57 protein-coding genes and 4 tRNA genes (2 of these 61 running past the window's edge) are annotated in these 56,423 nt (G+C 55.8%); 40 read left to right on the forward strand and 21 right to left on the reverse strand.

What is annotated here, in order from left to right; all coding sequences use genetic code 11:
- Positions 1–707, reverse strand: the 5' portion of a protein-coding gene (locus tag KO498_RS09895; protein ID WP_215959743.1) for a substrate-binding protein. Its footprint begins 637 nt before the window's first position; 707 of the gene's 1,344 nt are visible here — the first part of the coding sequence; its start codon is at positions 705–707; its stop codon lies off the left edge, out of view.
- Positions 708–927: 220 nt separating this feature from the next.
- On the opposite strand from KO498_RS09895, the gene KO498_RS09900 reads away from it, so the two are divergent.
- The 5 genes from KO498_RS09900 to KO498_RS18405 all read left to right on the forward strand — a co-directional run bounded on the left by KO498_RS09900 (position 928) and on the right by KO498_RS18405 (position 6,920).
- Positions 928–2,229 carry a helix-turn-helix transcriptional regulator gene (locus KO498_RS09900; RefSeq protein ID WP_215959744.1) on the forward strand — a complete coding sequence of 434 codons (1,302 nt, stop codon included), beginning with the start codon at positions 928–930 and terminating at the stop codon, positions 2,227–2,229.
- A 100-nt stretch (positions 2,230–2,329) separates the two neighbouring features.
- The gene (locus tag KO498_RS09905) at positions 2,330–2,698 is read left to right on the forward strand and encodes a response regulator transcription factor (protein WP_215959745.1); all 369 of its coding nucleotides are present in this window, start codon (positions 2,330–2,332) and stop codon (positions 2,696–2,698) included.
- Positions 2,695–2,988, forward strand: coding sequence for a hypothetical protein (locus tag KO498_RS09910; RefSeq protein ID WP_215959746.1), 294 nt, complete (start codon positions 2,695–2,697; stop codon positions 2,986–2,988). Before KO498_RS09905 ends, KO498_RS09910 begins: the two co-directional genes overlap by 4 nt.
- Positions 2,939–5,680 carry an ATP-binding protein gene (locus tag KO498_RS09915; RefSeq protein ID WP_215959747.1) on the forward strand — a complete coding sequence of 914 codons (2,742 nt, stop codon included), beginning with the start codon at positions 2,939–2,941 and terminating at the stop codon, positions 5,678–5,680. The genes KO498_RS09910 and KO498_RS09915 overlap by 50 nt, the downstream gene beginning before the upstream one ends.
- 94 nt (positions 5,681–5,774) lie before the next feature.
- Positions 5,775–6,920, forward strand: a complete 1,146-nt coding sequence (locus KO498_RS18405) for a FliM/FliN family flagellar motor switch protein (RefSeq protein ID WP_215959748.1) — start codon at positions 5,775–5,777, stop codon at positions 6,918–6,920.
- Positions 6,921–6,951: 31 nt separating this feature from the next.
- On the opposite strand, the gene KO498_RS09925 is transcribed toward KO498_RS18405, so the two are convergent.
- A complete protein-coding gene (locus KO498_RS09925; RefSeq protein ID WP_215959749.1) occupies positions 6,952–8,997 on the reverse strand; it encodes an enoyl-CoA hydratase/isomerase family protein in 2,046 nt (681 codons plus the stop codon).
- A 224-nt stretch (positions 8,998–9,221) separates the two neighbouring features.
- Between KO498_RS09925 and KO498_RS09930 the strand changes: the two genes are divergently transcribed.
- The 4 genes from KO498_RS09930 to KO498_RS09945 are packed head-to-tail and all read left to right on the forward strand — an operon-like array spanning position 9,222 to position 11,354.
- Positions 9,222–10,085 carry an MBL fold metallo-hydrolase gene (locus KO498_RS09930; RefSeq protein ID WP_215959750.1) on the forward strand — a complete coding sequence of 288 codons (864 nt, stop codon included), beginning with the start codon at positions 9,222–9,224 and terminating at the stop codon, positions 10,083–10,085.
- An 11-nt stretch (positions 10,086–10,096) separates the two neighbouring features.
- Positions 10,097–10,522: a YeeE/YedE family protein gene (locus KO498_RS09935; RefSeq protein WP_215960475.1), complete on the forward strand. Its 426-nt coding sequence runs from the start codon at positions 10,097–10,099 to the stop codon at positions 10,520–10,522.
- On the forward strand, positions 10,522–10,950 hold the full coding sequence (locus KO498_RS09940) for a DUF6691 family protein (RefSeq protein ID WP_215959751.1): 429 nt from the start codon (positions 10,522–10,524) through the stop codon (positions 10,948–10,950). Before KO498_RS09935 ends, KO498_RS09940 begins: the two co-directional genes overlap by 1 nt.
- Positions 10,950–11,354, forward strand: coding sequence for a TIGR01244 family sulfur transferase (locus KO498_RS09945; RefSeq protein ID WP_215959752.1), 405 nt, complete (start codon positions 10,950–10,952; stop codon positions 11,352–11,354). Before KO498_RS09940 ends, KO498_RS09945 begins: the two co-directional genes overlap by 1 nt.
- 12 nt (positions 11,355–11,366) lie before the next feature.
- Here KO498_RS09945 and KO498_RS09950 read toward each other — a convergent pair whose 3' ends face one another.
- Complete coding sequence (locus tag KO498_RS09950; RefSeq protein ID WP_215959753.1) at positions 11,367–11,582, reverse strand: hypothetical protein; 216 nt, start codon at positions 11,580–11,582, stop codon at positions 11,367–11,369.
- Between the two features lie 132 nt (positions 11,583–11,714).
- Here KO498_RS09950 and KO498_RS09955 point away from each other — a divergent pair, with 132 nt between their 5' ends.
- Positions 11,715–11,972: a DUF2312 domain-containing protein gene (locus KO498_RS09955; RefSeq protein WP_215959754.1), complete on the forward strand. Its 258-nt coding sequence runs from the start codon at positions 11,715–11,717 to the stop codon at positions 11,970–11,972.
- 13 nt (positions 11,973–11,985) lie between these two features.
- Here KO498_RS09955 and KO498_RS09960 read toward each other — a convergent pair whose 3' ends face one another.
- Positions 11,986–12,861: a hypothetical protein gene (locus KO498_RS09960; RefSeq protein WP_215959755.1), complete on the reverse strand. Its 876-nt coding sequence runs from the start codon at positions 12,859–12,861 to the stop codon at positions 11,986–11,988.
- Positions 12,862–12,960: 99 nt separating this feature from the next.
- Here KO498_RS09960 and KO498_RS09965 point away from each other — a divergent pair, with 99 nt between their 5' ends.
- The 3 genes from KO498_RS09965 to KO498_RS09975 all read left to right on the forward strand — a co-directional run bounded on the left by KO498_RS09965 (position 12,961) and on the right by KO498_RS09975 (position 17,523).
- Entirely contained in the window at positions 12,961–14,622 is a 1,662-nt protein-coding gene (locus KO498_RS09965; RefSeq protein ID WP_215959756.1) for an ABC transporter permease, read from the forward strand.
- A 40-nt stretch (positions 14,623–14,662) separates the two neighbouring features.
- Positions 14,663–14,738 (forward strand) — tRNA-Thr (locus KO498_RS09970).
- Positions 14,739–15,120: 382 nt separating this feature from the next.
- Complete coding sequence (locus KO498_RS09975; protein WP_215959757.1) at positions 15,121–17,523, forward strand: hypothetical protein; 2,403 nt, start codon at positions 15,121–15,123, stop codon at positions 17,521–17,523.
- A 365-nt stretch (positions 17,524–17,888) separates the two neighbouring features.
- Here the strand turns inward: KO498_RS09975 and KO498_RS09980 are convergent, their stop codons facing one another.
- From KO498_RS09980 to KO498_RS10000, 5 genes are all read right to left on the reverse strand, one after another.
- The gene (locus KO498_RS09980) at positions 17,889–19,145 is read right to left on the reverse strand and encodes a hypothetical protein (RefSeq protein WP_215959758.1); all 1,257 of its coding nucleotides are present in this window, start codon (positions 19,143–19,145) and stop codon (positions 17,889–17,891) included.
- A 109-nt stretch (positions 19,146–19,254) separates the two neighbouring features.
- Positions 19,255–19,476 (reverse strand): hypothetical protein, encoded by a 222-nt coding sequence (locus tag KO498_RS09985; RefSeq protein ID WP_215959759.1) that lies wholly within the window; start codon positions 19,474–19,476, stop codon positions 19,255–19,257.
- A 136-nt stretch (positions 19,477–19,612) separates the two neighbouring features.
- Positions 19,613–19,837: a helix-turn-helix transcriptional regulator gene (locus tag KO498_RS09990; protein ID WP_215959760.1), complete on the reverse strand. Its 225-nt coding sequence runs from the start codon at positions 19,835–19,837 to the stop codon at positions 19,613–19,615.
- A gap of 63 nt (positions 19,838–19,900) precedes the next feature.
- Entirely contained in the window at positions 19,901–20,626 is a 726-nt protein-coding gene (locus KO498_RS09995) for a hypothetical protein (protein WP_215959761.1), read from the reverse strand.
- 69 nt (positions 20,627–20,695) lie between these two features.
- Positions 20,696–21,853: a site-specific integrase gene (locus KO498_RS10000; RefSeq protein ID WP_215959762.1), complete on the reverse strand. Its 1,158-nt coding sequence runs from the start codon at positions 21,851–21,853 to the stop codon at positions 20,696–20,698.
- A 144-nt stretch (positions 21,854–21,997) separates the two neighbouring features.
- Between KO498_RS10000 and KO498_RS10005 the strand changes: the two genes are divergently transcribed.
- The 4 genes from KO498_RS10005 to KO498_RS10020 all read left to right on the forward strand — a co-directional run bounded on the left by KO498_RS10005 (position 21,998) and on the right by KO498_RS10020 (position 26,215).
- Positions 21,998–22,075: transfer RNA gene (locus KO498_RS10005), tRNA-OTHER, on the forward strand.
- 595 nt (positions 22,076–22,670) lie between these two features.
- Entirely contained in the window at positions 22,671–23,999 is a 1,329-nt protein-coding gene (locus tag KO498_RS10010) for an NAD(P)-dependent oxidoreductase (RefSeq protein ID WP_215959763.1), read from the forward strand.
- Between the two features lie 26 nt (positions 24,000–24,025).
- On the forward strand, positions 24,026–25,330 hold the full coding sequence (gene preA / locus KO498_RS10015; protein WP_215959764.1) for an NAD-dependent dihydropyrimidine dehydrogenase subunit PreA: 1,305 nt from the start codon (positions 24,026–24,028) through the stop codon (positions 25,328–25,330).
- A gap of 3 nt (positions 25,331–25,333) precedes the next feature.
- Positions 25,334–26,215 (forward strand): DMT family transporter, encoded by an 882-nt coding sequence (locus KO498_RS10020; protein WP_215959765.1) that lies wholly within the window; start codon positions 25,334–25,336, stop codon positions 26,213–26,215.
- Here KO498_RS10020 and KO498_RS10025 read toward each other — a convergent pair.
- Entirely contained in the window at positions 26,199–26,825 is a 627-nt protein-coding gene (locus KO498_RS10025) for a TetR family transcriptional regulator C-terminal domain-containing protein (RefSeq protein WP_215959766.1), read from the reverse strand. The two genes, KO498_RS10020 and KO498_RS10025, sit on opposite strands and share 17 nt — an antisense overlap.
- 17 nt (positions 26,826–26,842) lie before the next feature.
- Complete coding sequence (locus KO498_RS10030) at positions 26,843–27,481, reverse strand: TetR/AcrR family transcriptional regulator (protein WP_215959767.1); 639 nt, start codon at positions 27,479–27,481, stop codon at positions 26,843–26,845.
- A gap of 104 nt (positions 27,482–27,585) precedes the next feature.
- On the opposite strand from KO498_RS10030, the gene KO498_RS10035 reads away from it, so the two are divergent.
- From KO498_RS10035 to KO498_RS10080, 10 genes are all read left to right on the forward strand, one after another.
- A complete protein-coding gene (locus KO498_RS10035) occupies positions 27,586–28,839 on the forward strand; it encodes a Zn-dependent hydrolase (RefSeq protein ID WP_215959768.1) in 1,254 nt (417 codons plus the stop codon).
- 5 nt (positions 28,840–28,844) lie between these two features.
- On the forward strand, positions 28,845–29,324 hold the full coding sequence (locus KO498_RS10040) for a PH domain-containing protein (protein WP_215959769.1): 480 nt from the start codon (positions 28,845–28,847) through the stop codon (positions 29,322–29,324).
- A 23-nt stretch (positions 29,325–29,347) separates the two neighbouring features.
- Positions 29,348–30,811 carry a dihydropyrimidinase gene (hydA, locus tag KO498_RS10045; protein WP_215959770.1) on the forward strand — a complete coding sequence of 488 codons (1,464 nt, stop codon included), beginning with the start codon at positions 29,348–29,350 and terminating at the stop codon, positions 30,809–30,811.
- Positions 30,811–31,590, forward strand: coding sequence for an ABC transporter ATP-binding protein (locus KO498_RS10050; protein ID WP_215959771.1), 780 nt, complete (start codon positions 30,811–30,813; stop codon positions 31,588–31,590). Before hydA ends, KO498_RS10050 begins: the two co-directional genes overlap by 1 nt.
- Positions 31,583–32,467 (forward strand): ABC transporter permease, encoded by an 885-nt coding sequence (locus tag KO498_RS10055; RefSeq protein WP_215959772.1) that lies wholly within the window; start codon positions 31,583–31,585, stop codon positions 32,465–32,467. The genes KO498_RS10050 and KO498_RS10055 overlap by 8 nt, the downstream gene beginning before the upstream one ends.
- Complete coding sequence (locus KO498_RS10060) at positions 32,464–33,303, forward strand: ABC transporter permease (protein WP_215959773.1); 840 nt, start codon at positions 32,464–32,466, stop codon at positions 33,301–33,303. The genes KO498_RS10055 and KO498_RS10060 overlap by 4 nt, the downstream gene beginning before the upstream one ends.
- Before the next feature lie 24 nt (positions 33,304–33,327).
- Positions 33,328–34,317 carry an ABC transporter substrate-binding protein gene (locus tag KO498_RS10065; RefSeq protein ID WP_215959774.1) on the forward strand — a complete coding sequence of 330 codons (990 nt, stop codon included), beginning with the start codon at positions 33,328–33,330 and terminating at the stop codon, positions 34,315–34,317.
- Between the two features lie 275 nt (positions 34,318–34,592).
- Positions 34,593–35,741, forward strand: a complete 1,149-nt coding sequence (locus KO498_RS10070; RefSeq protein ID WP_215959775.1) for a tyrosine-type recombinase/integrase — start codon at positions 34,593–34,595, stop codon at positions 35,739–35,741.
- A 192-nt stretch (positions 35,742–35,933) separates the two neighbouring features.
- Positions 35,934–36,185: a helix-turn-helix transcriptional regulator gene (locus KO498_RS10075; RefSeq protein ID WP_215959776.1), complete on the forward strand. Its 252-nt coding sequence runs from the start codon at positions 35,934–35,936 to the stop codon at positions 36,183–36,185.
- Between the two features lie 115 nt (positions 36,186–36,300).
- Positions 36,301–38,664, forward strand: coding sequence for a DUF5906 domain-containing protein (locus KO498_RS10080; protein ID WP_215959777.1), 2,364 nt, complete (start codon positions 36,301–36,303; stop codon positions 38,662–38,664).
- A 522-nt stretch (positions 38,665–39,186) separates the two neighbouring features.
- Here the strand turns inward: KO498_RS10080 and KO498_RS10085 are convergent.
- Complete coding sequence (locus KO498_RS10085; RefSeq protein ID WP_252731380.1) at positions 39,187–39,897, reverse strand: hypothetical protein; 711 nt, start codon at positions 39,895–39,897, stop codon at positions 39,187–39,189.
- Positions 39,898–40,072: 175 nt separating this feature from the next.
- On the opposite strand from KO498_RS10085, the gene KO498_RS10090 reads away from it, so the two are divergent.
- The 8 genes from KO498_RS10090 (at position 40,073) to KO498_RS10125 (ending at position 44,339) form a co-directional block, all read left to right on the forward strand.
- On the forward strand, positions 40,073–40,339 hold the full coding sequence (locus KO498_RS10090) for a hypothetical protein (RefSeq protein WP_215959778.1): 267 nt from the start codon (positions 40,073–40,075) through the stop codon (positions 40,337–40,339).
- Positions 40,332–40,577, forward strand: a complete 246-nt coding sequence (locus tag KO498_RS10095; RefSeq protein ID WP_215959779.1) for a hypothetical protein — start codon at positions 40,332–40,334, stop codon at positions 40,575–40,577. Before KO498_RS10090 ends, KO498_RS10095 begins: the two co-directional genes overlap by 8 nt.
- Positions 40,565–40,909, forward strand: a complete 345-nt coding sequence (locus tag KO498_RS10100; protein ID WP_215959780.1) for a hypothetical protein — start codon at positions 40,565–40,567, stop codon at positions 40,907–40,909. Before KO498_RS10095 ends, KO498_RS10100 begins: the two co-directional genes overlap by 13 nt.
- Positions 40,910–41,026: 117 nt before the next feature.
- Positions 41,027–41,650: a hypothetical protein gene (locus KO498_RS10105; RefSeq protein ID WP_215959781.1), complete on the forward strand. Its 624-nt coding sequence runs from the start codon at positions 41,027–41,029 to the stop codon at positions 41,648–41,650.
- Entirely contained in the window at positions 41,637–42,017 is a 381-nt protein-coding gene (locus KO498_RS10110) for a hypothetical protein (protein WP_215959782.1), read from the forward strand. Before KO498_RS10105 ends, KO498_RS10110 begins: the two co-directional genes overlap by 14 nt.
- 3 nt (positions 42,018–42,020) lie before the next feature.
- On the forward strand, positions 42,021–42,608 hold the full coding sequence (locus tag KO498_RS10115) for a hypothetical protein (protein ID WP_215959783.1): 588 nt from the start codon (positions 42,021–42,023) through the stop codon (positions 42,606–42,608).
- 229 nt (positions 42,609–42,837) lie between these two features.
- Positions 42,838–43,617 (forward strand): terminase large subunit domain-containing protein, encoded by a 780-nt coding sequence (locus tag KO498_RS10120; protein ID WP_215959784.1) that lies wholly within the window; start codon positions 42,838–42,840, stop codon positions 43,615–43,617.
- A complete protein-coding gene (locus tag KO498_RS10125; RefSeq protein WP_215959785.1) occupies positions 43,602–44,339 on the forward strand; it encodes a hypothetical protein in 738 nt (245 codons plus the stop codon). Before KO498_RS10120 ends, KO498_RS10125 begins: the two co-directional genes overlap by 16 nt.
- 183 nt (positions 44,340–44,522) lie before the next feature.
- Here KO498_RS10125 and KO498_RS18335 read toward each other — a convergent pair whose 3' ends face one another.
- Together KO498_RS18335 and KO498_RS10130 are read right to left on the reverse strand one after the other, a co-directional pair.
- Positions 44,523–44,657 carry a hypothetical protein gene (locus KO498_RS18335; RefSeq protein WP_289847832.1) on the reverse strand — a complete coding sequence of 45 codons (135 nt, stop codon included), beginning with the start codon at positions 44,655–44,657 and terminating at the stop codon, positions 44,523–44,525.
- Between the two features lie 11 nt (positions 44,658–44,668).
- Positions 44,669–45,892, reverse strand: coding sequence for an AIPR family protein (locus tag KO498_RS10130; protein WP_215959786.1), 1,224 nt, complete (start codon positions 45,890–45,892; stop codon positions 44,669–44,671).
- Between the two features lie 231 nt (positions 45,893–46,123).
- Here KO498_RS10130 and KO498_RS10135 point away from each other — a divergent pair, with 231 nt between their 5' ends.
- Positions 46,124–47,269: a DNA cytosine methyltransferase gene (locus tag KO498_RS10135; protein WP_215959787.1), complete on the forward strand. Its 1,146-nt coding sequence runs from the start codon at positions 46,124–46,126 to the stop codon at positions 47,267–47,269.
- A 19-nt stretch (positions 47,270–47,288) separates the two neighbouring features.
- A complete protein-coding gene (locus KO498_RS10140; RefSeq protein ID WP_215959788.1) occupies positions 47,289–47,999 on the forward strand; it encodes a GIY-YIG nuclease family protein in 711 nt (236 codons plus the stop codon).
- Positions 48,000–48,031: 32 nt separating this feature from the next.
- On the opposite strand, the gene KO498_RS10145 is transcribed toward KO498_RS10140, so the two are convergent.
- The 3 genes from KO498_RS10145 to KO498_RS10155 form a co-directional block, all read right to left on the reverse strand.
- A complete protein-coding gene (locus tag KO498_RS10145; RefSeq protein WP_215959789.1) occupies positions 48,032–48,541 on the reverse strand; it encodes a hypothetical protein in 510 nt (169 codons plus the stop codon).
- Between the two features lie 161 nt (positions 48,542–48,702).
- Positions 48,703–48,777 (reverse strand) — tRNA-Asn (locus KO498_RS10150).
- Between the two features lie 79 nt (positions 48,778–48,856).
- Positions 48,857–49,780, reverse strand: coding sequence for an MBL fold metallo-hydrolase (locus KO498_RS10155; RefSeq protein WP_215959790.1), 924 nt, complete (start codon positions 49,778–49,780; stop codon positions 48,857–48,859).
- A 39-nt stretch (positions 49,781–49,819) separates the two neighbouring features.
- Between KO498_RS10155 and KO498_RS10160 the strand changes: the two genes are divergently transcribed.
- Positions 49,820–51,109 carry an ATP-binding protein gene (locus KO498_RS10160; RefSeq protein ID WP_215959791.1) on the forward strand — a complete coding sequence of 430 codons (1,290 nt, stop codon included), beginning with the start codon at positions 49,820–49,822 and terminating at the stop codon, positions 51,107–51,109.
- Between the two features lie 31 nt (positions 51,110–51,140).
- Here the strand turns inward: KO498_RS10160 and KO498_RS10165 are convergent.
- From KO498_RS10165 to KO498_RS10175, 3 genes are all read right to left on the reverse strand, one after another.
- Positions 51,141–51,214 (reverse strand) — tRNA-Gly (locus tag KO498_RS10165).
- Positions 51,215–51,254: 40 nt separating this feature from the next.
- Complete coding sequence (locus tag KO498_RS10170) at positions 51,255–52,379, reverse strand: glycosyltransferase family 87 protein (RefSeq protein WP_215959792.1); 1,125 nt, start codon at positions 52,377–52,379, stop codon at positions 51,255–51,257.
- Between the two features lie 38 nt (positions 52,380–52,417).
- Positions 52,418–54,463, reverse strand: coding sequence for an ASKHA domain-containing protein (locus KO498_RS10175; RefSeq protein ID WP_215959793.1), 2,046 nt, complete (start codon positions 54,461–54,463; stop codon positions 52,418–52,420).
- A gap of 198 nt (positions 54,464–54,661) precedes the next feature.
- On the opposite strand from KO498_RS10175, the gene KO498_RS10180 reads away from it, so the two are divergent.
- A complete protein-coding gene (locus tag KO498_RS10180) occupies positions 54,662–54,982 on the forward strand; it encodes a hypothetical protein (protein ID WP_215959794.1) in 321 nt (106 codons plus the stop codon).
- A 139-nt stretch (positions 54,983–55,121) separates the two neighbouring features.
- Here the strand turns inward: KO498_RS10180 and speB are convergent, their stop codons facing one another.
- Positions 55,122–56,081 (reverse strand): agmatinase, encoded by a 960-nt coding sequence (gene speB / locus KO498_RS10185; protein ID WP_215959795.1) that lies wholly within the window; start codon positions 56,079–56,081, stop codon positions 55,122–55,124.
- A gap of 126 nt (positions 56,082–56,207) precedes the next feature.
- Here speB and KO498_RS10190 point away from each other — a divergent pair, with 126 nt between their 5' ends.
- Positions 56,208–56,423 carry the 5' portion of a tellurium resistance protein gene (locus tag KO498_RS10190; RefSeq protein ID WP_215959796.1) on the forward strand. It continues 765 nt past the right edge of the window, so 216 of the gene's 981 nt are visible here — the first part of the coding sequence; it begins with the start codon at positions 56,208–56,210; its stop codon lies beyond the right edge, outside the window.

The following is a 56,423-nucleotide window of genomic DNA, read 5'->3' on the forward strand; positions in this document are numbered from 1 at the left end:
GTGCGCACTTTGTTAACTGTGTTCCAGCCCATTGCTTCTGTCGCTGCGGCGATGCTTTCTTCCTGTGTCCAGCCCCATGTGTAGTCGGCTGTCAGGTGGTAAGCGTTGCGGTCTGTGCCGTAGAGGTTCTTGAGAACCGGTGCCAGAGCAGCCGCTGACATGTAACCGTTAAAGAAGTGACGGAAGCCGTTGGCTTTCTTGTCTTTTCCGGTTGTGTCGTTCGAGTGCGTGAGACCGGCCATGAAGATAACGCCGGCTTCCTGGCAGAGGCCTTGAACGGCAACCGCAACACCCGAAGAAGAGCCGCCGGTGATCATGATGGCGCCGTCTTTTTCGATCATTGACTTGGCAGAAGCGCGGGCGGCGTCTGACTTTGTCTGCGTGTCGCCCGTGACATACTCGACTTTCTTGCCAAGGATGCCGTTGCCCTTGAGGGCTTTTGACGAGAACGTGTTCATCATGCCGCCATCGCCGCCACCGTTGAGGTGCTCGACTGCCAGTTCGTAGGCGCGCAACTCGTCAGCGCCTTCGTCAGCGTAGGGGCCGGTTTGCGGAACGTTAAAGCCAAGCGTAACTGACGCGCCTGTCGGCTCGTTCATATATGCTGCGGCTGAAGACGCGGTGAAGATCGTTGGTAGTGCTACACCAGCGCCAACCATAGCGCTTGATTTGAGCATACCACGACGTGTGAAGTTCGATGTGGACATAGAAATCCTCCCTTTTTTTGAAAGTGGGGAAGAGCCTCCTCCTGCGCCGCCCCACGAGCACAATTGTGCAAACCCAGTATCGCGTCGAAGTAGAAAACCGATCAACAAGTAACTTTACACAAAGGAAAATTTTGTAAATAAATGAACTTGATCGTCGGTAAATCTGTAAACTTTCTTACGCGGCGGCGCAGAAAGTGTTTGAAAACAGGGGAGTTTCTTGATGAGAGGGCATGCATCAGCGGGCACCCGTATCAGAGAGCGACGGATCGCGAAGGGGTTGCGGCAGGCAACTTTGGCGGCGGAGATCGGAATCTCGGCGTCCTATCTGAATTTGATCGAGCACAACCGCCGCAGAATCGGCGGGAAGTTGTTACAAGCGCTTGCGCAGCGCCTTGAGGTTGAGTCCTCACTTCTGTCCGAAGGTGCCGAGCAAGCGGTTGTCGCGCGTCTGTCTTCTGTCGCAGAGCGTTTTGGCGAGGAAGGGGGCGCTGCCGATGCGACCGAGTTTGCAACGCGTTTTCCCGCATGGGCCAACCTTGTTATTCGCGCGGCGCGCCGTGTCGATGATCTTGAACGCAGTGTCGAGACACTCACAGACAGGCTCACCCATGACCCTCATTTGGCAGCAACACTGCATGAGGTGTTGTCAACGGTCACATCCATTCGCGCCACGGCGTCAATTTTGCAGGACACAAAAGAGATCGAGCCGGAGTGGCGTGACCGATTTCACCGCAACATCAACGAAGACGCCGCGCGGCTCACCGATGGCGCCGAGGCGCTCGTCGGGTTTCTTGACGGGGTTGATGACGCGCAAAGTGAAGTAAGTTCGCCGCAAGAAGAGTTCACGAATTTTCTCAGTGCTTACGGCTGGCACTTTCCGGCGATCGAGGCGCAGCGCAGCGGCGCAGCGGACAGCTACCTCAAAGGAGCCCCGCAACTGTCTTCGAGCAGCGCGCAGGCGATCGCGGAGCGCTATCTGGCTTGCTATGAGGACGATGCCCGCAAAATGCCGCTTGTGCAGTTCCAGCAAGCCATGCAAGTGCAAGGCGGCGATCCATTGAAGCTTGCGCAAGAGTTCAGCGTAGATACCGCAGGCGTGCTGCGACGCATAGCAACGTTGCCGGACAGCACCGCAGGGCTGATTGTTTGTGATGCCTCCGGAACCTTGGTTTTGCGAAAGCCGGTTGAGGGCTTTCCTGTGCCGCGGTTTGGAGCATCTTGCCCCTTGTGGCCATTGTTTCAAGCGCTCAGCCGCCCGATGACCACTCTGTCTGCGCAGCTCAACCTGCCTACGCGCAGCGGTGTCGGGGATTCCCATTTTCACACCTATGCCACGGCGCAACCGGTATTGAGCCTCGGCTACGGCCGCGAGCCACTGCTGGAAGCGACCATGCTTATCTTGCCGCAAGACGGGCCTGATACCTCCGAGCCAGCATTTCCCGTTGGGCCAAGTTGTCGTGTTTGCCCGCGAGATGCCTGCGCCGCGCGGCGTGAGCCTTCGATCATGACATCGGGCTTTTGAAAGCGGCTTTTGACAGAGGCGCCTTTCTGCGCTCATATAGTGTCAGGCAAGCCTGACAAGCCTGCCGCCTTGGGGGAGGAGACAGCATGAGCACGATGACATGAGCAAAACCGTTCTTTTGATCGAAGACGAGCCGAACATCATTGAAGCGATCAGCTTTTTGTTGTCGCGTGACGGGTGGTCGGTTCATACGCATTCCAACGGATTGACGGCACTGGACGCGGTGGCCGAGCGCCAGCCCGACCTGATCGTGCTGGATGTGATGCTGCCCGGGCGCTCGGGCTATGAGATCCTGAAAGATATACGCCGTGCGCGCGACACCGAGCAGACTCCGGTGTTGATGCTAACTGCACGCGGGCAGATGAAAGACCGCGAGCTTGCTCTTGAGGCGGGGGCCAACACATTTATGACAAAACCGTTCGCCAACGCCGAGATGCTGGACGCCGTGCGCGCATTGGCCGGCGCGTGAGTGCACCACCGGAGAATGGCAATGTGCTGCCAAAGGCGAACCAGTTCTTGCCCAAGGAGCTCTACCGTCAGCGCCGCTTGACGGATGCGCTCAAACTTTGGCCATTGCTCGGTTCGGTGCTGTTCTTTCTGCCGATCATGTGGAGCGATACCGGCGAAAGCAATGTGTTCGCGATGAAGTATCTGTTTGCCGTTTGGGGCGTCTTGATCGTCGGAGCTGTCTTGCTCAACCGCTGGGTTGATGACCCGCCTCCAACTGAAGCCCAACAACTGGAGCGGGACGCACCGTGATTTTATTGTGAACACCTCGGCCAATTTTCTGGCGGCGGTGAGTGTCGGCTATGTGGCGCTGTTGTTTCTGGTCGCCTTCGTCGCTGAACAAGCGGCCCGCAGCGGCCATGCGCGGTGGTTGCGCTCGCCTCTCGTCTACACGCTATCGCTGTCGGTGTATTGCACCGCTTGGACATTCTACGGCGCGGTCGGCTTTGCTGTGCGCTCGGGGCTTGAGTATCTGACGATCTACATCGGCCCGACACTGGTGGTGATCGGCTATTGGTGGATTTTGCGCCGCATGGTGCGGGTCGCGCGCGCCCAGAAGATCACCTCGATTGCAGACCTGATCTCAAGCCGCTTTGGCAAGTCAAACACCTTGGCGGTGATGATAACGCTCATGGCCGTTGCGGGCACGACGCCGTATATTGCCTTGCAATTGCAGTCGGTGACGCTGTCTTTTGAAGCATTTTCCAGCGCCGGGGTTGTCGATGGGCCCAATGATCCGGGCCATAGCAACGCAACGGCGTTCTGGGTTGCGATGGCTTTGGCGCTGTTTACGGTGCTGTTTGGCACCCGCAACCTTGATGTCAACGAGCGCCACCACGGCGTGGTGATGGCGATCGCGTTTGAGGCGGTGGTCAAGCTGCTTGCGCTGTTGGCGATCGGCATATTTGTGGTCTGGGGGCTGGCTGGAGGCGTGCCCGAAGTGCTGGCACGGATCGAGACCAGCGAGATCAACTCATGGGAAGTGATACCCTCGCGGTGGGCGGGGCTGATCTTCCTTTCCGCTGCGGCTTTCCTGACATTGCCGCGGATGTTTCAGGTGTTGATTGTCGAGATCGACGACGAGCGCCACCTGCGCTTTGCCTCATGGGCCTTTCCGCTTTATGTGATGCTGATCAGCCTTTTTGTCGTGCCGATTGCCGTTGTCGGCCTGGAAAGCCTGCCAGCGGGCACCAACCCTGACTTGTATGTCTTGTCCTTGCCTTTGGCGCACGGCCAAACCAGCCTTGCGACACTCTCGTTTCTGGGCGGGTTCTCTTCGGCAACCTCGATGGTGATTGTCGCGTCAATCGCATTGTCGACGATGGTGTCAAACCACATCGTCATGCCGATCTGGCTGCGCTTTACGGGTGGGGGTGCAACGGTGTCGGGCGATGTGCGCCATGTTGTGCTCCTGTCGCGGCGGCTGTCGATTCTCGGGGTGGTGCTGCTCGGCTATGCTTACTACCGCATCTCGGGAGGCGGGGCAGCGCTGGCCGCAATCGGGCTGGTGTCTTTCGCCGGTGTCTCGCAGTTTTTGCCGCCGCTACTCGGGGGGCTGTTCTGGCGTGGAGCGACGCGCAGCGGGGCGATCAGCGGGCTGACTGTCGGCTTTGCAATCTGGCTTTGGTGCATGTTCCTGCCAAGCTTTGGCCCTGACGCGGTGATCCCCGCAGAGGTTTTTGTACATGGGCCTTGGGGCATAGGATTTCTGCGGCCACAGGCGATGTTCGGGTTCACGGGGCTAGACCCGTTGGTGCATGCGGTGTTCTGGTCGGTCGGGCTGAACACGCTGGTGTTTACACTGGTGTCGCTGCTCAGCTTTCCGTCACCGCTCGAACGGCTACAAGGCGCGCAGTTTGTGAATGTGTTCGAACATTCCAGCCGCGGCCAACGCTGGCAAGGGTCAGCAGCCCAGAGTGAAGATCTGATGGTGATGGCCCAACGCATACTGGGCCCAAGCGAGGCGCAGGCGTTGTTTTTGCGCGCGGCACAGGGGCAGGGCATTGAAGGGTATTTGCCCGAGCCGACACCTGATTTTCTCAATCATCTGGAACGCGAGCTGTCAGGCTCTGTCGGGGCGGCAACGGCGCATGCGATGGTGGGGCAGATCGTTGGTGGTGCGGCGGTGTCCGTTGATGATTTGATCGCCGTGGCAGACGAGGCCGCACAGATCATGGAGTATTCAAACCAGCTTGAAGCCAAGTCCGAGGAGCTTGCCCGCACGGCGCGGGCTTTGGGCGAAGCCAACGAAAAGCTCACCCAGCTTTCGGTGCAAAAAGACACGTTCCTGAGCCAGATTAGCCACGAGCTGCGCACCCCGATGACGTCAATTCGGGCTTTCGCCGAGATACTGCGCGACGAGACCGATGTTTCGGGAGAAGAGCAAAGCAAGATGAGCGCGATCATCCATTCCGAGAGCCTGCGGTTGACTCGGTTGCTTGATGATTTGCTTGATCTGAGTGTGTTCGAAAACGGGCAGGTGAACCTGAATGTGCAGCGTGGTTTGCTTGCGGATGTTCTTGATCAAGCGGTGACGGCTTCTGGCAGTGGCGGTAAGCTGGCGATCTTGCGCAAACCCGAGCGCGAGCAGGTGATGTTGACGACCGACCTTGACCGGCTTGCGCAGGTGTTCATCAACCTGATCAGCAATGCGCAAAAATACTGTGATGCCGCCCGGCCTGTGCTGCGTATCGAGGTGCGTCATGTTGCGGGCAAGGTGCAAATTGATTTTGTCGATAATGGCAGCGGTATTGCCCTGGCATCGCAAGGGCTGGTGTTTGAAAAGTTTGTCCGTCTTGACGGGCAAAGCGAGAGCGGCGCGGGCCTGGGGTTGGCGATTTGTCGGGAAGTTGTCACGCGGCTTGGCGGGGCCATAAGCTATTTGCCCGGGCAGGGCGGTGCAGCGTTTAGGGTGTCGCTTCCGGAGGCGGACAAGAGCATTTAGGCGCTTTTTTCAGTGCCGCTAACAAGATGCTAAGACTTTTGCGGCTAGATTATCGGTAACCGCGTCAATCTGCGGCGGAGGATATGGGCAAGCTGTGTCAAACGAAACTGTGTCAAACGAAACTGTGTTAAATGAAACTGTGTTAAATGATGTCTTGCGCCGTAAGGCGAAGGCTGGACGCGAAGAGCAGCAATCGCGGGTGATGTCACCGGCGCGGGCGATGCGTATAGCGTTGTCACGGGCGGCTGATGACCTCTTTGAGCTCGCGGTAACCGTGAGCGGCGTGCAATGCGAGCAACTTGGGCAAGACGGCATGCTGCGCACCGTCGATGACGAGATGCTGCTGGTCGTGCTTGACGGCCCAAATGGGGCTGTTGGCGCTGTGGCAGTTGATCTGTCGGTGCTGGCTGGAATTATCGAGCAGCAAACCATGGGGCAGGTTCTGAGGGGCGCCCCCGAGGCCCGCGCACCGACTTCGACAGATGCGGCGCTGATCTCGTCGCTGGTTGATGCTGTGCTGGCCAGTGTCGCCGACAACCTCGGGCCTGTTGAAGGGCGGATAACAGCGGGCTTTCACTTTGGCGCACGGCTCGAAAGCAAGCGCCACCTCGGCTTGCTTGTTGAGGCAGCAGATTTTCATGTTCTTCGGGCCCAGCTTGACCTGAACGGTGGTGCAAAGCGCGGTGAGTTTGTGCTGATTTGCCCTGTGCAAGCCGCACATATCGAGCCGTTTCATGGGGTAAACGATGATCCTTCCGAGGCCGAGGCTGACGACACCAAGCCTGAAACCACGTTCTTTCAGAGCGCTTTGATGCAGGCTGAAGCATGCTTGCCCGTCATCATACACCGGCAAAAAATGTCGCTGGCGCAATTGGCCAAATTGCAAGTGGGTGATGTTCTGGCCCTGCCGGAAGGAGCTTTGGAGAGGCTTGAAATCGGCAGCGGCGTGCCACAGAAGATCGGCCCTTGCCAGCTTGGGCAACACGAGGGGCAGCGCGCGGTGCAACTGCGGTTTGCTGTGCGGCCTTCGAGCGATGAGTTCGGCGAGAGCATAGAGCAAGATCGGGATTATGATACTTCTGCGGACTCGCTAACCGACTTACAAACAGGTGCTGCTCATACGTCCGCGGCTGCACCGGCTTTGATAGAGCCAAACGTGACTGAAGCGCCAACCACTGAGTTGCCCGATCTTTCGGATTTGCCTGGATTCGAGAGCAATCTGCTGCCAGAAGTCGGTTGAGTTTTGGCCCGAAGTGCCTGATCAAACGCTGCTATGGCAGGCTTGGCGGTGCATAGTGACCGCCAGTTTTGATCATATCGTCGAGCCTGTCTGGCATCACGAAAAACTCCGCACGCAAAGGCTTGAAGCTGCGCAGGAAGGTGCGCATCGCCAATAGCCCGCCAGCTTGGGCCCAGAAAAACGGCCCACCATATGCGGGTTGACGCGCAAGCATGCTGCGGCTGAGAAAATCCAGCTTCCACGGGGATGTCATGATGCCGGTTTCCAACAGTTGAGCTGAAACGCAATAGAGACTGGCATTCACTATTTGCCGGATATCGGCAGGTGACAGCGTCGTTTCGGCGACAGAACCGTCTTGCAGCAACTGCTGACGCCAGCGCTCTAATGCTTCTGCGGCCTTTGGCACGAGGTGCTGGCTATCGGGCTCAAAGGCTTGCGTTTTGTTACGGCCATCAATTCCGGAGCTGTGAAAGTAACCGCCTAAGGCCGGAGGGTTGTCGTGGGTGTCTTCGGTCATGAAAAACGAGCGAATGCGAAAAGGTTGCAAGCCAAAGCCTTCGGCATTCTGGATGTGAAGAGGAGGAATGAAGCCGGCAAGTGCAGCATTCACCTTTGCGACGGATGCGCCACGCGCAAGGCATTCTTCAGCACCGTGAACATAGGCTGTCAGCAGGCGCGCCGAGCAAAGCCCGTCCTGTGCTTTTTGGACAAGCACAGCCAGGCCTGCCTTCTCGAGCGGCGCCTGAAAGGCCCAGGCCGTCGCGAGGGATTCTTGCAGGCCTTCGGTGAAAGCCAACTCGGAAAAGAGGATCCTGTCTGAGTGGACATGAAAGTAGGCCGCCGCGGTATTGCCAATGAGCGAAGACGCGAAATGCCCGGCACTGTGGCGCATGCCTGACGTGATCAGCAACGGTGTTTCATCTGCTAGAGCCTGCCGTAGGCTTCTTGCCAAAGCGGGAAGATCTTCTGGCGATTGAGCGCCACACTCGATAGCATATTCGGCTGCCGCGAGGGCTTCAAAGGAGGGCAGGCTCTTTAACCGCGACATAGCAGCTTCTGCATGTGACGAGGTCAAGGACCCGCGTTTGATCCGTTGCGAGAAACGCCCCTGAATTGAAGCCCTCAGTGCGTCATAGCCCCCGTCTTCAAGCTCCAGAATGTCAATGCTGGCACCGGTATCCAACAGATTGAACGTTAAAATATGGGCGAGGGCGTTGGTTCCGATCAGGGTGAAACGGGGAGCATTCTTGGTGCGGCTGTTGGGCATGAGTGCTTCATCACAGCCGCGTTCGTATGCCAATGCGCGACTGCGCGGTGAAGCGGCCAGCACAGCGTCACGTTCCGCTACGAACTCCAGAAAAGCGGTTTCAGGCAGCAATTGTGCCGCCTCCAACGCGTCGATCAAGGCCGTTTGTTCTGGCGCATTGATGGGTGCGCGGGCCGTCTCAAGTGTCTGTTGATAGGCCAAGGGATCAAGATGCCCGGCCATTGGTTCGGTTGCGTATAGGTCATAGTCGCGCGCAACTTCGGCGGCGTGTCCAACGGTGTTCTGCCTGACGATTTGGGCAAACAAAGGCGCAAGCCCAGGCAGCGTTGCTGGCATAGGTATTGTTGCGTTCAACAGGTGCAAACAGCTTTCAGCGTCGAGCTCTCGGGCAAGGGTATGCAAGGCTTCGGGGCTGGGAAGGCGCCCTGATTGCAACCGCGAAAGGCGTAGGCTTGCGCCCTGATGAACGACCCGTGCATGAGCCGAGAGCGCCAGTTCAAACCCGGCGTCATAAACCGGGCCGCGCAACGCAGTTACGACCGGTTTTCTGGAGGTTCGAATAGCGGTGCAGAGTTGCGCGAAGGTCGGGGCCTGATCACCAGACAGGCGTTCCTCAAGTGGATAGTCTGCGCCGAACGCGCCAATTTCCCCTGAAATGACGAGCGCTTCGACCTCGTTGTTACTTTGCCCGTCTCGCAGGGCATCTAGAAACTCACGACGTTGCTCGACACAAAAAACCGCTCCGGGCAGATACCGCAAGCTGATAAGTGCGACACCATTTCCGACGTTGGTCTGAATAAACTCTGCCACAGATTACCTCACAGGTTTGTTGTCTTGATCTTGACGTCTGGACAGCGAACTTTCAAGCGTGAGCTGCTTGTATGCTGCCCACAAACTGTCATTGTAGGCTTCAGGTGACAGCCAATGTGCAGGGTTTGCGCGGCCGCAAGGTGCAAAACACTTCCCATAAAACGGGGCTTGTTACATTTTGTTTATTGAATATATGTGTTGTGACGCCAGTAAGGAAGAGACAGATGACCCCTCAAGTACACGCTTTTTTTGATCAAGCGACCAACACAATTTCTTATGTGGTTAAAGATCCGAATAGCGCCTCCTGCGCCGTGATCGACAGCGTGCTTGATTTTGATTACGCATCCGGCCGCACTGATACCAAATCGGCTGATGAAGTGATCGCTTACGTTAAGGCCAACGAACTGAAAGTTGAGTGGCTGCTTGAAAGCCATGTACACGCTGATCACCTCTCGGCCGCGCCCTATATTCAAGAGCAAGTTGGCGGCAAGATCGGGATCGGTGACGGGATCACTGTTGTGCAAGACACTTTCGGGAAAGTGTTCAACGAGGGCAGCGCGTTTCAGCGCGACGGCTCGCAGTTCGATCGGTTGTTTGTTGACGGCGACAGCTTGCATATCGGGCAAATGCGTGCCGATGTCATGCACACTCCGGGCCACACGCCGGCTTGCCTGACGTTTGTGATCGGCGATGCGGCTTTCGTTGGTGACACGCTGTTCATGCCCGATTTTGGCACCGCGCGTTGCGACTTTCCGGGTGGCTCGTCGCAAGACCTGTATAACTCAATTCAAAAGATACTCGCGCTGCCCGACGAGACACGCATTTTTGTTGGCCATGATTACAAAGCGCCGGGGCGCGACGAGTTTGCCTGGGAAACAACCGTGGGCGCGCAAAAGGCGGCGAACGTGCATGTTGGCGCGGGCTGTTCGCAAGAAGATTTTGTCGCACTACGCGACACCCGTGACGCCACTTTGGCGATGCCACGGCTGATCATCCCTTCGTTGCAAGTGAACATGCGAGCAGGGCAAATGCCCGAGCCTGATGCCGAGGGTGATGTCTTTTTGAAAGTGCCGGTAAACAAGTTGTAGGACAAGAAATGATTGAGATTGATTGGTTATGGGGCCTTTTCGGAGGGCTGCTTATCGGGTGTGCTGCGGCGATTTACCTGTTCGGAAACGGGCGCATCATGGGGGCAAGCGGCATCCTTGGCGGGTTGGTTGACGGTTCGGCCAAGCGTGAATGGGCCGAGCGGAGTGCCTTCATTGTTGGTCTGGTCGCGGCACCGATGCTGCTGCTGCCTGCCTTTGCCGAGGCGGATACGCATATTAACACCAATATCGCCGTGTTAGTTGCTGGTGGTTTGCTTGTCGGGCTGGGCACGCGGATCGCCAACGGTTGCACTTCGGGGCACGGCGTTTGCGGCATTTCACGGCTCTCTTTGCGGGGCATTCTGGCGACAGTGTTCTATTTGCTCGCAGGGGGCATCACGGTTCTGGTTTTCCGTCATATGCTCGGGGTGGTGTAATGCGGTTGTTGATAGCGCTGTTTGCGGGGGCTCTGTTTGGTAGCGGACTGTTCATCTCGGGGATGACTGACACCGCCAAAGTGACGGGGTGGCTGGACATTTTCGGCAATTGGGATCCGACGCTGGCCTTTGTGCTTGGCGGTGCGATCTTGCCGATGTTTGTGGCTTGGCGTTTCACAAAGGGGAGGGCGCCATTAACGGCCGAGCGCTTTCCGACGCCTTCTGACGCGCCTGTCGACAGGCGGCTTGTGATCGGGTCGCTGATGTTTGGAGCAGGCTGGGGGCTGTCGGGCCTCTGTCCGGGGCCTGCTATGGCCACACTTGGGTATGGTGGGGCGTTGCATTGGCTGTTTTTCGCGGCCATGCTCGCGGGGATGTTGCTTGCACCAATGGTGCAACACCGATTTTTTGAAAGGGATGCAGACTGATGAATGACCTGAGCGAGAGTTTTGCCGCCGCACCGCAGATAACGGCCGAAGTTGTTTCCGAGCTGGCGGCTCTTGGTTTTTCAGATGTGATCTGCAACCGGCCTGACACCGAGAACGGCCCGTCCGAACAGAGCCACGTATTGCAAGCCGCCGCCGAGGCCGCAGGGCTTAAGTTTCATTTTCTACCGATTGATCAGTCAAATCTGCTTGAGCCTTCAAACACGGAGCGCACACAGCAGATAATGCAGAGTGCGGAGGGCAAAGTGCTGGCTTATTGCGCTTCCGGCACGCGCTCGACTTTTCTTTGGTCGCTGGCGCAGGCCGGAAAAATGCCTGCTGACGATATCATCAAAGCGGCAGCGGATGCTGGCTATAACGTCGAGCAGTTGCGGCCGATGCTCTAAAAGTCTTCGAGTTTACGCGAGCATTATGCCCGCAACGACGCATCCAAGGCCAAGAGCCGAGAGCCCCAAGGCACCGAGGTTCCACGGCAAAATGGCCTGCACACGGGCTCGCAGAGCATCGTCAGGCAGCTTTTCACGGCGCGCTGAATTGACTTTGAGAATGCACCAGAACAAGCCGACAACACCGGCGACGGTCAGTGCGGCTCCAATCCAGACAAGCGTTTCCATGGGCGATCTCCTTTGCAGGGCAGAGCTATCTTATGAATGGAGCCGCGACAAGTAAAAGCCCTGACGAAAGGTCTTGGCAATTGGAGCCAAGGCCGTTAGCAAGGCGGCTCAACCTCAGAAAGGCTACTTGGCATGGACGATTCAAACTCCCCTTCAAGCTACCGCGTAGGCGCCGAAGAACTACGCCAGTTTATCGAACGTTTTGAACGGCTTGAGGCCGAGAAAAAGGATATCGCCGAGCAGCAGAAAGAGGTGATGGCCGAGGCCAAAGGGCGCGGGTATGACACCAAAATCCTGCGCAAGGTTGTTGCCCTACGCCGCCGCGATGCCAATGACATCGCTGAAGAAGAAGCGGTGTTGGAAATGTACAAAGAAGCGCTTGGTATGTAAGCGTTTTTGCATGTCAGGCGGTGATGAAACTCACCCCCGGCATGCGCGATATTTCTTCTACATCTGCGTCATAAGTATCTGTTAACTCGTCGATCAGCTCTTCCGTCCAGCCGGGCACGTCGAGCTCTTCCTCGATCATGTCTTCGCGCGCGAACTTGTCAAGAAACGCCGATATGACCCGCCGTTTTTGTGCTTCCGTCATTTCGGGGTGCTGGGCAAGGTAGGCGCGAAAGCGCTGGATGCCTTCCTTGGTCATGATCTCGGAGATCAGATCAAACCCGCCTTTGATCTTTTCATTCTGGTCGAGCCCCGCCATTTCGCGGATGAGATGCGCCCAGATCAGCGGTGTGTCTTCATTGCACCAAACCGTCAGCGCGACATTGGGGTTGTTGTCACGAATACGCTGCACAAGCTCCGACCAGCGCAGATCACGCGGATCAGCCCCAAAAGTCATTTCGGCAAAGTTGTTGTATTTGGTTTTGCCAAACATCGCCGGAAGGAAGGTTGCCGGATTGCAGATGGCAAGGAACACTTCGATCTCGTCTCCGGCAAACAGCTCGGAGAGAAAGCGCACGCGCTCTTCAGCACGGTCGTATAGCAGGCCACCGCGCAATGCCATGTTGGGCACGCAAAACAGGTTGTCGTTTGACATGATGAGCCGCTCGGCGTCGTCCTCTTCAAGGATGCTCTCGATCAACACATCACGCGCATCCGAGCTGGCCTTGGCGTCACTCATTGCCAGCATTGTCTGGTGCAGGAGCTTTCGGTAACGTCCGGGCGGGGGCACAGCAGCGCCCAGGTTGGCAAAATCGCCGCGGTTTTTGAGCAAGCATTTCAGGATGCGGTCATCATCGGTGCAATGCACGCCAGCGTGAAAGATGATTTGCATATCGGTTTTGCTCCTTTTGCGCATCTCGTTCGCGCCTTGTTGGTCACTATATACGGTCTTTTCTGGACAGTTAAACCGCAATAAGGCAAGAGCACTCACATGAATGAAACCGCGCAAACACTGCCGCCACGGCGAAAAAGCTGGTTTAATCCCTGGTCAACGGGTGCCGTGTTGATAGCGCTTGTCGTGCTGGGGCCGATCTTCGCGGTGGCAGTTATGGCGCTGTTTCCGACCGAGAACATCTGGCCACATCTGATTGCGACGACTCTGCCGCGCTATCTTGGAAACACGGCGTTGTTGATGGCCGGAGTCGGCCTGCTGGCAGCACTGACAGGCACGGGCGCGGCCTGGCTCATTGCGCGCTATCGTTTTCCGCTGTCGGGCTGGCTTGAGTGGTTGCTTTTGTTGCCGCTGGCAGTGCCGGCCTATGTCGGAGCCTATGCGCTGGTTGATTTGCTCGAGTATGCCGGCCCCGTGCAAACGGCCCTGCGAGGGCTCTTTGGTTGGCAATCCGCGCGGGATTACTACTTCCCCGAAATTCGCTCTATGGGGTCAGCGATCGTGGTGCTGGCCGCTGCGCTTTACCCCTATGTCTATTTGCTCGCGCGGGCGGCGTTTCATGAGCAGTCCGGCGCCAGCGAAGAAGTGGCGATGTCGCTGGGGCAGGGTGCCTTGGCGCGGCTACGGCGCATCGGGCTGCCTTTGGCACGCCCCGCAGTCGCTGCCGGAACCGCGATCGTGATGATGGAAGCCGTCAACGACTTTGGAACCGTCGACTATTTTGCCGTTCAAACCCTGACCGCCGGGATTTTCAACACATGGCTTGAAGGCGGGAATGCTGGCGGCGCAGCCCAAATCGCTTGCGTGGTCTTGGCGCTGGTCATTTTGCTGGTAACTCTTGAAAAGGCCTCGCGGCGTAAGGCCCGCTTTTTCAATCAAGGTGGGCGGCACCGTCCGGTTACGCGCAAGGTGCTCACGGGCTGGGCCGCTGCGGGGGCCTGTGTTTTGTGCCTTATTCCCTTTTTGGTCGGCTTTGTGCTTCCCGCAGGCACGATCCTGTCGCACGCAGTGGCGCGCGCCGACATCTGGCAGCAATCCGCGCTATATGCGGCCGTATGGAACACTGTGTTTGTCGGAGCCATAGCGGCGCTTCTGACAGTGAGTGGTGGTCTGCTATTGGTCTACGGCGTGCGCCTTTCGGGGCGTGGCCTGCCGCGGCTTTTACAACCTATCACCACGATCGGATATGCCGCACCAGGCGCGGTTCTGGCTGTCGGCATTCTCATTCCGCTGGCCGTATTTGACAACAAACTGGCCGACGTCGTGCTCGCCCTCACGGGGTATGATCCGGGCTTGCTGCTCACCGGCACGGGCTTTGCTCTGGTGTTGGCTTATTTTGTGCGGTTTTTTGCAATCGCGCAGGGGGCGGCCGATGCGGCTTTCGAGCGTGTCTCGCCCTCGCTACCTGCCGCTGCCCGCTCACTTGGCCGTCGACAAGGGCAAGTGCTACGAGAAATCTATGTGCCGCTCATCCGTGGTTCCGTCGGCTCGGCTTTGTTGTTGGTGTTTGTCGATTGCGTCAAGGAACTGCCCGCGACGCTGCTATTGCGGCCTTTCAATTACGACACGCTGGCGACACGCGTGCACGACCAAGCCAGCCTCGAAAACCTCACGGAAGCCTCTCCGGCGGCAATATTGATCATCCTTGTCAGCCTTTTTGCCGTTATTTTGCTTGCCCGCACAAATAGAGCAAACTTTTGACTTGCGCGAAGGCGAAGCCTGCCGTAAATCGGCGCTCAATGCCCCTATAGCTCAGCTGGTAGAGCAATTGATTTGTAATCAATAGGTCCGCGGTTCGAGTCCGTGTGGGGGCACCATTTAATCATATAAAACAGTATCTTACGCGTTTTTTATTTTCGTGACTTTTCTTCTCGAAAATCCGGAAGCTTATAGGAAGCTAAATTTGAGTTTACACAGGGCGTGATCGAAGAATCACACTGAACAAGTATTTCGATACTGTCATTGACGGGATGCTTGCTTACGGGCTCGTAGGTCCAGACGTAAAGCTGGCCTTTACCATCTGATCTTTCGCTATAGTGCAGCTTTCGCGTTGCGGACATTGCTATTCATTGTGCAAACTTCTTACAATCAAGAATAAAGCGAAAGAGACCAGCTTGTGGAGTGTGAAGATAACATGATCAGCCCAAATGCATCGCAAAACGGCCTTGTAGAAACCGCCCGCGACAGAAAGGTTGTCGTATGAGCCTGAAGGAAGCACTCATCCGCGCCAAGACTGAGGAAGACGTCAAAGATGCTTACATCGCGGCGCTCGGCCTCAAAGGTGTAAATAAGGGCCTTGTCGACATTCAGACTAACGAAATCTGGTTCGAGGCTAAGGAAGCCGCCACACCGCCCTTGCTGATGTTCGCACAACTGATGGTTTATGTTCGCGCAGCGCGCAAGCGGGGCGAGCCCATCCCCGGATTCCTTTGCGTGATTGACCGTGAGAAGGCGGCCTTGATGGCAACCGAGCACGCCTTACCGCTGCTCGAGGACAAGAACATCGTTTGGCCGAAATCCGGCTCTGCGGCTGACATGGTGTTCGCTGCCAAAATCGCCCCAGTCATTGAAACCCATTTTGTCCTCTACCAGATTGAGGACTACGAAGAAGAGTTCATCAAGGCGACGAAGGACGCGATCAGCGAAGGCCGGATTATCCGCACCCCAATTACGCCCGATAACCTGCGGCAGGTATTCGACAAATGGGTCGCGATGGTCGGTGTTGAACTTGGCGTCGAGAACGAGGCGGATTATGCTGTCTTGTTCTTTGCTGACATCATGCACGACGGGCGCGACGAAGCGATGCGCAACCTTCCCGCTCGCTTGCTGTTCAGCGGCAATAAGCCAGTGTTCATCATCGGGGCTGACCAATATGAGCTCGCCAGCGAAAGTGGCTATCGCAATTTCTGGAACATTTACCATCGCCCGCCTGAAAAGGAGCATCGGCATTATTTGCTTGAGCGGCGCGACAGCCTGTTGCCGATGGACGATCAGAAATTCAAGGGCGCGTTCTACACACCGTTGCATATCGTAGACAAAGCCTATGATCAGTTGACGGCTACGCTTGGGAAGAACTGGCAGAAGAAATACATCGTATGGGATATGTGCGCGGGTGTAGGAAATCTGGAGGCCAAGCACTCAAATTTGCGCAATGTCTATATGTCGACGCTCGACCCCGAAGACGTAACGATCATGCGCAGCAATCCTGCCTTCGCAGGGGCTGGGATTTTCCAGTACGACTACCTCAACGATGATGTGGATGATTTTGGGCAGATTGACTATGACTTGTCGGGCAAGCTGCCGCTGGAACTGAGGCAGGCGATTGCCGATACGCGCGAAGGCAAAAAGGGCGCGAAGCCGATCTTGGTTCTGATTAATCCGCCTTATGCGGAGGCGACAGGCGGTGGCCATGCTGTGCCAATGGCAAAAAGCGAAAACAAACTCGGTGTAGCAAATACGCAGTTTGCGAGAACTGCGATGGAGCAATACGGCAAAGCCACAAACGAATTGTTCATGCAGTTTATTGCAAGAGCTTACCAAGAAATACCGAAGGCAAAGTTGGCGATATTTAGCAAGGTCAAGTATATCTCTACACCCACGTTAAATGAGTTTCGTGACGCTTGGCGAGCTGAATATTTGGGCGGCTTTGCTGTTCACAGCAAAGCGTTCGAAGGGCTTAAGGGAAACTTTCCAATTTCTTTTTTCATTTGGGATACTGCGTCAAGTAGCTTTGTTAGAGATGTCACCGCCCTGTCATTGGACAAAAATGGCAACCAGATTGGTGAAAAGACATATTTAAACTATGACGGTCGTGAATTGCTAACAGATTGGGTAGTAAGGCCGCCGTCGAACAAGCAAACGTCGATCCCGCTCAAAGGCGCAATAATCCCAGCTACTTCAACCGCTGACTTGCGCGGCACCCGGTGGTCTGATGACGCTGTCGCATGGCTTAACTGCGCAGGTAATGATTTCCAGAATGCTGTGGCAAAAACTTTTTTGATGTCTTCTGGTTACGGTAGTGCGCGGGGCTTCTTCGTTACTGCTGAGAATCTCTGGCAAGCCGCTGTCGTTTTCGCCGTTAGACTACTGATCAAGCCAACATGGCTCAACGACCGCGACCAGTTTCTACAAGCCACACAACCACTGTCTGACGAATTCAAATCCGATTGCCTAGTCTGGATGCTGTTCAATGGCAGCAACCTCACCGCAGGGGCGGATGGGCTGAACTGGAATGGTCGCGACTGGTCGCTCACCAATCACTTCATTCCTTTCACCGAAGCCCAAGTCGGTGCGAATGCTCGATTCGAAAGCGATTTCATGGTGCAATATATGACGGGCATGGCCTTTTCGCCCGAAGCGCTTGCGGTCCTCGACGAAGGCCGCAAGCTGTTCCAACGCTTCCACGCTATCGGCTTCCCCAACAAGATCAGGCTAGAGTTCAAATTGGGCCGCGCGGACGCTGGTTGGTATCAGGTCCGCCGCGCGCTCGAAGCCTATAGCGATACAGAAATCACCGACTTCGCCCCCTTCAAGGCCGCCTATGCAGACCTAACAACAAAGCTGCGCCCCCAGGTGTTCGATCTTGGATTTTTGCCGAGCTAGGTGGGGTTGAATGTCTTACGGGGCGATTAGGTTCCGGATTAACCTAGACACTCATCGCAAGGCCGCTTTGGCTATGGGACAAGAACCCGAACCAACGGGTGGAGAAAAGCGATCACCTTACTCCCGTATTTGGTGCGCGGATGAAACCTGCTGTGTCGGTCAACGCTTCGTGAGAGGAAAATAGTGCCCGAACGGGGCCTTGCGTCGTGTAAGCATCGGTCCCGCTAAATCTTTAGTGGCAGCTCTCTCCATATTGAGGTTAAATCAAACATTCGATGCGAGTTTCAGCTTCCCGCCCTTTGTTTCCAAACACGCGAAAGCGCCCTACGTAATGTAAGGCGTTTTCGACTGTCTGTTATGTTACCTTATGTAAGCTCCGGCCGCCGTATAAACACATACCGCTCTTTCGCGTCTTGAAGCTGCTTTGCTGCCTTTTCGGGTTTGGCCTTTACCTCGTCCTGCATTTGGCGGGCGAGATCGGCGAAGGTTTCGGGCAAGTCTTCAGCTTCTGCACCCTCAAGCGCCGCAATGGTGATGCATGAGCCGTGCACGTTGCGGAATATCGTGCTGATATGCTGCTCGCGGTGAACCTCTTTCATCGGTTTCGGATCGGCCCCGCTGCGCATCTCGATCAGGTCGTCATTCATTTCGGCGCAGGCGATTTCCCATAACGGATGATTGGGCCAGCGTGCGCGGTTGCTGTCGGTCGGGTCGGGCTCCGTATAGCGCACCACTTCGCCGGATTGGCGGCACAAGTCTCCGTAAAGGTCAAATAGCTGATCCCATGTGCGGATGCCCCAAGTGTCTTTCAACAGGTCTTTCCCCGCTCGAAATTCTACACGCCACACGCGGTTGGCCTGAGCTTGCTCAGGGTCGGGGCTTAATATTGTTGGCGGATTGTCGGCCCTATGTAATGTATGATTACAGGGCGCGTTGTCTCCTATGTAACGTAAAGTATGGTTCCAGATGTCCCACCAGTAGGTTTTCTTATGGGCAATCACCTCCGCACGTTTGTCGTATATGATAACCTGCCGATTACGCGGCCCGCCCACTGTAACCGAGGTCGTGCGGCCTGATTTTCCGTTTATCGACTTGTCCGCGTCCGCCACAAAATCCCGCCGTCCTGCTCCGCTGTGCATTACAAACTGTTCAGGGATCAACTCGAAATCAGGCGCGAGAATATCGACGCAAAAGTCAGCGCGTGAGATGCTGATGCTATCGCGGCCAAAATAGACTCCTAGCCGCGTCAAGGCTTCGTCTACGTGTGCCTTGGCGCGGCCCAAACCATGCATAGCCATAAAGTAAGAGCCAAATGAAAGCCGGATGCCCCAGTCGTCTTTGGCATTGGGTTTCTTGAAAAACCAAGTCGCGCCTTGTTGCCCGCCGCTGGCGATAAAACGATAACCGTTTCCGCCATGCGGTTTTAGGAGCAGCTTAACGCCATTGTAGTCGATCAGAACTTCTCGGCGCTCTTGTTCGGCGAGTTCCTTTTGGCTTTCCAGATACTTGAAAAGTTCCAAAGGTATGTTGGCTTTTACGGCAAGCGCCAGAGTGTCAAACCCACGGTGCAAAACAGTCATGCCGAGTGGGTCGGTATTTCCAGAGGGGGGTGCTACAATCACCCCCCTTTGCCCGTTTTCGTTGCGAGCCTTTTGGTGTGGTTTGAGCTTCTTTGTGCCTCCGGCGGGGCAGCTTTTATTTTGGGGCCGAATAGAGTTCTTATCGGGGGCTTTAGTTGTCTGCATTTGCTTGCCTCGCGATCCAGTTTTCGGCGCGTTCTGCGGACTTGGCGACATTTAACAGGTCGGAATGCCCGTAGCTTGTCGTGTTTTGCCACTGGCCTGTGCTGTCTTTGTAAGATCGAGTAAAATCAACGGAGTAAAAGCCGTCGTTATCCCAGATTGTTGCGGTGATAAGCCCTAATCGAAACTTATAGGCGGGTGCCTTGCTCATGTCGGAAACCTTTCCATTCTGTTTGCGGCAGACATAGGAAAGGCGCGCAGTCGCGAAACCGCGCGCCTGTTTGAAAGCCTTTCGGCCCCAAAATCCTCAAAGGTGCTGCCAAGCCCTTTAAGGCAAAACTTGGTTGTTAGGTGGTTTGGCTCGTATTCGAGACCGTGCGGTCGGCGATCCACTTTTCCAGATCGGCGCGGCGATAGCGGATCGAGCGTGCCGAGACCTTTACAAAGTCCGGTCCTCCGCCACGGTGCCGCCAATTCTGAAGCGCTCGCACCGAATAGCAAAGGATCGACGCGGCTTCGCGCTCGTTAACCAATTGAGCAGGTTCGATCTTTGAGGCTGTAGCTAAAGGCATCTCGTTTCTCCATATTGCGATTACAGCAAGATGAGGCGTTGATCGCACTTCTTCAAAGGACGTTTAGGTCAGAGACTTGACCTGAATGTCCTTTGCCAGAATTCGGCATATCCGTTTTCCCAATGCTACATGACTAAAGTAGCTATCTGGGGAACATGCGTCTAAAAACTCTAGAGCGAAATCATAAAATCTACCTTTGTAGCCTTCACTCTCGGCGTCATAGTAGCAAGCGGATTTGGCCGAAATGCTGTTGTATTGCTCGAAAATCGCAGCGAGCTGGACTAACAGTTGGTTCAAGCTGGATCCAAGCGACCTGTCCTTAACTGCAGGCTGACGATTTATTTTGTCGAGTTCAATCTGAGACCATTTTCCAATTTCCAAGATGTGCATTTTTAAAGCGTCAAACCTAATGACCTTCGATACCGGATCATTTTCAGCGTCTGGGTGTAGGGCCATCCATTCAAGAAATTCAGGTTCTTCTAGCCAATCTTGAGCATCTTCAAGCGATGCATCGTTGAGATTTTCAATAGCAGAAACAAAAGCGCTAGCGGTTCGCCCCAGCGTTTCAAGCTCGCGGCGAAAGACCTTTTTCTCTGGATACCTATTCTTTAGGCCGTCAAAGGCAAAATTTATAAGAGCTATTCTTAGGCTATGTTGAAGCGTCGCTTCACAAACGGAAAATTCACATTTGTTAGTCAGTTTTGCCACCAAAGTGTTCGACACGCTTGCAAACAGTTCATCAGCTTTTGAGTCTTCTACGAATGGTTTTTTACCATTTTGTTCGTTCATAAGCGCCCCTACATCCTGAAAACAGTAACAAATTCAAGGTATGGAGGGATTGAGCGTAAAGTAAAAGCCCTATGCCAACCCATTCAAAGTGGTAGCAAGTCGATTAGCAATCTTACCCGCCGCCTTCTGCACCGCATCATCTGACAAATGGGCATATCTCAAAGTAGTAGACAGGTTTTTGTGGCCCAAAATCTCCTTAAGCATGAATGGATCAACTCCGTTCATTACTGCAACCGATGCATAGGTGTGGCGCAAATCGTGGACTCGCACGTCTTCTAAACCCGCACGCGCCCTAATCTTGCGCCAAGGTTTTTGCATGTCGTTGTAGTGACCAGTGCCATGATCGCCCAGAATGACATAGGGGTTGCCTTCTCGTCGATCGAGCATGTCGATAAGGGCACGTGCCTCGCGGGGCAGGGGAATACGCCTGCGGCCTGTCTTGCTGTCAGGTAATTCGAGATGCGTTCGGGTGACATAATCCCATTTTAGCTTTTGAATTTCGCCAAGTCGGCAACCAGTCAACAACAGCAAATAGAAGGCTGCAAAAACATAACGTGTGATTTCACCAGCTGCGAGCATTTCTGTCAAAACCTCGCCAAGCCGTTCCTGTTCACTTTCATCGAGATAGCGTTTTTTTTCCACTTCCGGATATTTTTTGATCCGCGTGGTTGGGTTCGAGTTCATCGAGCGTAATCCCCAATCTTCGGCAAGGTTCAACATTTTCGACAAAATCATAACGCCACGGTTGGCAAGATAGGGCGTGTCGCGCCGCTTCTGATGGAAAGCTTGAATGTCTGTAAATGAGATTTCGGAAGTTTTGATGCTTCCAAGCACGGGGTTAACAACCTTCTTGAGGATACCTGCATATCCGGTTTGAGTTGTTGGTTTGCAATGCACGGCCACATGTTCTTTTAGAAAGCGCTCGCCAAGTTCCTTTATGGTTGGGCTTCTCAAACGTGCTTTGCGTTCTGCCGATGGGTCTGAACCGCGTGCTACTTCGGCTTGGACAAGCTTCGCATCTTTGCGAGCTTCTTCGGCTGTCACGATGCCATGCCTGCCAAGGGTCTTACGACGTGTGCGGCCATTAAGTTTGTATTGGACGATAAAAACCTTTCGGCCTGTCGGGTATATTCGCACGCCAAAACCTGCCAGTTCTTCGTCCCAAAGAATGGTTTCTCGTTCTGGGTTTTGTATGCTTTCCACATATCGTTTGGTTAGTTTTGCCATGATATCGTGCGCCCCTTTTTGTCAAATCCGGAAGCTTATCGGAAGCCTCGTGCAGCGTTTCATGGCGTTAGTAATGTTAGAAGGGCGGTTGAATGGTCAATAATAAATGTTTGTTTTCAGTCATTTATGGTTGAAGGGCGCATTGTGGAGAAAACGGGCGAAATCACCTTATTCGAATTTGTAATCAATAGGTCCGCGGTTCGAGTCCGTGTGGGGGCACCATTTTCCTATTTCGAGAAATCCAAAGACGTCCGATAAGCCCTGTTTTATAAGGCTTTCGTTGATGTCCTTTGTCCGATGGCATTTACTGCCGTTTGATACGATACCCCCAGATGCCTCTTGGCGGTATTCAGATTCGAAATCTAAGACCCAAAAGTGAGCTTTCAAAAAAGCTGAGGTTGTAGGCCTCCATGCATTGGTCAAGCCGAATGCTCAAAGCTTTGACAACCGAAGGGTCTCATGTTCGGAAAAGAACAGTTGCTTGGTTTGGGCAGTTACCCCGTCAGTTTGACTGGCACGGGCGCGTCCTTGCCGGGGAGGGCCGCAAGCCGGTAGCGGCGAACATGTCGGCTGCGATGAGCAGATAACGAGAGTTATAGCCGCGATTGGAGCAACGTGAAGGCAGGGGACACCACGGGGTTCTTGCATGCACCTGTGCATCTCCGGCGCTTTTCTGATTGTTTTAGTTGGGTATTGGCAGCGCTCAACATCAGTAAAACAAGGGGCTTGGGGGTGTCACTTTTAAAATTTTACCAATTGATAAAAAAATAAACTGCCTGTAGCCTGTTTCATGCGAGATGGAACTTGGGAGACCTAAATGAGCAATTCAACATCCACACCGGGAATCGCTGCAGAGAGGCTCGAAGGCCCTGCGCTGAAGGACAACTTTAGCGACTTGCATGCACCGCTGTCTGATCACGAGGCCCTGGTTGCCGCCGACAGATGTTACTTCTGTCATGACGCGCCTTGCATGACGGCTTGCCCAACCTCCATCGACATCCCGTTGTTTATTCGCCAGATCAGCACAGGCACGCCCGAGGCTTCCGCCAAGACGATCTTCTCCCAAAACATTCTTGGTGGAATGTGCGCACGGGTATGCCCGACTGAAACGCTTTGCGAAGAAGTTTGCGTGCGCGAAGTCGCCGAGGGCAAGCCTGTCGAGATCGGCCGCTTGCAGCGTTATGCAACCGACACTCTTATGGCACAGGGCGAGCAACCGTTCGAGCGCGCCGCCAGCACGGGCAAGACAATTGCGGTTGTCGGGGCAGGGCCTGCGGGACTTGCCTGCGCGCACAAACTGGCGATGCTCGGCCATGATGTTGTTCTCTTTGAGGCCCGCTCAAAGGGCGGAGGGCTCAACGAGTTTGGCATCGCGGCTTACAAATCGGTTGATGGCTTTGCGCAACGCGAGGTTGATTGGCTGCTCGGCATTGGCGGCATTACATTAAACTACGGTCAGGCCATTGGGGATGGACTTACACTTGAAAGCTTACAAGCTGACTACGACGCGGTTTTTCTTGGCATGGGCCTATCCGGTGTCAATGCGCTGCGCTGTGAGGGCGAAGAGCTTGCAGGGGTCAGCGACGCTGTCGAGTTTATTGCAGATCTTCGACAAGCAGAGGATCTGCGCAAAGTTGAAGTGGGCCGGAATGTTGTCGTCATCGGCGGTGGTATGACAGCGGTTGATGCTGCGGTGCAAAGTAAACTTCTGGGCGCGCAAGACGTGGCGCTGGTTTACCGCCGCGGCAAGGAGGCGATGAGCGCCTCGCTCTATGAGCAGGAGTTGGCCACGTCAAAAGGCGTGCGGATCATCTACAATGCGCAGCCAATGAAAGTCGCCAAGAGCGGCAAGGCTCTAAGCGTTGAATTTGCTTACACCAAGACGAAAAAGGGCAAGCTTACCCGCACTGGCGAAAGCTTCAATCTACCAGCCGATCAGGTGTTCAAAGCTATCGGTCAGACGCTTGAAGGCGCACCAGATGCTCTGGCGATCGACGGTGGTAAGATCACCGTTGACGAGAACGGCCAGACCAGCGTCGCAGGTGTTTGGGCTGGCGGTGACTGCGCTTCTGGCGGTGATGACCTCACGGTAACTGCCGTCGCCGAAGGCCGTGACGCTGCGCTCAACATTCACTCAACGCTTTGATAGCAAACCAGAAAGAGGGAAGAACAATGGCAGATCTTACAACCACATTTGTTGGCATCACATCACCAAACCCGTTCTGGCTTGCGTCAGCGCCACCGACCGACAAGGAATACAACGTGCGCCGCGCCTTTGAGGCTGGTTGGGGCGGTGTTGTCTGGAAGACGCTTGGTTCGGAAGGGCCGCCTGTCGTTAACGTCAACGGCCCGCGCTACGGCGTCATTCATGGAGCAGATCGCCGCGTGCTTGGCCTCAATAACATCGAGCTGATCACCGACCGTGACCTCTACCAGAACCTTGAGGAAATCAAGCGCGTCAAGGCCGACTACCCTGACCGCGCCATTATCGTTTCCTTGATGGTTCCCTGCGAGGAGGAGGCTTGGAAGGCCATTCTGCCGCTGGTTGAAGACACTGGCGCTGACGGGATCGAGCTGAACTTTGGTTGCCCGCACGGCATGGCCGAACGCGGCATGGGATCGGCTGTCGGGCAGGTGCCTGAATACATCGAAATGGTCACGCGCTGGTGCAAACAATACTACTCCAAGCCGGTGATCGTGAAGCTCACGCCCAACATCACCGATATTCGCCAACCGGCTGCCGCCGCGATGCGCGGAGGAGCTGACGCTGTCTCGCTGATCAACACCATCAACTCGATCATCTCGGTTGACCTTGACGCAATGGCACCGCAACCGACGATTGACGGCAAAGGCACGCATGGCGGCTATTGTGGCCCCGCGGTCAAGCCGATCGCGATGAACATGGTCGCCGAAATCGCCCGCTCACCAGAGACAGCGGGCTTGCCGATATCGGGCATCGGCGGCATCACCACTTGGCGCGATGCAGCCGAGTTCATGGTGCTTGGCTGTGGCAATGTGCAGGTCTGCACCGCGGCGATGACCTATGGTTTCAAAGTCGTCCAAGAGATGATCAGCGGGTTGTCGCAGTGGATGGACGAGAAGGGGCATACCTCTGTCTCCGACTTTGCCGGTGCAGCTGTGCCAAATGTCACTGACTGGCAGTATCTCAACCTCAACTACGTTACCAAAGCCTCGATCAGTCAGGATGATTGCATCAGCTGTGGCCGTTGCTTTGCCGCCTGCGAAGACACCTCGCACCAAGCGATCCTGATGTCGGAAGACCGTGTGTTCACCGTCGACAATTCCGAGTGCGTGGCTTGCAACCTCTGCGTTGAAGTTTGCCCAGTTGAAGATTGCATCACAATGGTCGTGCAAGAGCCCGGAAGCGTCGACGAGCGCACGGGCAAACCTGTTGTCAAAGAACATGGCGACTGGACAAAACACCCCAACAACCCGGGTGCGGTTGCTGCTGAATAAGCCGTGAGCCGCGAGCTTTCAGGCCATATAGCAATGATGGGCTTCGCGGCTTTGGTCGCGGGGTCTTTCGCTTTTGGGGCGCTGATCGGCGATCAGATGTCGCCGCTTGTTGTTACCGCGTTCCGGTTCACGATTACGGTTGTTTTGCTTGGGGTTCTGGCGTGGCCGGCGTTGCGCAAGGGGCGTGAAGCCTTCAATGCACCCTGGCGTTATCTGGTGCTTGGTGCCAGCCCGGCGCTCTACTTTATCTTTATGTTCGAAGCCCTCAAAACCGCGCCTGCCGTGTCGCTCTCGGTTGAGTTTACGCTGACACCACTTGTTACAGGTGTTTTCGGTTATTTCCTGCTAAATCAGATACCTACGCGGCGTGTTTTACTTGCTTTGCTGATCGGCGCTCTTGGTGCTGTCTGGGTGATCTTTCGGGGTGATCTCTCGCAACTCATGGCGTTTCATATCGGACGCGGTGAGGTTATCTTCCTTGTCGGGATGACGTTTTATGCGCTCTACGCCCCCCTCGTGCGCAGGCTCAAACGCGACGAGCCACCGGTTGTGTTCACCTTTGCGATCACGCTCGGCGCGCTGGTGGTGACGCTGCCTTTTGCCTTCAAGGGCCTGGTGACAACCGACTACAGCGCTGTGCCGCTCACAGTCTGGGCTGTGGTGTTCTACCTCGCTGTATTTGCCAGTGCAGCAACGTTCTCTTTGATCCAGTTCGCGACACTGCGCCTGCCGTCAGTCAAAGTCATGGCGCATACATACCTGATCCCGAGTTGGGTGATCTTCTGGCAGCTCGTTATGGGCAACGGGGGGCCAACCGCTTACGATATGATCGGCGTGGCACTCACGGTTCTGGCGCTTGTTTTGCTGCTTAAGACGCAGGGTTGAGCAGTTTGCGATACATGTTGTCCAGAAAGGGGCCTGCGCTGGCAAACGGGTCGTTTACATCGCGCATTACAGCGCGCACCTGAATGTCAAAGTCAGCGTAGTGCTGTGTGGTTGCCCAAATCGAGAAGAACAGATGCATCGGATCAATGTCCGCGATTTTGCCAGCCTTGATCCAGCCGCTAACAACCCCGGCCTTCAAAGTCACCAAGTCTCTCAGTTCACCTTGCAACTCGGGCAAGACATGCGGCGCACCTTGCAGTATTTCATTGGCAAACAGCTTGCTCTCGCGCGGAAATTTTTGCGTCATCTTGAGCTTCTGGGCGACATATCCGCAGATCTCTTCAATCGGCTCTCCGGCTTCATCAAGCGCATAAAGCGGCGCCAGCCATGTCTTGAGCAATTCGTCCAGAAGCGCCTTGTGGATGGCTTCCTTGCTGTCAAAGTAATAGAGTATGTTGGGTTTGGAGAGGCCGGCGCGTGTGGCGATCATGTCAATCGTCGAGCCGCGAAAGCCGCGCTCGGAGAACACATCAAGCGCGGCTTCAAGTATCTCGCGGGTCTTCTCGCGCTGGATGCGCGTCGGGCGTTTGGTTGATTGTGATCTCGCCATGCAAAGCGCCTTTCCGGTTAAACGACAGAAAGGCCCACACCCTTCAGAATAATCGTTTTAACTGAAAGTTTAGCTGCTTGCCACTGTTCATCAGTGTAGGGCACGCCGCCGTTCAGAGTTTCGATCTGATGACCGAAATCCGCGTAATGCTGTGTGGTTGACCAGATCATATAGAGCAGGTGCGCAGGGTCGATCGCATCCATCTCGCCATTCGCGATCCAGCGCTCGATATGCAGGCCACGGTCGGTTGACCACTCCTTGAGTCGGCCTTCCAGATAGTCCTGAATGATCGGCGCACCGTGCATCACCTCGGCTGCCCAAACGCGCGAGCCGTTAGGGTGTGAACGTGACAGATCCATCTTGATGTCGATGTAACGGCACAGGGCTTCGCTCGGCCCAAGCTCGGTGTCAAACGCCGAGGCCGCCTCCATCCAAATATCAAAGATGTTGTAAACGACGCGGCGGTAAATCTCTTCTTTGGTTTTGAAGTAGTAATGCACATTCGCCTTCGGGAGGCCCGCAACATCGGCTATCAGCTGTGTCGTTGCCCCCGCAAACCCCGCCTCTGCAAAGACTTTTTCAGCCGCCTCCAAAATAAGCTTTTGGTTCTGCGAGCGCTTAGAAGTTTGGCGAAAGGGGATGGGCTCGGTTGACACAACATTCTTTCCAGAAAAAACTTGACCGATTAGACAGGTCGCTACAATACTTGACCATATAGTCAAAAAAAATTCCGTCAAGGAAGCTCCGAGGGGGGAGAGACATGCCAACACTCAATTCGAACCTGCGCATCAATGGTGAGCGCCTGTGGGACAGCCTGATGGAAATGGCCAAAATCGGCCCCGGTGTTGCGGGCGGCAACAACCGTCAGACACTGACGGACGAAGACGGCGAAGGCCGCGCCTTGTTTCAGTCGTGGTGCGAGGCGGCAGGATGCAGCATGGGGCTTGATACGATGGGCAATATGTTCGCCACATGGGGCGGCACAGACCCAGACGCGCTGCCGGTTTATGTTGGCTCACACCTCGACACACAGCCAACTGGCGGCAAGTATGACGGCGTGCTTGGCGTGCTCGGCGGGCTTGAGCTCATCCGGACTTTGAACGACCTTGGCATTAAAACGAAACACCCGATCGTTGTCACCAACTGGACCAACGAAGAGGGCACACGTTATGCGCCGGCAATGCTGTCGTCTGGCGTTTTTGCTGGCATTCATACCGAAGACTGGGCCTACGCGCGCGAAGACGCGGAAGGGCTGAAGTTCGGCGACGAGCTCAAGCGCATCGGCTGGCGTGGTGATGAGGAAGTCGGCGCGCGCAAGATGCACGCCATGTTCGAGTTGCACATCGAACAAGGGCCGATCCTGGAAGCCGAGGGCAAGGACATCGGCGTTGTAACGCACGGGCAGGGGCTGTCGTGGACACAAGTCACCGTAACCGGCAAAGACAGCCACACAGGCTCAACGCCCATGCCCATGCGCAAGAACGCAGGTCTCGGCATGGCGCGGATACTGGAGAAAGTTGACGAGATCGCATGGAGCCATGCCCCCCACGCTGTTGGCGCGGCAGGGCATATCGACGTTTACCCAAACTCACGCAACGTGATCCCGGGCCAAGTGGTGTTCACAGTTGATTTTCGCTCACCAGACCTGAGCGTGATCGAGGACATGGAAGCGCGGCTGCGCGTTGAAGGCCAGAAAGTCGCTGACGATATGGGGCTTACCGTGGAGTTCGAAAAGGTCGGCGGGTTTGATCCGGTGGCGTTTGACGAAGGCTGCGTAACAGCTGTCAGAAACGCCGCAGAGCGCATGGGCTATTCGCACATGAACCTCATCTCAGGGGCAGGCCACGACGCCTGCTGGATCAACCGCGTCGCACCCACAGCCATGATCATGTGCCCCTGCGTTGACGGGCTTAGCCACAACGAAGCTGAAGAGATTTCAAAAGAATGGGCGACAGCTGGCACTGACGTGCTGTTGCAAGCAGTTTTGGAGACGGCGGAGATTGTAGAGGACTAAAGTTTATGGGTTGGGATGGTAAGCAAATAACTGGCCTAAGAGAGCAAAAGGCGGGGTCAAATAGCGCGCTATATGAACACCTCTTGATGCCAAATGAGTCCGTAAAGTTTGAGTATAAGAGTATTCGCGATGTGCTAATTCTGACAGAAGTTCGTCTCGTTTCTATTGACTCGCAAGGCCTCACTGGGCGGAAAAAGGAATATATGTCTGTCGGATTCCACCAAATTACGGCATTCTCCATTGAAACTGCAGGAACTTTTGATTTGGACGGAGAGTTCAAGGTTTGGTTGTCTGGCATGGGGCTTCTTGAATTTGAATTCGTAAAGGGTGTGGATATCAAGAAACTTGCAAAATTTATGTCTGGAAAAACACTTCCCGAAATTCCTGCGAGAAAAACTGCGTCTGAAGGCACAGCATCACCTAAAACAGATGAAGATCGCACACCAAGACTTAACGGTGGCGGCATATTCGGGCGGCAACAGTAAATGTTCCGATAAGGAGAAACAACATGACAACCAAAGTTATCAAAGGCGGCACTGTTTGCACGGCGGATCGTAGCTATAAGGCGGATGTTCTGATCGAGGGTGAGGTGATCAAGCAGATCGGCCAAGACCTTGTCGGAGATGAGTATATCGACGCCGAGGGCGCTTACGTGATCCCCGGCGGCATTGATCCGCACACGCACCTTGAAATGCCGTTCATGGGCACCACGGCGGCCGAAACGTTTGAGTCCGGCACATGGGCCGCGGCGGTTGGTGGCACAACGATGGTGGTTGATTTCTGCCTGCCCGGTGAAGACGGCGACCTCAAGAACGCGATCAACGAATGGCACCGCAAAAGCGCTCCGCAGATTTGTTCGGATGTCGGCTATCACATGGCGATCACTGGCTGGGATGAAAGCGTGTTTAACGGCATGAAAGACGCCGTTGATATGGGTGTGAACTCGTTCAAGCATTTCATGGCCTACAAAGGCGCGTTGATGATCGAGGACGACGAAATGTTCGCGAGCTTCAAGCGCTGTGCCGAGCTTGGTGCGCTGCCGATGGTGCACGCCGAGAACGGTGACTTGGTTGCCGAATTGCAGCAGAAATACTTCGATCAAGGCATCACGGGGCCAGAGGGGCATGCCTACTCGCGCCCTCCCGAGCTTGAAGGAGAGGCGGCGAACCGTGCGATCACCATTGCCGACACCGCTGGCGTGCCGCTTTATATCGTGCATGTATCCTGCGAACAGACACATGAAGCCATCCGCCGCGCCCGCCAGAAGGGCATGCGGGTTTATGGCGAGCCTTTGGTGCAGTTCCTCACGCTGGATGAGAGCGAATATTTCAACAAAGACTGGGACCATGCCGCGCGCCGCGTGATGTCGCCTCCGTTCCGCAGCAAAGACCACCAAGACAGCCTTTGGGCTGGGTTGCAGTCGGGCTCTTTGCAAGTTGTGGCGACGGACCACGCCGCCTTTAGCACCGCGCAAAAGCGGGCAGGGCGCGATGATTTTCGCATCATCCCCAACGGCTCTAACGGGCTGGAAGAGCGCCTCGCTGTGCTTTGGACAGAAGGCGTGGAAACAGGCCGCCTGACCAAGGAAGAGTTCGTCGCGACGACCTCGACCAATGTGGCGAAGATCCTCAACATCTACCCCAAAAAGGGCGCGATTGTTGAGGGCGCTGATGCGGATATCGTGGTCTGGGATCCGAAGATTTCCAAGACCATCAGCCCGAGCAACCACCACTCTGTGCTGGACTACAACGTCTTTGAAGGCTTTGAAGTTAAAGCACAATCACGCTACACACTGAGCCGTGGTGAAGTGATCTGGGCCTGGGGCAAGAACAGCCAGCCCAACCCCGGCCGTGGCCGTTTTGTGCCGCGTCCTGCGTTTGGCTCGGCCAACCAGGCCCTCAGCCAGTGGAAGGCGCTTAACTCGCCCCGCAAGATCGAGCGTGACCCACAGAACATTCCGGCAGGTATTTGATGAACCAACCAGTGATTTCAGCGCAGAACCTGTCGCTGACATTTGAAACCAACGATGGCCCTGTGCATGCGCTCAGTGACATTAACCTTGATATCAACAAGGGTGATTTTGTCAGTTTTATTGGCCCGTCGGGCTGCGGTAAAACCACGTTTTTGCGCTGTATCGCTGACTTGGAAACTCCGACAGGCGGCAACGTAACTGTCAACGGCATGTCCGCCGCCGAGGCCCGCATGAAACGCGCTTATGGCTATGTGTTTCAGGCGGCGGGGCTTTACCCTTGGCGCACGATTGGCGGCAACATCCGCTTGCCGCTTGAGATCATGGGCTATGACAAAGCCGAGCAGGCCGAGCGTGTGAAAAACGTGCTGGAATTGGTCGAGTTGGACGGCTTTGAAAAGAAGTTCCCGTGGCAGCTTTCAGGCGGCATGCAACAGCGCGCGAGCATCGCCCGCGCGTTGGCGTTTGACGCTGACATACTGCTGATGGACGAGCCTTTCGGCGCATTGGACGAGATCGTGCGCGATCACCTCAACGAGCAGCTGCTCAAGCTTTGGGCGCGCACGGAAAAGACCATCGGATTTGTCACCCACTCCATTCCCGAAGCAGTGTTCCTGTCTACCAAGATTGTGGTCATGTCGCCGCGTCCGGGGCAGATTTATGAGGTGATAGAGAGCAACCTGCCGCGCGACCGCACGCTTGATATCCGCGACAGTGTCGAGTTCAACGACATCGCGCACCGCGTGCGTGAGGGCCTGAGAGCAGGGCACGCTTATGACTAAGGCGGGGGCAATCTGGCATCGCACTGCGCCGGTGCTCTGCATCCTGATCTTGTTGCTGGCGGTGTGGTATGCCGCCGCAATCGCGCTCAACGCGGCTTGGGCCAAGGACAAGGCCGCCCGTGCTGACAAGCAGCTTACATTCTCCGAGTTGGTCTCTGACACAATGGCACAAGAAAAGCCGCTGTTGCCCGCGCCACACCAAGTTGCGCAGGAGATATACAAGACAACGGTGCTCAAGAAGATCACGTCAAAGCGCTCGCTAATCTGGCACGGCTGGATCACGCTTTCAGCAACGCTACTTGGCTTTGCTTTTGGCACAGCACTCGGGATAATGCTTGCAATCGGCATCGTTTACAGCCGCGCGATGGATATGTCGGTGATGCCTTGGGTGATCACAAGCCAGACCATCCCGATCCTCGCAGTTGCCCCGATGATCATAGTCGTGCTCAACGCGGTTGGCGTGTCGGGGCTCCTGCCTAAGGCCTTCATTTCAATGTATCTTTCCTTCTTTCCGGTCGTCGTTGGCATGGTTAAGGGCCTGCGCGCGCCGGATCATATGCAGCTTGACCAGATGCGCACATGGAACGCCTCTTCGAGCACATCCTTCTGGAAGCTGCGCCTGCCAAGCTCGATGCCCTATCTCTTTGCCTCACTCAAAATCGGCATTGCGGCCTCGCTCGTAGGGGCTATCGTCGGTGAGCTGCCGACAGGGGCTGTCGCGGGCCTCGGCGCACGCTTGCTGGCAGGTAGCTACTATGGCCAGACAATCCAGATATGGAGCGCTTTGATTTGTGCTGCCGTGCTCGCAGCAAGCCTCGTGGCGCTGATCGGGTTTGTCGAAAAAGTCACGCTGAAAAGAATGGGGATGCTGCAATGAGCTGGGTCATCTTCGCTGTCGTCTTTTGGTTGGTCATGTGGGCGCTCAATGTGCGCCTCGCCAACTCTGCGCCAACACGGCTCAAAAGTATCTTGGTGCCAACGCTGTTTGGCATCACGCTGCTTGTGCTCTGGGAGGGGCTGGTGCGTGGTTTCAACATCTCGCCGATCCTTCTGCCGCCGCCAAGCATGATCGCCGCGCGCTTTGCCACGAGCCTGCCAACGCTTTGGGAAGACTTCTTGCAAACCTTTATCAAAGGTGCCCTTACAGGCTACATCATCGGCTGCTCGGCGGCATTTCTTATGGCAATCGCAGTCGACAGATCAGATTTCCTCAAGCGCGGCCTCTTGCCGATCGGCAACTTCGTCGCAGCACTTCCGATCATCGGTATGGCGCCTATCCTGGTGATGTGGTTCGGGTTTGACTGGCAGTCAAAGGCGGCAGTTGTGGTGATAATGGTGTTCTTCCCAATGCTGGTAAACACCGTCGCGGGGCTGCAAGCACAAGACAACATCCAGCGTGACCTGATGAACACCTATGGCGCAAGCTATTGGCAAAGCCTGACAAAACTCAGCCTGCCAGCGGCCTTGCCGTTTATCTTTAATGGCCTCAAGATATGCACAACGCTGGCCCTGATTGGCGCGATCGTGGCCGAGTTCTTCGGCTCACCGATCCGTGGCATGGGCTTTCGCATCTCGACCGAAGTAGGGCGCCTCGCGCTCGACATGGTCTGGGCAGAAATAACTGTGGCGGCCCTTGCCGGGTCGGCATTTTATGGGGGGATGGCCCTAATCGAGAAAGCTCTAACTTTCTGGCACCCATCACAAAGAACGTAACTGTTACCAACTAGGAGAGAAGACATGAAGACTATGATCAAAGGCGCAATTGCCGGCGCGATGCTGTTCGGGGCCTCTGCCGCCCAAGCGGACGACGACGTAACACTACAGCTTAAGTGGGTTACACAAGCACAGTTTGCTGGCTACTACGTGGCGCTCGACAAAGGTTTCTATGAAGAAGAAGGCCTCAACGTCACCATCAAGCCAGGCGGGCCTGACATCGCGCCAGCACAGGTTATTGCCGGTGGCGGTGCTGATGTTGTGCTTGACTGGATGCCATCAGCGCTTGCCTCACGCGAGAAGGGCCTCGACCTTGTGAACATTGCCCAACCTTACAAATCATCGGGCATGATGCTGACCTGCCGCAAAGACGCAGGCATCGCCACACCGGCCGACTTCCCTGACAAAACCCTCGGTGTCTGGTTCTTTGGCAACGAATACCCGTTCCTGAGCTGGATGAGCAAACTTGGCCTCAAAACCGACGGCTCAGAGGGCGGCGTGACCGTGCTCAAGCAAGGTTTCAACGTTGATCCACTGCTGCAAAAGCAGGCGGCTTGTGTGTCGACCATGACATACAACGAATACTGGCAAGTGATCGACGCAGGCCTCACACCGGAAGACCTCGTTGTGTTCAAATACGAAGACGAGGGTGTTTCAACACTTGAAGACGGCATGTATGTGCTCGGCTCGAACCTTGAAGACCCTGCCTTCAAAGACAAGATGGTGCGCTTCGTGCGGGCCTCAATGAAGGGCTGGAAGTATGCAGAAAAGAACACCGATGAAGCTGCGGATATCGTTCTCGAGAACGACGCTTCGGGTGCGCAAACAGAGAAGCACCAGCGCCGCATGATGTCAGAAGTTGCCAAGCTTACAGCCGGTTCAAACGGCGCGCTCGACGTTGCTGACTACGAGCGCACGGTGCAGTCGCTGCTGACAGCCGGTTCAGATCCGATCATCACAAAAGTGCCCGAAGGCGCCTACACCCTCGAGATCTCGGACGAAGCTCTGAAGTAAGCCCGAAATCTATAATCCAAGAAAACCAAAAGGGCCTAGTGAGTGATCACTAGGCCCTTGAATTTTTGGCTCCGGCGGTAGGGATCGAACCTACGACAAATTGATTAACAGTCAAGCGACGATATTTACTCACTTGGTGTAAGTTGATGCGGTTCATTAGTAAAAACAGTGGTTTGCACCTGTTTTGCAACGACAATCAATCGGTTGACAGTGCGCCGGAATGCGCCTTAGTGATTTTGTGCGTTGCAAAACGTTGCAAAAACGGAGCATTACGGATGACTGCCGCACTTGATTTCACAAAGCCCGCCCGACTGCGAAAAGCCGCACCCGGCATGTATCGCCACGACGGGGATCGTTTCCCCGGCCTCTATCTCAACGTCGGGAAGACCAAGAACACTTGGTACATCAAACGCCGCGTCGATGGGAAAACGAAGTCGATCAAGGTCGGAGCGTTCCCGGCTATGGATGCGGTCACCGCGTTTAAACAGGGGGACACCAAGACGAGCGTTGCCAAGAGCAATATCGTAACCGTTCGCGATGGTTGGGAGTTCTGGTGCGATACGTCGCAGGCGCAAGGCGGTATGTCCGACGATCACCGCAACCGAATGTCCCGACAGCTTGAAATGCACGCGAGGGGGATCATGGACCGCAATGTGGCCGACGTAACCTCCGCAGACGTTCAGGGTGTCCTCAACGACCTGATGGCTGAGGGAAAGAAGGCAACAGCGAGGGCGGTGCGCATCGGTATCGGCAATGCTTTCAACTTCGCACCCGTCGTAAATCCAGTTGGGCAGAAAAAGACGCGCGTCGCCAAAAGCGATGAAACAGAGGCGCAATGGACGGCGGCGGCACACGCCCACGATCTCGACGCAGACGATTGGTCGGTGATCTGGGAGGCAATAATGGCGCGACGTGAGAAGAACGTCATTGTCGGCACGGCGGTCGCCGTCATGTTCCTTACGGGCATCCGGTCGGAGAACGTTTGCTCGCTCTCGTGGGATCAAATCGATTTGCAGAACAAGACGATCCACCTGACCAAGATGAAGAACAAACTCGCCCGCACGTTGCCCGTGATGGATACGGTGATCGACCTGCTCAAGGCGATCCGTGAGACGGACAGTGAATGGGTGTTCCCGGCGTCGTCGGCCACGGGATACATCACGGACCCCAAAGGCACGTTCGCCACGATCAACGACGAGAGCGTCCGCGTTTTCCTGCCTCATGATGGGCGGCGTCATTTCATGCAGGCGTCTGCCGAGGCGTTCTTGCCCGACTATGTCGCCCACTTCCTGCGCGGCGATAAGAAGGCGGGCGAGGGTAGCGACATGCTGATGAAATACCTCAAGCGCATGGGTAACCGTCGTGCCGTCGAGGACATTGAAAAAGTGTATTTCAACCGCATTAAGGTAGAACCTTCTTTCTAAATTGTTTGTTAACCGCAACTGCACTAAGATGCCCGAGCACCTACGCCCGTCGTGAGACGCGCGCCACTCTGGCAGTGCACAGCATACCCAAGTACGCGGCGACGTGATGCGGCTTGGTTCTATGAAGCTCGTTGCGTCGCATATCAACAGAGAGCGTCTGTCTTGGTAAAGGACCGACGAAAGGATCTGTTGATGGATTCCTCCGCACTATTGCGCACGCTCGAAAAGCGCATTGAACATCTCGAGCAAAAAGCCGAACTCCCAAAACTCATGACACCGAAACAGGTGTGCAACTTCGTGGGCATTTCGGAATCGAAATTCTACGAATGGAAACGTGACGGCGACGTGCCGCCTTCGATCTATTGGAGCGAGCGCACAGTGCGCTATGACCGCGACGATGTGATTGCTTGGGCAGAGTCGCACAAAGTAGGAGGGGCAGTATGAACCTGCCCCTCACTGTTCGCGTATCGGGTATGGAAAGCGTTGTGCGCTATAACTGATTTATAGACGGCGACGCGACGACACGCGACCAGTGAAGCAGGTCCATCCTGATAATGGTATGGACAAACAAACATCAGAAGCTCTCCTTCGCCTCTTTGATGGCAACCAAGATCGCCATCTTGTTCTCAGCGGCAAGCCATCGAAGAATGACAAAGGCAAAATCGAAACCAAAGCGCGGCTTGACGACGGCCCGCTGACCCTCGAAATGGCCCGCGCGCATTTGGAGGGCGATGCCTCTTATGGCATTTCGCCTGTGCGCGCAGACAGCACGTGTCTCTATGGTGTGCTCGACATTGACTGGTATGACATGCCCGAGGACGACGTTCGCCTGGTGGCTGATCAACTGCGCACCCGATGCGCTGCCTTCCGCACAAAGTCACGTGGCTTGCACGTCTATGTCTTCGCGTCTGAGCCTGTTTCGGCACGCGTGATGCACGATTACCTAGTTGCCCTGCGTAAGCGCCTCCCGAAAGCGTGCTTCGACAAGAAGCAAAAGCGAGATGTCGAAATATTCCCGAAGGAGACACAGACAGTCGTTAACCCCGACGACCAACCAACTTCTGTCAATTTACCAATGAAAGGGCAACAGCGTGAATTGGCATGGCTGATCGACGAGAGCGCGAGTCCGAAATGGGCACTCGACGAAATGAGCGCGCTCAGCATCCTTTCGCACATCGACGAACATTGCCGCGTTGATGCCGCGACCATGGCTGCCATTACAAATGAGCAGCCGACACTCGACACGTCGGACATTGGCTACAAGATTCCTGACGATCCAGCTGGTCGAAACGATCTGTTGATGCGTATTGCCGCCTCCATGCAAACGCGTGGCTGGCCGGACAGTGAATTGGAAGCGGAAGTTCGAAAACTGAATGGCGACGAAAAATTCCATGACTTGTTCATGGTGGGCGCGCTGACGGAATCCGAGATCAAGAACATCCTGAAACGGACGAAGAAGCTCGACAAAGGCACACCGACGCCGTTGCATTATCGGCAAGTTGAGAAGTTCAATCGCGACTGGTCGAAAATCACGATCAACGGCACAGTCGAATACCTCGACAAAACGTCGCCTGAGTTCACAACGTTCACCAAGCAGATGCTGTTCGATGAAACCTCGGACAAAGTTGTCCGGATCGGCAAAGCAACAATCCCGCTTGCTCAACTGTGGTTGCGCGATCCCGATCACGCTCGGTTCAAGGGCGTTGTCTGCGAACCTGTCGAGTATGCAGGCCCCGGCTACAATGTGTGGTGCGGTTTTGCTGTCGCCCCCAAAGATGGCGACGCTTCGGTGTTCGAACGTTACATCTTGGAGGTGTTGTGTTCGGGTGACGAGGATCTTGCTCACTGGGTGACGATGTGGCTCGCGGACGCCGTGCAAAACCCGACTGAGCCTTCACCGCCAACAGCAATCGCATTGCGCGGCAAGCAAGGCGGCGGCAAGTCGTTCCTGCAAGAGCGCATCCTGACGCTGATCTTCGGCGAGCGGTATGTCCAGAAGGTTCAGGAGTCGCAACGTTTGTTCTCGCGGTTCAATCGCGGCATCTTTGGCGCGACCTTCATCGCCTGCGAAGAGTCGATCTTTCATGGATCGCAGGCGACGGCGGCGACGCTTAAGTCGTTCATCTCGTCACCTGCTTGGACCTATGAGGAAAAGCATAAGGCGGTCGTGCAGGCAAAAAATGTTCACCGTATCATCGCCACGACGAACGAGACCCAAGCCGTCCATATCGACTTTGACGATAGGCGGTGGACGGTGATCGAGGTCGCGCAACCATTCGACATGACGACCCGTGACGGTCAAGCGGAGGCGTACGCTTTTTGGGAGCCTTATCACGCGTTCATGCGATCAGACGACGGCCCAGGTATCGTGTTGCGCTACTTGCTCGACTATCCGGTAGACAGGCAGGCTCTGACGTTTGGCTATGGCACGGAGGCTAAGGCGCGCGACAAGGTGGCATCCGATCCTTTGATTGCTGCTTTGCACGAGATTGCTGAGCGCGGCATTGTCCCGCATGACCGAAAAGCGGCGGGCATCATCTCGAACAAGACTTTGACCACGCTTGTCCATCAGTCGGGCGGACGCAACATGTCGCCCGAAGAAATCGCCAACAAGCTGCTCAACCTGATTCCGGGAGTGAAGAAGTCGCGGAAGGCGCAGTATTGCGAACGCGTCCACACGTCCACGGACATGAACGGCGACGCTTCGGCAACGCCTATGATGGAGTCGGGGCAGCGAGGCTACGACTTTGGCACGCTGACTGACTTTCGGGCGGCTGTGACGCGGCTGACTTTGCAATCTTATGGCGAGGACGACGAGGCGGTGGACTTTGACCCTGCCGACTTCGACATGCCCGATACGGGCGGATGGCAGGCATGGCAGGTCGCGCAAAAGGAAGACCCGAATGGTGATCCGCCTTTTTGATTGAAAAGTTGTCACGGGGTACGAAAGGCATGTCACGGGGTGACATGCCTTTTTTGATTTAACGCTAAGTGGTTATGCGAATTCTGTCAGTTATGTCAGTAATGACAGGGGTAAATTCATATGCTGTGACGTTGGTGATTTGTCCACGGCTGCTCGGGCACGATGCGTGTTTGCTGCTACTATTATTTTACTGACATAACTGACAAACTGACAAACCTTCTTGAAAACAAAGCATTTTTGGTATGTCAGGCTGCTGCTTGGGTGACAAAGGGTGACAAGGTTCATTGGGTGCGTTCTGGCGGCAGGTGACCTCCTCCCGCTTTCTCCGCATTCTTGTTGCGAGCAAGTCGCAACTGTGGTGGTTGAGCGAGGTCAATTGATCATCAATGAATTGTCGCCCGTGGTGGTTTGACTTGAAGATCAAGCGGTTAGTCGTATTGGCGCAGTCTTTTGCAACGCGCTTTGCAACGGCAACGGAAATCCACCTCAGAATGCGTCAATAAGGCTGACATAAATCGCAGTTCACGGCGCATTGCGTCGCCGCCTAATTTCAGCGATTGCCGCCTCCCAGCTTGGTCTTGCGGGGCGATGGTTCGCTCCCGGTGGCGCAAGGGCATAGGCCCCAATGAAATCGACACCCAAGCCCTTCAAGTAGTGTTTCGCTTTGCCACCAAATGCAACGACCGTGGCGTTGGGCAACAACTCGATCTGCCGCACAAGGTAGTTTGCAGCGCATGTTCGGTCTTTGGTCGAACCAATCTCATTGTCGATGGAACATAGCCTGCCCTCGGTAAGCCAAACCCGACGTAGCTGTTGGTCGAAGGTCATGTCGGGATATAGTTGCGAAATGAACCATCGGACATTTCGATGAAACAGGTCCGTTCCATGCTTGAAGCTCTTGTAGGCATGGTTTGTGCTGGAGGCCATTAAGTGGTCAGACCCCAACGCAACGTCGTAGCTTTCACCGTCGTGAGGGTGCCCAGGTTCGGAAAACACCATAATAACCTCGACATCCTCCGCAGAGCCCGTCGCACCGACATAACCGCGTGGAATGTGTCCACTATCTGGTCGCCATTGTGCCTCTCGGCACTGTCCGAAAAAGCGGCATGGTTTGTATGCTTCCAGCAATAGCGATTTCAACGGGTCCGTTGGTATCATATTCATCTCGGTACAAATGGAGCCCCACCTTAGTGGGTATTGGCTGGCGGTCAACACCACCTTCTTTTCTCTCAATTCCACCTCATTCCACAGACCAACGCCCCGACAGCGGATGATACGCAATTCATGCTGAGCCTATGGCGTGCCGATGAAACGCGCCACTCCTGCGCGCACCCGGTGACCCTGTGGCTGTTTCCTTTTGGCCTTGCCTGCCGGGTGTGCGCGATCACAACCCGAAAGGACGACCACAATGACCATTACCGCAACAATCGACGAGCATGAAGCAGTCACGCTCACCTATACCCGCATGAACACCACGTCGAACCTTGGTGTGCCCGACGCAGCCGCCTTCGCTGACGACCTCAAGTCGACCTTCAACCCCGATCAGGGCGACATCTACCGCGATGCCTATAACGTCTTGGTTCAACCCGATGGCGTAACCGTCGAAGTGCATCCCCATTCGTTCCCGATCCCGTGGCAGCACATCGCCTCTGTGGTCGATCAGCTCAATGCCTGACATGACCGTTGCACCCCTATGGCGTGAACTGTCGCTGACGCGCGGCACACTCCGTGACCGCGGCCTGCGCGTCCACGGCGTGTGGACCATGCACATTGGCCTCGACACCCCACCACGCGTCTATGTCGATTGGCAGGACGTGCCGAACAAGCACGAGATGACAGTCGCTGAACACCTGATCGTTGCCCGCAAAATCGTCCACATCGAACCCGGCGGCAGAAAGCCGTGGATGGAATGACGGGCACGGCTGAGGGCGCGTTTGTCGCGGCCATCATCTCGCAAGCATATTCCGACATGCTTGGCCCCGGCGACGACCACGCATACGCAGCAATAACCTTCCTAACCGCCCCTAATGGCCGACATGCCCGATGGCGCGGCGAACTGTTCGGGCTCTTGGGTCTTGATGGTGACATTGCCGCCCAACGCATCGTCGAAGGGCTTGAAGGCAACGCCGACCTGCACCCCTTCACACTGGAAACAAGTGAGCAACACGCCGCGCAGGTCGATCTTGCCCGCGAGCGCTGGCTCCACCTTAAACACCCCCACACTCTACCTGCTTCTTCGGTGTAACCATTCATCCTTGGATTGTATTTTGCTTTCGACGGATTGGTGAATTTGTCGTCCTTAACCAGCTTAACGGACGCGGCCCACCAGTCGCGTTCGCTTTGGTTACGAAAGGACGATAAAATGGCCGATGAAACGACCGCCGCAATTCAGGCGTTGATTAAACAGGTGGGTGCGCTCACCGAGACCGTCGTTAAACAGAACACCCAAATCGACGACCAAAACACCCGCCTCGACAAACTGCACGAGTTCAACGGGCGTGTGCTGGATCAAAAAAAGGATTTGGAACGTAAAGCAAGCTCGCAACCTACGCCCGAGAAAATCGCCGAGATGGCCAACGCCGGACTCGTTCCCGGTGACGATGGCAATTGGTATATGCGCGGAACGAAACCCTCACACAGTCTGACACGCGAAGAAGCGCGTGATCCCAGCAAATACCGCGAGGCGAAAGCGGCAGCAGAAAAAGCAGGCGCAACACTGACCATCGTTGATCCAACCGCCGCCGACGACACGCATCGCCGTTCATCGCGCACAGAAATCGATTCGTCGCTGAAAACCACACTCATCCGCGACGATGACCAAAAAGTCGCCTATATGCGCCGCGATGTAATGCGTTCAGATACGCGTCAATACCGCCAACTGCGGGCTGACGGGTTCAACGTGCAGTCGTGGGACAACGCCGACGATCTTCCGCAGCACATGCGGACAAAACTTGCATTGATGGAAAAAGCCAATGCGCCCGATTGATCGCGCCTGCTTGCAGTACGCCTATCAGGTCGTGCTTGGCGTTGACCACGCCTATGTCTCACCGACAGGGGCGTGCCTGCTGCTAAATCACGCGGAGAAACTTGATCCCGCAGGCGATCCCATATCAGCCGCAATCGCCGCGCTGGCCGCGATGATGAAGCTCCACCTTGGCGGTATCGGGTTTGGTGAGTTGCGCAACGACCTCGTTGGGTCGGGCGTCGGTGAAGATTTCGCAAATCGCGTTCATGACCATTTGGCTGATGTCTCCGAGAGTGAGTGGGTGGGTCTTCGCGACCGCATCCGTTGGTATGGCGACGATACGGGCGAACCGCCCCGTGCCTCAACCGACGTATCAGGAGGCAACTGAACAATGGCAGGTAACAAAGGCAGCGGTCGGCCCAACACGATCCTCAATCACCCTGACAAGAATTCGATCATTCGGTCGATTATCGAACGCGAATTGGGCGTGCCCGGTGCACCGTCATTCGCCAAGACTGCGAAGCGTGTCGGGCTGAATCCGGCGACAATTGATCGGTTTCGGAAGGATCACATCACGGAAGAAATGCGCCGTCACGTTGCGGGGCAGATCAAAATCGAACCAATCGACGAAACAACTCAATTCCTGAACCAAGAGCGGCTGGACGTTGGCAGCTCATATGAGTCCCTTGCGCGTCGCGTCGAAAAGCTGATCACGAAAGCCGAGGAAGCTGGCGACGATGGCTTTGCATTGGCCGCAATGGATGGCTTGCGGAAAGTGTTGAAAGACATCGCGACAATGCACGGCAAGATGGCAACCAGTTTGTCCGTCTCGGTTACTCTCGCGGAATCACCCGAATGGGTCACGATGAAAAGCATCCTTCGCGCGGTGTGCGACGAGGTCCCCGAAGCTCAGCCCGTCCTTCTCAAACACATGCGCCAACACGTTCTCAGCGTCACAAAAGAGGAGGCTGTGCTTTGAAGTCGCCCCATTCAGAATTCCTCGGCTGGGATCACTACGCTCGCGACCATGCAAGGCGTTTGGAAGCCGCCAACTCGGCAAGGCATCCCGAATGGGTTGAACTGCCCGCGACCCGCCGCGCCGCAAAAGGGGAAGCCAAGTATTTCACGGGCAAGCCGTGCGCGAATGGGCACATCTCCCCGCGATATTCATCTGGGTGTTGCCGCGCCTGTCAGACAGGGCGGTAAAAATGCCATTTGACGCCCTCATACCGTGGTGCGCAGAGCTTGAACGCTCGCTCGATCCCGCTGCGCGTCTGCGCCATTGGATCGGTCATGAGCCTGATCCTTGGCAGATCGACGCTTTTACCACGCAGGCGACGGAAGTCGCCCTGCGGGTCGGTCGTCAGGCGGGCAAGACCTCGGTGCTGGCCGCGCGCTCGGTTGAAGAATTGCACATCCCGGATTCATTGACCATCTGCGTTGCGCCCGCAGAGCGGCAAGCCAAGATCATCGCGCGAGAAATCGGGCGACAGTTGAAGCGCACCGAATTGGTCATCACGCGCTCGACGCTGACCGAACTCGAAATGTCGAACGGTGCCCGTGTCGTCGCGCTGCCGTCCACGTCGGACACTATTCGCGGCTATCCATCGGTATCGTGCCTGATCATTGACGAATGCGCTTTCTTGCAAGGCGATGGCGGCGGCGAAGACTTGATTGCGGGCGTCCTGCCAATGCTGACGGAAAAAGGGCAAGTTTATTTTAGCTCAACGCCTGCGGGCAAAAACAACTATTTCGCGCGTCTGTTCCTCGACGCAAAGCCGGGTGACGGTGTTCACCGCATTGTCGTCAAAGGCACGGACATCCCGCGACTGAAAGACAAAGTGGAGCGGATGCGTCGCACGTTGTCCGCGACCAAATTCCGCCAAGAGATCGAGTGCGAACTGCTTTCGGATGGCACCAGCTACTTCGACTTCTCAATCATCGAAAACGCAATAAGCACGGAGGGCGCAATATGTCCCAAGATGTGAACTACGAAAACGCACTCAACCTCGTCTATCTGCCTGACGGGCGCGTAGTGAATGAAACAAACCAAGACCCGGCCATCGAACGGGTCACGGGACACCAAAACTATTGGGTTGCCGCTGACCTCGGGCAGGCAAATGACTACACCGCCGTTGCAGTCATCAAAGACGAGGCGCTGCCCATCGTTGACGGATCGAAGGTCATCGTGGGACCGCGCCACCGTTCAATCGTACACGCTGATCGCTTCCGTGGCGTGTCCTATGTCGATGTCTGCGATTACCTGATCCGCTTGCGCAACGCGCCGCCGTTTGGTGGCAAGTCTGAACTTGTGATCGACGGCACGTCGCTCGGACGCGTCGTATCGGACATGCTCTGGGATCAATCAGTCGATCACCACGCCGTGCAAATGACCGGAGGCCAATCATGGCGCAAGGAAAGCTCGCGGTATGTCAACGCGGGGAAGACATTCATGATCGAAAACTTGTCCGTGCTGTTTGCCTCAGGCGACCTCAAGTTTGCACATGACTTGCGGTTGCGCGACGAGATCGCATCCGACCTAGCCTCCTTCTCGTTGCAGACCACAGCAGCAGGCAATCAGATCATCACGCAGTCACGATCCGCAGGCGGTCACGGGGATTTGGGGATTGCGGTAATCGTCGGCGCGTTCGCGTCGCAATATCTGCGCCCGAAGATGGTCACGACCCACACGCTGCGCGGGTGGTATTGACGTCTGTCGTCGCACTCTTGGCAACCGCGTGGGACGTAACACCGTGAACTCGACGAGCGAACGCGATGAACTGCGCAGCTCTGCGGTAATGCGGGGTTTTGGGCATAACCGTGGGGCACCGACCATAACCACCTTCGCTGACGGGGATTTGCGGCGACCACGGGTAGTGGTCGCCGCAGCGGTTTAAAGAAACGAAAAGCCCACTGCGACGAGCGCAACGACGATCACGAATACGGCCCCAACGGCAATGTTGCCGCTTGCATTTGCTTCGAAGTGCTTTCCGATTTTGATCAGGAGTTTGTTTTCTTGGCTGTTCATGCCTAAGCTCCTCAACCCATTGTGTCCAATTGCTGCTGCATTACATGCAGCCGCACCGATTTGAACAAATTGGCCCAGTGGTTTCGATTTTTACCAAGCGAATCCGGCGCATTACCGATGTCACTAATTGCTTGTTTAGTTTCTGAAACCAACTCAGGCGCTAGGTCGCGCCAAGAAGCAAGAACGTTCTCGAAACCGCCAACCCATTCAGCGCATCCGGTGTCCGGATTGATTGAAACAAAATTTCGAAACGCGCCCAGAATTGGGTAAGCGGCCCCCTTGGTCAAACGCTGGTCGTGGTCGTCCAGTTTTGCATATTGGAACTTGTGTCGGCCCTTGCTTGGAGGAGCCTTCTCCACAATCCTCAGGTTTCCGGCGCGGCCTTTGACGGTCTCATTGTAAACCTTGAGAAATTCCCGGCGAATGTGATCGTATAGTACAAGAGTTTCGATCAGTAGAGGTTCAAAGGCCGCGTATTTTCTGGGTTCGCCAGTTTTCTTGTGCTCTTTAAAGTCGTCACCATACTTCATCAGCGGCGTTGACCACTTCTCATAGGCCGCAATTGGATGCTTAGACTCACGAACAGGAAAATCCGTGACGTTCATCAGTTCAAGAACAGACACCAGTTCTCGGACGTCAATGTCCTTCTTGTCTGACTCTTTGAAACCAATATCGTTTGCCCAGTCTTGATCCTTCACGATTTCCTTGAGGCTATCGAACGCGCCATCAAGTTCAAAGATCGACCGAGGTTGCACAGAAATTCCAGTGTTCTGCCCTCTTGCGATGTCCACACGCAGTGTGTGGTTTTCTCCACCTTCTAGCCCGGTGATGATTTTGACTTCGACGTGCTGGCCTTCGCCGATCGAATCATCCTCTTGACAGTCGTAAATGATCCGGGTGGTGTGGCCGCCATTGGCGATACCGTAATCATCATCAATCATGACGTCGAAGACCCGCTTGTCGATCACCTCGATGTCTTCGGCAATGATGGTAATCCCCAGATTCAACAGGTCGAAGGTGCCTGGCAGTGCCTCTTTGCCTTCGAGGCTTGCTTTTACGTCCTTATACACCTGCCGGTTCATACCAACAGGGTCGCGCAAATTTGCGCCCGTCGGGACGTCCTTTGGGAAGAGGCGTGCAGGGACCAAGAAGGTGTGCTTGACGATGTTTGGGAGGGTGGGGTGTTTAACGCTACGCGCTTCGGACACCTCAAACCGATATGGTTTGATAGCCATTCTTGAGTACTCCATGGGCCACGACGGACCAATGTTGCGGGGCACGATGACCCCGGACGGCAGGATTGCCTGAGCCTTGGTACCAAAAAATCAGCGTTATGGCAACACAGGTTGCGCTTTTTTTCTCGTCCGACACAAGATATGCTGTTACTGATTTTCACGAGACATAAAGGCTGGGCAGTTAGGACTTGATCCCGTGATAAACAAAATGACGAGAAAAACGACGAGATGATGGGTTTCAATTACTACGACTTCTTTGCAGGTGGCGGCATGGCCGGGTTTGGTCTCGGGTCGAACTGGGATTGCCTGTTCGCGAACGACATAGACGCGAAGAAGGCAGCGAGTTACCGCGCCAACCATCATGGCGGCAAGGAACTGCTGCTAAAGGACGTTGCTCAGGTCACATTAGACGAACTACCCGGGTCGCCTGACCTCGTGTGGGCCTCATTTCCATGCCAAGACCTGTCGCTTGCTGGCAATGGTGCGGGCCTCGCGGGCAAGCGTAGCGGGATGTTCAAACCGTTCTGGAAACTGATGCGGTCACTTCACGCCGATGGTCGCGGCCCCAAGATCATCGCACTAGAGAACGTCTACGGGGCGATCACGAGCAATGGCGGTCGAGACTTCGCAACACTTGCCGCTGCCTTCTCGGGCCTTGGGTATAGGTTCGGCGCTGTCGTCGTCGATGCGGTGCACTTCCTACCGCAATCCCGTCCGCGCTTCTTCATGGTAGGTGTTCGGGGCGACTTGACGATCCCGGAAAGTCATACAGTAGATGGCCCTTGCGCGATGTGGCATCCGCCCGCGCTTATCGAAGGTTGCAACCTGCTTTCGCAGACAGCAGCATCGCGTTGGCGTTGGTGGAACCTGCCAACACCGCCAGCTCGGAACACAAACCTTGCTTCGCTGATCGAAGACAAGCCGACTGGTGTAAAGTGGCACACGAAAGCAGAAACCAAATACCTGCTCGACATGATGACCGACCACAACCGCAAGAAAGTCGAAGCGGCCAAGCAGTGTGAAGAGCGGGTGGTGGGCACGATCTACAGGCGCACGCGCGCGGACGCTGATGGTGTGAAGCGGCAGCGGGCAGAGGTGCGCTTTGACCAGATTGCTGGGTGCCTACGCACGCCTGCTGGCGGTTCAAGCCGTCAGACAATCATGTTGGTAGAGGGAAGCAAGGTTCGCTCGCGCTTGCTGTCAACGCGCGAAGCCGCATCCCTAATGGGCCTGCCTGAAACCTATATCCTACCTGAACGCTACAACGACGCCTATAAACTCGCGGGCGATGGCGTTGCCGTTCCGGTCGTTCGTCACCTTGCAGAGGCGATCTTTGAACCGCTCTTAAAGCGGAATCGACTCGCTTTGGTTGCCTGATTTCTAGTAAGTATCGGTCATGGTTGACCGAAATCCCGACGATACAAATTTCCCACCTTTTGAAACCGAAGATCTTCGGTCCAATTTGGCTGAGTTTCTAACCCAGAAATTCGATGATCCGATCACAGGGAAGCCGCGCGTAATAGGCGGCTTCAAATGGGGCGTATATGCTTTCTTCGATTACGACGGAGAACCTATTTACGTCGGCCAGACGAAAGAAAAAGTAAGTACCCGAATTAGGCGGCACCTGACAAATCAGCGGACAGATGCTGTTGCAATGTCGGTGCTTGACCCGTTCGAGGTTTACGAGGTCGAAGTTTGGCCACTACCGCAGTTTCAGAAAACAGGCGCAACTGATGTTGCCGCCAAAGCGCATTTGGATGCCCTTGAGGACCTTGTTTATCAAGAGGCGATTGCAGGCAGCACTTTCAAAGCGGTGCTAAATGAAAAAGACCCACCTGCACCGACAGTAGCCGTGACGAAACCCCCATCGCTTCGCTATCGACTTGTCTCGGACGAGGTTCACAAGATTAGGTCGCACCCTGATTTCCGCATTGCACGGCGAGCCTTGATCATCTCGCGTCTGGCGCAGGTCATCTCGGAGCGGAAGGTGCAAGGTGGGCTACGACGGGTATTGTTGACCCAAGCTAAGCGGCTACAATGGCTTGCAGAGCGACGCTATGTGGCGTTGGGCGGGGAAGCGTCGGTCGAGGTTGAGGAAGGCGAATAACACCCGCGAGGTTGCACATGTTTCGGGTCTTTCTAGAACGGCACGTCGTCGTCAGACGACTCGAACGGATTGGCGACCTTTTTGTCGGGCCAATTCACTGAGGGTTCGTCATCCGTCTTAGGTGCCTCCCCACCTGCGGCTATGTCCTTCTCAATCATCCGTTCAAGCGCCTTGCCGTAGGCTGGCATCTTCCACGACTTCTCGCCCGCTTCCTTACCGCGTTCGTCCTGAATGTCATTGATAGGGCGTTTCGGATGTAGTCCGATCACATACCCTTCATGGCGGCGCACACCGCCCGACTTGTTCGAGCGCCGCCGCTTCTTCGGAAGTGCGTAAAATACTCGAACCTTTTCCCAGTCGTCGGGGTCAAGCACCTCTTGGAAGAAGTGGAATCGTTCATCGACAGTCAGCGGGCTGGCTTCCTGGTCGGACAGAAATACACGGCCGTCAGAATCGACGGTCACATTGTGCATATGCTTCTCGCGGAAGTTGGGCGTCCTGTAGCGCGGTGATCGCCTAGACTTTCCTGTCGTGGTTTTCATGAACCCGATGTTGACCAGTCAGCGCATTGTGGTCAAGCGTTTGAAGCGAAATGCAAATAGCTGTAACTGCCCAAAGCGTCACGCGTTGCAAAATCGTTGCAAAAATCAAAAAAGGCGAACCCGAAGGTTCGCCCATTTTACTTAACTATCAAGTAGTTAATTGGCTCCGGCGGTAGGGATCGAACCTACGACAAATTGATTAACAGTCAACTGCTCTACCGCTGAGCTACGCCGGAATGTCTGGGGGATATAGCAACAGCACTCCTGCGCGTCTAGAGGCTTTTGTTGCTATTTATCCAAAAAGATATGCACGTCCTAAACGAGGGCAAACACCGCTTCGGCGCTCAGTTGCGGGGCGGCTGAAACGCGCTTGTGAATGTGCAGGTCAATAAGGTGTGCAAAGACATTGCGCGTCGCTGCTGGGATCAGGGCTGGCGGTGTTTCGGTGTATATCTGACGTGCCAGAGCCTCTGCCGTTGCGGGGCTGTTTTCCAGTGCCGCCAAAATCTGCGCTTCGCGACCCAGCCGATGCTCTATGAGCCAGTTCAGACGCGCTTCAGGGTCTTCGATCGGTGCGCCATGACCGGCGTGAAACACCCGCCAGTCTCGCGTGGCCAGCTTGCGGCACGATGCCATGAAAGCCGTGAGGTCGCCGTCAGGAGGGCTGACAAGCGAGCTCGCCCAGCCCATCACCAGATCACCGCAAAACACCATGTCGCGCATCGCAAAGCTGAGATGATTGCCGAAGTGCCCGGGCGTGTGCAGGGCCGTCAAAGCCCAGTCACCGTGATGCACTGACTCGCCGTCAACCAGCATGATGTCGGGAGCAAAGCCTTCGTCAACGCCTTCACCTCCGCCTGCAAGCCCTTGGGCTGCCAGATCGTTCATGGTGTCAGAACGGCCTGATTTGCTGTCGCCAAAGGCCAACACTGGCGCGCCTGTCACTTGTGACAGTGGTTTGGCGAGCGGGGAGTGGTCCGTATGCGAATGTGTGACAAAGATATGGCTGATACGTTCCTTTGGCTTAAGCGCGCCCAGCAGGGCTTGTAAATGTGTCTCGCTTGACGGGCCAGGATCGATCACCGCGACATCGCCTTCGCCAACGAGGTAGGTGTTGGTGCCGCGGTAGGTCATCGGTGAGGCGTTGTCAGCAACCACGCGGCGCAAGCCGTCGTCAAGTTGCTGGGGCTGGCCGATGACAGGATCAAAATCATCCGGGGCGCTAAGTGGGGTGTTCATGGGTCTTCCTTCTTGCGGTCACTAAGGCTAGGAATAGGCATGTTCTTCGCTTGGCTCAAACAGTATATGCCGCGTTCGCTCTATGGAAGGGCTGCGCTGATCCTGATTGTGCCGATCATTGGCCTGCAGCTTGTGGTCTCGATCGTGTTTATCCAGCGCCACTTCGAGGAAGTTACCAGCCAGATGAGCCGTTCGATGGCGCTTGAGCTTGCGCTTGTGGTGTCCGAGCTTGAGGCGAGCGGGCAGAGCAATGCAGCGGCGCCCTTGCATATCAACGTGCAAATGCCGGCGCCAGACAACAGGATGAGCCGCCGCCGTTGGTATGACTTTGCCGGTATTGTGGTGAAGCGTGAGTTGCACGAAAGCCTGCCTGCTCTTGAGGCCGTTGATCTGCCAAACGGCGGTAAGGTGCATGCCTACGTGCAAACCGGAGCAGGGCTGGCTGAACTCACATTCGCACGGGCGCGCGTGTCGGCGCTCAACCCGCATCAGCTGTTGGTCAATATGGTATTCTTCGGCATCTTGATGACAGTGATCGCTTACATTTATCTGCGCAATCAACTGCGGCCGATCAAGCGGCTTGCGCGGGCAGCAGCGGCGTTCGGGCGCGGAAATGTGATCGATTACAAGCCCTCCGGCGCCGTTGAAGTGCGTGCGGCGGGGCATGCTTTTCTAGACATGCGCAATCGTATCGAACGCGCGATCGACCAGCGCACGCTGATGTTGTCGGGCGTAAGCCATGATCTGCGCACGCCACTGACGCGCATGAAACTTGGCTTGTCATTGCTTGACGATGAAGACCGCGAGCCGCTTGAGCGTGATGTGCAGGAGATGCAACGGATGCTCGACGAGTTCCTGTCATTTGCCAAGGGCGCGCATGAAGGCGAACCGGAAATGAGCGACCCAATAGCGCTGGTGCGGGGTATTGTAGACGATTGCCAGCGCGCGGGTATGCCGGTGCAACTCGGGGAGTTTGAGGGCGAGGGCGAGTTGGCCCTGCGCCGTGTCGGAATCCGCCGCGCCATTGAGAACCTGATCGGCAATGCAGTGCGCTACGGCACCAATGCTGTGGTTTCGGTCGCTCTGACAGAGCGGGCTTTGCGCATACGGGTTGAAGATGACGGGCCAGGCATTGCAGCCGAACAACGCGAGGAAGCGCAGCGGCCTTTCACGCGACTTGACGCCTCACGCAACCAGAACCGCGGCTCCGGTGTCGGCTTGGGGCTTTCGATAGCCACCGATGTCGCCCGTGCCCACGGGGGCATGTTGCGGCTCGGCGAAAGCAGCGAGATGGGCGGATTGCGCGCGGATATTGTCATCGCAAGGTGAGGTGCGTTCCAACGCGGGAGTTGAACTGCGTTGGAGCGGGCAGCGGGAATCGAACCCGCACGTTCAGCTTGGGAAGCTGACAGGCTACCACTACATCATGCCCGCGGTGCGCTGACTGGCGAGATAGCGCTTGTGGTCGGCGCGGTCAAGCGAGCTTGGTGCGCCTGAGGCCGATGAGCGTGATGGCGAGTAGCAGTATCAACCCAAGGCCTCCCAGTGCGGGCAAGTCAAATGCGAGCTGCTTGATGGGGGCAGAGAAAACGACTGTCAGCAGGCCAAATCCGGTCGCCAAAAGCGTGGCAAATGTGAGCAGGGTTTTCTCAAGGGGGGTGAGCGTAAGATCTGGCCAGACAAGTGCAAGGGCAGGGGCCAGCAGGCAGAGATCATAGTCATATGCATATGGGCTGAGCGCAGCGCCAGAGATCATCCCGAGGGCGAGGACGTGCTCAAGCTGCCAGCGCCGCAGCGCCGCATAGGCAACAGCCCCTAGCGAAGCGAGTGCACATGCAAAGTGAAGCGTAAGAGCGGCACCGCTTGTAAGGCCGAGCGAGGCGAGCAAGGCAAAGGGGGTGCTCATGCGCACAAGCTTGTATTGTCCGGCTTGCAACAGCGTGTTCGACTGCTCGACACTGGCCTGAAGAGCGCGCCAGATGTCAGGGCCATAGACCAGCGTGACCAGCAGCAAAGAGACCGCGAGCGTCAGGCAGGCAACGGCCACCATACGAAAACCCCCGCGCAGCAAAGCCGCCAGTCCGAGGCCCAGCCCGAGGTGTGGTTTGTAAGCGAGAAGCCCGAGCGTGACGCCCGCCGAAGTGCTCTGCCGGGCAAGCGCAAAACGCGCGAACAAGGCCATCATCCCCGCAGTGAGAAAGCCGTTTTGCCCCGTGAGCAAGTTGATAACGATCGCAGGTAAAACCAGCATTAAAGCCATGCGTCCGGACGAAAACCGAAGCACTGACCAGACGAAAAACGCAAGGCTTAAGCCGCTAAACAGCAAATACCCCAGCCAGACAGGAAACAGCGCCATGAGCTGTGTCAGCAAATTGAACTGCGGTGGATATGTCCATGTCATAAACACATCAGACCCGGTGCGTTCAAGTTGATGCGCCTTGAAAGCCTCCGCGTCATAGGCAAGCGCAGCACGGCCCTCGTTGGCAAGTTCGCCAACTTGGTGAAAGATCATGTAGTCAGCCGAGACAGCGTCAACACCGAGCGCGTCGGGTGCGCCGATGCGCAGAGCGGTAAGCCCCATGAGACCAACCAGAAGCAACAGAATTACTTTGAAGGTGCTGCTTGAAACCATCGTGCCTAGCCGCGCCGCCTGCGCCTGCGCCCGCCGCCGCTCTCACCGTCACCGCCGGTGTTGAAGCTGACATCAGGCAGGCTAACGACGCTGGCCAGAATGGGAAACGGCTCGGCAGAATTGGGGATCGCCGAAGCATTGACGAAATGCTCCTGAAAGCGTGGCTCGACTGCGGTTTCAACCTTCAGGATGTTGCGCACCGTGGCTTCGATCTCGCCACGCGCCTCAACGTTGAGCAGGGCGATGCGCGCGCCTGTGCCCGCCGCGTTGCCAGCTGATGTCACCTTGTCCAGAGCGCAATCAGGGATCATCCCCAAAACCATCGCGTGTTTGGGGCTGATATGCGCGCCGAACGCGCCTGCAAGCACCACGCGGTCAACCGTATCAACGCCGAGCTTGTCCATCAGCAGTCGCGCGCCCGAATAGAGCGCCGCTTTGGCCATCTGGATGGCGCGAATGTCGGGGTTGGTCACGGTGATCTTGGGGCTGCCGTTGGCTGTTCCGTCCCACATTACATAGCTGTTGGTGCGCCCGTCGGCGATGCAACGCTCGCTGCCGGTTTGCGCCGCCGATCCGATGAGGCCAGAAGCATCAAGCAAGCCGGCCATACGCATCTCGGCGACGGCCTCGATGATGCCGGAGCCGCAAATACCGGTGATGCCGGTTGTGGCGATTGCGGCGTCAAATCCGGCCTCGTCTGACCACAAGTCACAGCCGATAACACGAAACCTTGGCTCCTTGCTGGCCGGATCAATTTCAACCCGCTCAATCGCCCCCGGAGCAGCCCGCTGGCCCGAGGTGATCTGCGCGCCTTCAAAGGCGGGGCCTGTGGGCGATGAACAAGCCAAGACCTTGTCTTTGTTGCCTAAAAGGATTTCGGCGTTGGTGCCAACATCTACGACAAGAACCAAGTCTTCCGACTTGTCAGGCGCTTCAGAAAGCGCGACCGCGGCGGCATCAGCACCAACATGGCCAGCGATACAGGGCAGGAAATACACCTGCGCCGAGGGGTGCAGAACCAAGTCAAGATCACGCGCCTCAAGACGGAGCGCGTCAGACGTTGCCAGCGCAAACGGTGCTTGCCCAAGCTCAAAAGGATCAATGCCGAGGAACAGGTGATGCATAACCGGATTGCAAACAAAAACGCAGTCCATGATCAGGGCTTTGTCGATCTCGGCCTCAGAGGCAATCTGGGTGAACAGCGCATTCATGCCCTCGCGCACCGAGGCGGTCATCTCGTCGGCTCCGCCGGGGTTCATCATCGAATAACTCACACGGCTCATCAGGTCTTCTCCAAACCTGATCTGCGGGTTCATCAGGCCGGATGAAGCGACAACCTCACCGGTCTGCAAATCACACAAATGCGCCGCAATGGTGGTTGAGCCGAGGTCAACCGCAACGCCATAAACCGAGCCTTCATAGTATCCCGCCCAGACTTGCATAATGCTCGGACGGGCGGTCTCGCGGCCACCATCATGTACCGCAACAGTCACCTTCCAGTTGCCCTTGCGCAGGGCAGGTTGCAATTCGCGCAGCACATTGGGGTGGGCGCGGCTCACATCAACATCCCACTGCTCTTTGAGGGCAGTTGCCATGCGCTCCAAGTCGCCTGTTGGCGCATGCATGTCGGGTTCTTCAACCTCGATATAATAAAGCCGCACAGTCGGGTTCATAGTAATGTCACGCGCTTCGGCACGTTTGCGCACCACTTGCTTGTGAACCTGGCTTTCCGGCGGCACGTCAATCACCACATCGCCTTGCACAGTTGCCTGACACCCCAAGCGACGGCCTTTCATCAGCCCGCGTTTGTCGTCATAGCGCTGCTCGACAGCGTTCCACGCGCTGAGCGCGTTGTCTTCAACTGTCACACCATGCTTTGAAAACTCGCCATAAGAAGGCGTGATCTGACATTTCGAGCATATCCCGCGACCGCCGCAAACACTGTCGAGATCAACGCCGAGCTGGCGTGCCGCTGTCAAGACAGGGGTGCCAACAGGAAAATTGCCGCGTTTGCCAGAAGGGGTGAAAACGACGAGAGGGTCTTTGCTCATATTGATCAACTTCCTGAGGTGTCTTTGCGTTGTCTTTGACGCCGCGTTTTTGGGCAGACTAGACGCCTAAACAGGCAGGGGAAAGCCAAGACACGGCATAAATCTGACAATCCGCGGCAAAATCAGCGACAGAAAACATGGCTCTGGTCGTATGAAGAGTGTCGGGCAGGAAAACGGCCCTAAAAACAAGAGGTCAAAATGAGCAAGATCACCCCTTTCACCGCCTGTGTCATTGCGCTGTCACTCGGAGTGTCGGTTCCGCTGGTTGTCAGCGCTCAAAACCGCGCGCTTTCCGGTCGGCCACCGGCGCCAGACACTGCTGGAATGGCCGACAAACTGAACGTCAGCGAAGACGTCTTGAAAGCTTGCATGCCGCGGCCAAAAAAAGGCCAACGTCCAGAAAAACCCGACGCTGGCAAACTTACAGGCTGTCTTAAGGCCGACAACGCATATGTCAGCAAGAATGACGTTGAGCAGGTGCTAGAGGCCTATGCGCCCAAGCCGCCAGTAAAAGGTTAGGAGCAGGCGGCAACGAGCGCTTCGTTAAGATTTGGAAAGCGCGCATAACGGCGCAAAACTGTCAGCACGCATTATGCACTGCGGTATGCACTGTGGTATGCACGCGAGTCACAGTGGCTTTTGTCAGTTACGGCAAAGGTTAACCGGGTGGATTTTGGTGACAAATGAAGCCAAGCAAGTTGAGCAAAACCTGCGCTGCGAGGATCGCAGTGCTGCCGGAGTGGTCATAATCCGGCGCCACTTCGACAAGGTCGATCCCGACAATCTGGTGGTTCTTGGTCACTTCTTGCAGCAGCTCCAGAACGTCATAATAAAGAAAGCCGCCGTGGCTCGGAGTGCCTGTGCCCGGTGCAATAGACGGGCAAAAAGCGTCGATATCAATCGTGATGTAAACCTTTGATTTCGCTGGGATACGTGCGGCAGTTTGCTTTGGCCCAAGGGCACGCGTCTGGCGCACAGAGAGGATGTCAGAACCCATCTTGCGCGCGTCTACATAGCCTTCTTTGGCTGTAGAGCTGACATTGCGAATCCCGACTTGCGTGAGCCCGCTAACATAGGGCTTCTCGGCAGCGCGGCGCATCGGGTTGCCATGGCCAAACCGCACGCCGTGGCGCTCGTCAACAAAGTCGAGGTGGGCATCAATCTGCAAGATATGGATGTCACCGCGCCCCTCAAAGGCATTGATGCAAGGAATGTTGATCGAGTGGTCCCCACCGATGGTGACAGGCAGGGCATTGGCGTTCAAAATAGCTCGCACTCCGGCCTCGATATTTGCGTGAGAGTTGAGCGTGTCAGTGTGGATTATGTCGGCATCGCCAATGTCCACCATTCGCACGTTTCCGGGCAGGTAAGTTACATCATCTTCGTGGTCGTAAGCTCCTGCGTGGCCGAAAGAAAACAAGGTTGAAGCTTCCCGCACGGCACGTGGCCCGAAGCGAGCGCCCGAGCGCCATTGTGTGCCGAAATCATAGGGCGCACCGAGGATCGCGACATCGGCATTTATGGTGTCCCAATCCTGAACATAGGGCCGCTTGGCGAAGGTTGAAATTCCGACAAATGGCAGGTTCAATCGCCCGTTTTCATAGCCGTGATCGCTCATGTTTTTCTCCACTTTTTGCAGGTAATCTGAGCGCAGAACTTGAGAGAACAAGGGGTGCGACGCAGCGGCCTATGGGCTTCTCTTCCGAGCATGCTATGAGAGAGAAACTCTTTCAAGGATAGTGACATGAGCAAGCTTTCAAATATCGGTCGGCAAACGCCTCCTGCGATCTTCACCATCATCCTCGGGCTCTTCGGGCTGGCGCTTGCATGGCGCGCCGGAGCACTTGTGTCGGTGGTTCCGTTGGCTGTCTCCCAAATGCTCCTCGGGGCTGTTGCCACACTTTTCCTGGGGGCCGCTTTATCTTACCTTATCAAGGCGCTACGCCGTCCTAGTGTGCTC

Source organism: Lentibacter algarum (genome assembly GCF_018860975.1).
Classification (GTDB): domain Bacteria; phylum Pseudomonadota; class Alphaproteobacteria; order Rhodobacterales; family Rhodobacteraceae; genus Lentibacter; species Lentibacter algarum_A.

Excerpts from the sequence above, each read along its gene's own strand:
- KO498_RS09900 (WP_215959744.1), top strand. The coding sequence starts at position 928 with ATGAGAGGGCATGCATCAGCGGGCACCCGTATCAGAGAGCGACGGATC.
- KO498_RS09905 (WP_215959745.1), top strand. The coding sequence starts at position 2,330 with ATGAGCAAAACCGTTCTTTTGATCGAAGACGAGCCGAACATCATTGAA.
- KO498_RS09915 (WP_215959747.1), top strand. The coding sequence starts at position 2,939 with ATGACCCGCCTCCAACTGAAGCCCAACAACTGGAGCGGGACGCACCGT.
- KO498_RS09930 (WP_215959750.1), top strand. The coding sequence starts at position 9,222 with ATGACCCCTCAAGTACACGCTTTTTTTGATCAAGCGACCAACACAATT.
- KO498_RS09940 (WP_215959751.1), top strand. The coding sequence starts at position 10,522 with ATGCGGTTGTTGATAGCGCTGTTTGCGGGGGCTCTGTTTGGTAGCGGA.
- KO498_RS09945 (WP_215959752.1), top strand. The coding sequence starts at position 10,950 with ATGAATGACCTGAGCGAGAGTTTTGCCGCCGCACCGCAGATAACGGCC.
- KO498_RS09950 (WP_215959753.1), bottom strand. The coding sequence starts at position 11,582 with ATGGAAACGCTTGTCTGGATTGGAGCCGCACTGACCGTCGCCGGTGTT.
- KO498_RS09955 (WP_215959754.1), top strand. The coding sequence starts at position 11,715 with ATGGACGATTCAAACTCCCCTTCAAGCTACCGCGTAGGCGCCGAAGAA.
- KO498_RS09960 (WP_215959755.1), bottom strand. The coding sequence starts at position 12,861 with ATGCAAATCATCTTTCACGCTGGCGTGCATTGCACCGATGATGACCGC.
- KO498_RS09965 (WP_215959756.1), top strand. The coding sequence starts at position 12,961 with ATGAATGAAACCGCGCAAACACTGCCGCCACGGCGAAAAAGCTGGTTT.
- KO498_RS09975 (WP_215959757.1), top strand. The coding sequence starts at position 15,121 with ATGAGCCTGAAGGAAGCACTCATCCGCGCCAAGACTGAGGAAGACGTC.
- KO498_RS09985 (WP_215959759.1), bottom strand. The coding sequence starts at position 19,476 with ATGAGCAAGGCACCCGCCTATAAGTTTCGATTAGGGCTTATCACCGCA.
- KO498_RS09990 (WP_215959760.1), bottom strand. The coding sequence starts at position 19,837 with ATGCCTTTAGCTACAGCCTCAAAGATCGAACCTGCTCAATTGGTTAAC.
- KO498_RS09995 (WP_215959761.1), bottom strand. The coding sequence starts at position 20,626 with ATGAACGAACAAAATGGTAAAAAACCATTCGTAGAAGACTCAAAAGCT.
- KO498_RS10000 (WP_215959762.1), bottom strand. The coding sequence starts at position 21,853 with ATGGCAAAACTAACCAAACGATATGTGGAAAGCATACAAAACCCAGAA.
- KO498_RS10010 (WP_215959763.1), top strand. The coding sequence starts at position 22,671 with ATGAGCAATTCAACATCCACACCGGGAATCGCTGCAGAGAGGCTCGAA.
- preA (WP_215959764.1), top strand. The coding sequence starts at position 24,026 with ATGGCAGATCTTACAACCACATTTGTTGGCATCACATCACCAAACCCG.
- KO498_RS10025 (WP_215959766.1), bottom strand. The coding sequence starts at position 26,825 with ATGGCGAGATCACAATCAACCAAACGCCCGACGCGCATCCAGCGCGAG.
- KO498_RS10035 (WP_215959768.1), top strand. The coding sequence starts at position 27,586 with ATGCCAACACTCAATTCGAACCTGCGCATCAATGGTGAGCGCCTGTGG.
- KO498_RS10040 (WP_215959769.1), top strand. The coding sequence starts at position 28,845 with ATGGGTTGGGATGGTAAGCAAATAACTGGCCTAAGAGAGCAAAAGGCG.
- hydA (WP_215959770.1), top strand. The coding sequence starts at position 29,348 with ATGACAACCAAAGTTATCAAAGGCGGCACTGTTTGCACGGCGGATCGT.
- KO498_RS10050 (WP_215959771.1), top strand. The coding sequence starts at position 30,811 with ATGAACCAACCAGTGATTTCAGCGCAGAACCTGTCGCTGACATTTGAA.
- KO498_RS10055 (WP_215959772.1), top strand. The coding sequence starts at position 31,583 with ATGACTAAGGCGGGGGCAATCTGGCATCGCACTGCGCCGGTGCTCTGC.
- KO498_RS10060 (WP_215959773.1), top strand. The coding sequence starts at position 32,464 with ATGAGCTGGGTCATCTTCGCTGTCGTCTTTTGGTTGGTCATGTGGGCG.
- KO498_RS10065 (WP_215959774.1), top strand. The coding sequence starts at position 33,328 with ATGAAGACTATGATCAAAGGCGCAATTGCCGGCGCGATGCTGTTCGGG.
- KO498_RS10070 (WP_215959775.1), top strand. The coding sequence starts at position 34,593 with ATGACTGCCGCACTTGATTTCACAAAGCCCGCCCGACTGCGAAAAGCC.
- KO498_RS10075 (WP_215959776.1), top strand. The coding sequence starts at position 35,934 with ATGGATTCCTCCGCACTATTGCGCACGCTCGAAAAGCGCATTGAACAT.
- KO498_RS10080 (WP_215959777.1), top strand. The coding sequence starts at position 36,301 with ATGGACAAACAAACATCAGAAGCTCTCCTTCGCCTCTTTGATGGCAAC.
- KO498_RS10090 (WP_215959778.1), top strand. The coding sequence starts at position 40,073 with ATGACCATTACCGCAACAATCGACGAGCATGAAGCAGTCACGCTCACC.
- KO498_RS10095 (WP_215959779.1), top strand. The coding sequence starts at position 40,332 with ATGCCTGACATGACCGTTGCACCCCTATGGCGTGAACTGTCGCTGACG.
- KO498_RS10105 (WP_215959781.1), top strand. The coding sequence starts at position 41,027 with ATGGCCGATGAAACGACCGCCGCAATTCAGGCGTTGATTAAACAGGTG.
- KO498_RS10110 (WP_215959782.1), top strand. The coding sequence starts at position 41,637 with ATGCGCCCGATTGATCGCGCCTGCTTGCAGTACGCCTATCAGGTCGTG.
- KO498_RS10115 (WP_215959783.1), top strand. The coding sequence starts at position 42,021 with ATGGCAGGTAACAAAGGCAGCGGTCGGCCCAACACGATCCTCAATCAC.
- KO498_RS10120 (WP_215959784.1), top strand. The coding sequence starts at position 42,838 with ATGCCATTTGACGCCCTCATACCGTGGTGCGCAGAGCTTGAACGCTCG.
- KO498_RS10125 (WP_215959785.1), top strand. The coding sequence starts at position 43,602 with ATGTCCCAAGATGTGAACTACGAAAACGCACTCAACCTCGTCTATCTG.
- KO498_RS18335 (WP_289847832.1), bottom strand. The coding sequence starts at position 44,657 with ATGAACAGCCAAGAAAACAAACTCCTGATCAAAATCGGAAAGCACTTC.
- KO498_RS10130 (WP_215959786.1), bottom strand. The coding sequence starts at position 45,892 with ATGGCTATCAAACCATATCGGTTTGAGGTGTCCGAAGCGCGTAGCGTT.
- KO498_RS10135 (WP_215959787.1), top strand. The coding sequence starts at position 46,124 with ATGGGTTTCAATTACTACGACTTCTTTGCAGGTGGCGGCATGGCCGGG.
- KO498_RS10140 (WP_215959788.1), top strand. The coding sequence starts at position 47,289 with ATGGTTGACCGAAATCCCGACGATACAAATTTCCCACCTTTTGAAACC.
- KO498_RS10145 (WP_215959789.1), bottom strand. The coding sequence starts at position 48,541 with ATGAAAACCACGACAGGAAAGTCTAGGCGATCACCGCGCTACAGGACG.
- KO498_RS10155 (WP_215959790.1), bottom strand. The coding sequence starts at position 49,780 with ATGAACACCCCACTTAGCGCCCCGGATGATTTTGATCCTGTCATCGGC.
- KO498_RS10160 (WP_215959791.1), top strand. The coding sequence starts at position 49,820 with ATGTTCTTCGCTTGGCTCAAACAGTATATGCCGCGTTCGCTCTATGGA.
- KO498_RS10175 (WP_215959793.1), bottom strand. The coding sequence starts at position 54,463 with ATGAGCAAAGACCCTCTCGTCGTTTTCACCCCTTCTGGCAAACGCGGC.
- KO498_RS10180 (WP_215959794.1), top strand. The coding sequence starts at position 54,662 with ATGAGCAAGATCACCCCTTTCACCGCCTGTGTCATTGCGCTGTCACTC.
- speB (WP_215959795.1), bottom strand. The coding sequence starts at position 56,081 with ATGAGCGATCACGGCTATGAAAACGGGCGATTGAACCTGCCATTTGTC.